This window comes from Oscillatoria nigro-viridis PCC 7112 (assembly GCF_000317475.1).
GTDB lineage: Bacteria > Cyanobacteriota > Cyanobacteriia > Cyanobacteriales > Microcoleaceae > Microcoleus > Microcoleus nigroviridis.
The window spans coordinates 2,244,223-2,301,893 of sequence record NC_019729.1 but is presented as its reverse complement, the minus strand read 5'-3'; the positions used below and the strand labels follow the sequence as shown (position 1 = coordinate 2,301,893).

Sequence of the window (57,671 nt, the reverse complement as noted above, 5' to 3'; positions counted from 1 at the left end):
GGGGCGAGCCGGCATCCAGCCAAAAGTGCCATTTGTGGGCGCGGCGGCTGCTGCGGTACTGGAAGATGTTGGCGAGGGTGACGGCTCTGGCTGCTGGGCCTTCTGGACGCACTGGAAAGGGGTTGGCGGTGACGGTTCCTTGGCGCAACAACTGGATGAACCGGGCGATCGTTTCTGAGTCGCCGCCGTTTGTTGGTTCTACGCGCTGCATTCGCCCGTTGATTTCCCAGTAGTGGGTGGCGGTTTCCATTAACTCGCGCAAGGCTGCTAGCCGATCGTAGGGCAGGTATCTGTCGTTCATGAGAAATTTCTGGATCGCTCGATCGAGCAGGGCAATTGGGCTCGGCAACAGCCGCTCCTGCTGTTGCGACCGCTGTTGTTCGATCCACTCCACAATGTGCTCGTAGGCCCTAGCTGCTCGGTGTCCCACTCTGTCCCACCGGGGAAAAGCTGTAATTGGCAGCAATTTAGGTCGATCGATATCTGGACAAAAACAGTGATCGGCGATTAAACCTGCTCTCACTTGGTCGATCGATTTTTGATTGTGAATTTGAGATTTTAGATTGAACGTCGAGTTGGAATCTTCTGTTTCCAATGAACGGTGTTTTTGGCTGCCCAACACTACCAGCATTTCGGCTGCGCCGTCTCGATCGACTAAACGGCCGAGTCCCGGATAAACTAAGGCTAACAAAGTCAGCAAAGCTCGAATCTCTGGGGTAGTCGATAGGGGACGCTGATCGTTGAGAGATACGGCGGCGATACCATCTCGCGCGAGAATTTCCGTTAAACTGTAACGGGCGATCGCATCCATCCCCGGGGCAATTACGGCGATTTCCTGCGCTTGGGCGGCTTGTGACTTCACCGCATCCACGATGATTTCGGCAGTTTCTCGCAGCAGTTGAGCGCGGGAAGTGGTTTGGAGCGATCGAACCGATCCGGGCAAACTCAAGCCTAAAGGATAAAAACCCTCAGAATTAACTGCTAAACTTACCGCTAAATCTCCAATCTCTGCGGCTAAACCGGCTTGGGCGTCCAAATTTTCCACGCTTTGACAGCGGCCCTCGAGTCGGGCCAGGTATTCCGTGTCAGCCCCCAAGCCCAAACGCACCCCTCCATCCGGATTGTAGGAGAATGCGCCCGCTGCACCGAAGTCGAGCATTCGATCGAACAAATGGCAACTTATCGCCGGATAATCGTCAACATCGTCTGCGATGACAGCTTGGTATCTAGAGGACAAATGCTGCTGGTAAGTGGCATCCGGCAACAAATAGCGCCAGTAGAGTTCGCAAACAATCCCGTAAGTCAGAAACCCCCGCGTCAAGCACCATTCGCGCCACCTTTCCAGCAACTCTCCCGTGCTAGTCCACAGGTTGTTCGAGCCGCCGTCACCAGCAAATCCCTGTTCCAGAATGCTGGGAATCTCTTCTCTGGGCGTACCGCTGACAGCAGCAAGTTGTAATAAGTCTAGTGTTCGACGCACCATTCGGTTTGGACTTACCCCTGTTTGTTGCAAAATGCCTTCGTCTAATTCGCGACGCCAGAGTCTCGCGGCAAGTTCCAGTTCTGTTTCAGGTTGCAGCCGCAGGGGAAATTGAGCCCGTGTTTCCAGCGACTGAACTAGCAGCGGCCAAAATAGCAATACCTCCTGCTCAAAAAAACCGAAGGGCGTTGTGGAGTGAAAGGTATATTTTCCTTCGGTAGCGACGGCGATGCGATCGGCTAATTCCAGCCGGTTGTCTCCGTTAGCTGCTAAGACTAAAATTGCTGGGGCAGTTTGTCCAGCCCGCCGCCGCCCGGAATTCGATCGCCCTGAAACTGTTGTGGGCTGGGGCTTGACAGTTTTGCTCCAAATGCAGAACTGCTCTACTAAACGAGCGGTTTTGCCGCTGCGGGCCGATCCGACAATCCAAATTGAATCCTCCGTGGCAGTTCCCAATTTATGTAAATCTGTTACCATACCATGAATACTTTCATCAATAATGTCTACAGCAAACTAACAAGCTTTAGCTATGAATACTTCTCCGTGGCACAGGATTGTAAAATATCTCTACAGCGCTAACCAATGGTATCGAGAAACGCCTGAGAGAGCGCTAGAACAGGCTTACGATGCTGCGTTAGCAATTAAGGCGATCGAAGACGAGCATTTTGGCGGTCAAGGAATCTCTGAGCGATCGGGAGATTACGGACATAGCACCCTGTCTTACTTTCAATCCGAACTGAAAAAATACCTCAAGGTCATCCAAACCAGAATGGTTGAGTTTAATGCTAGCCGTTCTTTTTTGGAATTGCCGGAGCGCGTGGGGGCAAAACCGAAGGCGGGACAGAGCGCGGATCGTCACCAGCACGGATTAGGTCTTGACAATAAAGATCGAGCATCCCTTGTATTTGAGAAGCTAGAGTTTATTGATGGAGTCATCGACAAGTATATTAATAATAGTAAGTCAACTGCAATTGTCCCGGTTGTCGGTTCAGTAAATCTGGCGTCAAAATCTACAACAAATAGCAGCTCTCCACCTGACCAAAAAAATAAAGGCTCAGCTAATTATGTTCAAATTCACGATGGTGAGGTTGACACTAACTATGAAGAAGTGAATTTATTGCCGCGATCGCTTTTGGGAACTTTGAATCGAATTACTAAAGATTTAGATCCGGGAGCTGAAAAAGAAGTAGTCAAAAACTTTCGCAATTCCAAAGTAAAAACAATTATTTCTCTCAGATTTATTTTGCTTTTGATTTTAGTTCCCCTGTTGACGAATCAAATCTCCAAAAACTTTCTAGTGGGACCGATAGTTGACAATTTTCGAGGGCAAGAAAATGCTCCCGTCTTCATAAATATTGACATGGAAGAAGAAGCCCTGGAACAACTGGATAGATTTGAGCAGCACCTCAAATTTGAAAGGTTAATAGGCACTGCTCCCTCGCTTTCTTTAGAGGAAACGGAAAAGAAGATTGCCGAGAGAGCAGTTGAGCTAGCGGAGGAATACCGCGCTGAAAGTGGTGGAGCCATTAAAAATATTTTTGCCGATTTGATGTCCTGCATAGCCTTTGTCGCGATAATCGTCACTAACAAGAAAGAGATTGAGATTTTAAAGTCTTTCATGGACGATGTGATTTACGGCCTCAGCGACAGTGCGAAAGCTTTCGTAATTATTTTGTTTACGGATGTGTTTGTCGGATTCCACTCGCCTCACGGTTGGGAAATAATTCTAGAAGGTTTATCGAGGCATTTAGGACTGCCAGAAAATAGGCAGTTTATATTTCTGTTCATTGCGACGTTTCCAGTTATCTTGGATACGGTATTTAAGTATTGGATATTTCGTTATTTAAACCGGAGTTCGCCTTCGGCTGTTGCTACGTACAAGAATATGAACGAATAATCAGAGGCGAAGGAAGAAGGAAGAAGGAAGAAGGAAGAAGGAAGAAGGAAGAAGGAAGAAGGAAAAAGGAAGAAGGAAAAAGGAAGAAGGAAAAAGGAAGAAGGAAGAAGGAAGAAGGAAGAAGGAAGAAGGAAGAAGAAAAAAAAAGATGTAATAATAGCAATTGTTTCAGGCATTAAGAACGTCCTCTGTAGGGCGTCCACTGCACACAGAGTGGCTCACCCATAGCGAACAAAAGCATTTATTGTTTGGGTCAGGAGTGGTTTAATTAAGTTGATATACTTAAGCTGTTGGGTCTCTAAATTTTATTTTGGGGCGGGTTCTCGCGCGCACCCCACAATAATTTTATCAAACTTGCCAGTCATCAAGGCTCGGCTCAGGAAGCGTAAAATTTAGATGCGGCAGATCGACAAAAAATGCGATCGCCCGCAGAATTTCTCGAAAGAAATCAAAAGGGCGATCACATTCCCAAAACCCATTACCCATTACCAATTACCTAATTCCAACGCTTCTTGCGCTGTCGCTGGCTTGCCACCGCCTCCACCAGTCCCAGGCCGAGAAAATTACTCAGCAGCGACGCATTCCCGTAACTCAGGAAAGGTAGCGGAATGCCCGTAACCGGCGCCAAGCCAATGTTCATCCCAATATTTACGAACACCTGAAAAATCAACATTGACAGTACGCCGATCGCCAGCAAAGAACCAAAATTATCGTGAGCACTTTGAGCGAGCATCACCAACCGGAAACAAATTAACCAGAACACAAACAGCACGCAAATGCAGCCAATAAACCCCAATTCTTCGCCAATAGCTGAAAAGATAAAGTCCGTATGCTGTTCGGGAATAAAGTTAAGCTGAGTTTGCGTTCCCTGAAACAAACCCCGGCCCTTCAGTTCCCCAGCGCCAATAGCAATCCGAGATTGAATCAAGTGATACCCGCTGCCTAAAGGATCTTTCTCGGGGTTTAAAAACCCTGTCAGGCGCATTTTTTGATAATCCTTGAGCACATTCCAAAAAATATGTCCGACGTGTCCCGAAACAACGTTCACCAGCACAGCACCGAAAGTCCCCAACCAGGGCCAAGGCAGGGTTCGCCAAGCGATAATACCCGCAATAACTACCCAGGCTACCCAAATCGGTATAGACAGGTTATTGAGGAGAACAGAGATGAGAGGAGAGAATAGCAATATTAGCCAGCCGGGATTGACATTACCCCAGTAAAACATCCCCATTGTGATCGCGCCGAACACCAACGAAGTACCTAAATTTGGTTCGGCAAATATCAATCCCCAGGGTACAGCCATAATCGCCAGCATCCTCAACATATCCCGGACAGTGGGGACAGTCTTGTCGTGCAGGAGAGCTGCTAAAGTGACAATCATGCCTACTTTGGCAAATTCTGACGGTTGCAGGTAAAAGCCGCCGATGTTGATCCACCGCTGGGCCCCGAGTCCTGTAGTACCGATAAACCGCACTGCGATCAGCGACAAATTGATTAATATGTAAATCGGCCATTTCCACTCAATCAGTATTTGGTAACGGCAGCGGGAAATGATGATGGCGAGGAACAAACCGACTGCCCCTGTTACCCAGTGCCGCCACCAGTCGATCAGCCCCTGGTTGATTTCGACGCTGCGGATCATGATTCCCCCGAAGATGGTGAGGGCGATGCAAGCGGCGAACAGCCAAGGGTCTGCTTCTTCCCAGGGTTTGAAGATGAATTTCCAGCGGTTTCTGACTTGTATTCTCTGCAACATGAGGATTTTAGATTTTAGATTTTAGATTTTAGATTATCGAGCCGATTTTCGGAAGTTGTGGATATAGTTCGGATTCAGAGTCTGCACCTTACTTGAGAAGCGTCGGTGTGAGTACCTCAAATTATTCGGGGAGTTGTAGGGATGTTCCGGGAACGGAAGAAGGAACGCCTGCGCCGGGTATCTGGCTATTCTATTTTGTTCTGGGCGCTTACTTAATTTAGTTCGCGCACGTGGTCAGAAACCGGGTTTTGTCGAGAAGACACGTTACAACTCGCAGAAACCGCTAAAAACCCGGTTTCTTGGGTTTTGATTGGTAAGCCCTACAATCGTCAGGCCGGTTCGTAAAGATACTCGAAGCCGTTCCCATCTGGATCTCTGCCGTAAAAAGATGCAGTACCGTCGCGGTGTTCGTGAATGCGGGTGACGGAAACACCATCGGCTTTGAGTTGTTGGTAGGCGGATTCCATTTCTGTACGATCGTCAAATACAAACCCAAAATGCGGCCCTGCTTGGTCGTAACTCGGACTCAACAGCGCCAATCCGTCCTCTCCTGCTTTCAAATAAGCCCAGTCTGCATCTTTCCAGACTAACTCCATGCCCAAGTTGCGGTAGAATTCAGCAGACTTCTCTATGTCTTGCACGCAGACGGCTACGTGTCCCAATCGTTTTAGTTTCATATCTACAAAGTTTATGGTTGTTCTTTCGTTTATTGTATCTATTTTCTGATTTGTTGCTCGATTAATTAGGTATTTTTTCTGTTTTTTTTGTGGCTGCTAACTGTACTTTTTCTACTTGTTTGCTAGCGTCCATTTCGCTGAACAGTTGAATGGCGCGGTCAAAATTTTCTTGGGTTTTCTCGATGTTACCGAGTTTTTGTTCTGTTAGTCCTAGTTGATAGCAAGCTTCGGCTCGGTCTAATTTAGCGCTGGCTCGATCGAGTATTTCTATTGCTTCTGCATGGTGCTGCAGGGCTCGATCGAATTCTCCCCGTTCGCGGTACAGTTCGGCGATACCGCTGAGAGCTTTGGCTTTGATGGTGGTGTACTGATTTTGGTCGGCTTGGGCGATCGCTTGGCGGTACAAGCTCAAAGCTTTCTCCGTCTCTCCCAGGTTTTGATAGGTGGCGGCGAGAAAAACTAACTTGTATCCCGTACCCACCAACTGACTGTCTTCCCGATCGGCATAAAGTTTTTCGGCGAGTTTCACCGCCTCTTTTTTGGTTCCGACACAGGAGTTGAGGAAAGCTAACCCGACATGGATCGAATAGCTATTGCTCCCGCTTTCGTCCCGCGAATTTTTCAGCTTGACAAATATCTCCATAGCTGATTCCAATTCCCGCATTTCTATTTGACAAAAACCTATATTAATTGCAGCGTTAACTTTCCAAAATTCCAGATTAGCTTGTTGGCCGTTTTCAGGTTCGCTGCTTTTCGCTATAATTTGCAAAGATTTAGTTGCTTTTATTTCTGACATTTGATGGCATTCTATGGCTTGATTGATTTCGCCTAAGATCCGATAACAAATGCCTAAAAGACTGTATAAACCGCTCAAATAATAATCAGAAGTCACATTGTTGAGGATGCGAGTAGTTGCTGAAATTATTGGCTGCAAGAAACCTAATTTGTAGAGCGCTCTACCGAGCTTGTAATCTTTGGCAAACTGGATATTGATTTTTTTGAGGATGACGCTCGCGGCCTGGTCGAAACAGCTAATTGCCACATAATGATAGTAAGCTTCAAAAGCTTTCAGGGCATCTTCTACAGTCTCAATATTTTCAACACTCTCTGTCCAGAACTCGGCTGCTTTGCGATTTGCAGTTTCCCAGTCTCCGGGCGAGAGCCGATCGACCGCTTCTTCCCGAATTGCTGGATGCAGCCAGTATTCGCCCTTCTGAGACTCGACTAGCGATCGGTGCAACAGCGATTTAATGATTTGTCGGCGTCCGGCTTCGGGCACGTCCCACAGCAAGCACAAAACTCCGTCAGTAGGGACTGTCGGCACGTCTTGATAGCGGTAACAGCCCAAGCGACAGAGGAGTTGATAGGCTTCGGAATCGAGTTCGAGGAGGCGGTTGAATTGACTGGTAACTAAATTTTTTAAGTCAGTTTCAACGAGCGGATGATCGCTGTTTTCCAGCCAGTAAGCCGCCATATCTCCGTCAAAATCTTCTCGGATCGTGCCGCAAATAATACCCATTGCTTTGGCATTGCCGCCGTAAACTTTGTGCATTTCCTTGAGGGCGACATCATCTATATTGATGTTGCGGCAGCTAAAAAACTGCCGCCAAACTTCTACCTCTAATCCCGGAAGCAGGTAGTGTTCGACGGTTACATCTGAATCGCACAGTCGATCGCGACTCGTAATCAGCGTTACCGACTGCACCGCTGCGTCAGCCAAAACTCGCAACAGTTCCACGTAAAGCCGGTGCGGTTCAATAAACTTACCTTGTCCGTCGAGTGCAGCTTCCAAATTGTCAATTAATACGCCGACTTTGTGAGTCTGAAGCTGCCGCTTCAACCGCCCCAAGGTGACGCCAAAGTCTGGCCCTGGTTCTTCCTGAAAGTCTTGCTTCAGCCATTCTTCGATCGCGCTTTCCAAAGCTGTAATGTTCTCTGTCTCTTTTGCCATCAACAGTTCAATGGTTCGATCGAACCCTTGAGATTTGAGATACTCTCTGGCCAAAGTTGTTTTGCCCATACCGCCGGCACTTTGGATGACAATCACTTTTGCACCTTGGGCGACAAGAGTATTGAGATCTTCGATCGCCCCGCACCGGCCCAAAAAATTCGGGTTTTCGATTTCCAACTCCGCATCAAGTCCGAGAGATACTTGGGCTGGAACAGTTTGTCCCGACTGGGGTTCTAGTTTCGAGTAGCTGCGCCAATACCGTTCTACTACCGCTTGAAGGTTGTCTCTTTTGACTTTTTCGCCATCTCCAAACAAAGCTGAAAGCCGCTTCCACAAATTAGAGGCAGCATCCTTAACAGTCCCTACTCCATACCCTTCACTATCTGCAACCTGTTGGTACGTCCTGCCTTGCACCCCGATCCATGCTTCGCGAAAGATAGCGCTGTCAAGGTTGTCGAGAGTTTTCAGGTTTCGAGCCACAAGTAACGAGTTGGTAAAATCCAGTGCGCGATCGGCTTCCATTTAGTCACCAGGTTTAGCGTTACCCATATGACACAACTTTAACAGACTTTTTCCGACTCGCTTACACGCTCAAACAGCGGACTTGTATAGACTTTTACCGACTGACACGGCCGAGGTCGGCCGGCGATACTGTTGAGTGTGGAGGGGAAGTTGACAGGCAAGCTTCTAACTTACCCACCAATTGAGTCGAGTTTATATTCAGGAGAAAGCAGCTATGTCTATTAACGATGTTGAAACAGCGATCGTAGATGAACAAATTCGACCTAATGAGCCCGGCCGCGTTTGTTTTGAAAACAGTTGGTGGCCGGCGAAGTGCGATCGAGACATGACTTTTGAACCCGGTGAGGTGGTTCGCGTTGTGGGGATTGACAATATTACTTTGATCGTTGCAGCCTCGTTTGCGATCGATTCTGAAAGTTAAGCCAAATCTACAATCGGGAGTGAGCAATCATGAATTTTGACAATTCCGAAAAAGCGATCGTGGATGAAGAAATTCGACCTAATGAGTGCGGTCGCGTTCGTTTCCAAAACAGTTGGTGGCCGGCGAAGTGCGATCTAGATCTGACTTTTGAGCCTGGTGACGTGGTTCGCGTTGTGGGAATTGACAATATTACTTTGATAGTTGAAGCATCGTTATAAATCAATGGGTTAGGGAGTCGAGCTATAAGTTTATAGCATTCCAACATTCAGACCAACCTACAATCAGGAGAAAGTAATCATGACTGTCAGCCATTTAGAAAGAGCGATCGTTGAAGAAGAAATTAAACCGAATCAGTCCGGCAGTGTGCGATTTCAAAGCAGTTGGTGGCCTGCCAAGTGCGTGCGAGAAATAACTTTGCAACCCGGTGAAGTGGTTCGCGTCGTGAGACTTGAAAACATTACTCTGATAGTTGAAGCGTAGTTGGGAAACAATCTGGAGGTGGGGAGTTATCGGAGGGTAGAACAAATAAATTTGCGATCGCGTTTCTATTTCGATACATTTCTCTTCAAGCGGGCGATCGTACTTCTCGCCTCTGTTAATTTCCAGATTCTAGAGTTTGACCTAAACCACAACTCGCCGCTGACAGTCGCCAGTCCGCCAGACCGCCAGGGAATGAATTCCCTGTCTCATAGCGCAAGTCCTCGCTATGAGGACTAATGAGTTTTTCAGTCCTCATAGCGAGGACTTTAGCTTTGAGGCAGGGGTTTCAACCCTTGCCGGACTGCGGGTTTAACCTAGTTGTTGACACGAAGAGGGACAAAGGCTTTCGCCGTGTCCCTACTTACGCAAAGCCTATGTGTCATGGTTAGTGAAACGAAGCATCGAGCGAGATGCTTCGCCCAAATGCCTAAGTCCTATTTCTCATACCGGACGAGAAGAGTCCAGAGATAGATATCGGGATCGTCATGCTCGATATCCTCTTTCAGAACGTTAGCTAAAATTTCCGAATCCAAAAAATAAATCTCAAAATTTAGCCGTTTAAAACCCACTTCTTTAAAGATGCGATTCAAGCGCAAGGGCGTATAATTTATCTGTGAATAATGCCAATCCCGCCCGTGAAGCGTGTTGTGCGGTACATTGACTAGCCCTTCTGTTACCCAATAAGCGTGGGGTTTACTTAAATGGGCAATTTCTAAAGGACAAAAGATGGTAGGAAAAAAGCCGTAGAGCTTACCACCTGGTTTGAGAACTTTAGAAAATTCGTGTATCATCTGGCGATTGATTTCATCCTCACTGGAGACAACTGCAGCAACCGCTAGGACATAATCAAATTTTTCTTTCCAATCGGGTCTTTCTTCTATTATTTTGGTAGAATCAACTTTCTCAAAAACTAATTGTTGGCTGTTAAGCCGGGAATCTCCATCTGCTTTTTGCCAATTTTCCCGTGCTTTTTCAATTCCGGTTTGGGAAAAATCTGTGCAGTAAATTTTGCCAATTTGCGGACAAAACTCTAGTAATGCCTTCTGAAGATGAATTTCCGAGCCACAGCTAGGAATCAGAACTTGGATGTCTGGAGAATTGGGAATATCAAAGCAGGAAGATTGATTGTAAGGACGGATCAGGGCTTTGCAAAGGTCAGGGTCTTGTGTCAAGCTGAAAACCTTGCCAGCATAATCTTTGTGGGTTTCATCCCACATCGCTTTCTCTTCTTCAAGAGATTTTGAGGCAAGGCGACTAGAAGAGGGGATGAGCCATTTAGATTCATTTGTGTTAGTCATTATTTTCAACTCCAAGATATTCAGTACAGGTCAAGTTTGTGATTAAGAATGGGCAAGCATTGTCAAGTCGTTATGAGAGTGATGACTCTGTTGCCAAAGTGTGGCATAGAGTCCTTCTTGTTCCAGCAAATCGGTATGGGTACCCGATGCAACAATGCTGCCGTTTTCTAACACAAAAATCTGATTGGCACGCAAGGCATGGGTGATGCGGTGGGTAATCATAATCACAGTACATTTTTTGGCAATGCGATCGATAGTGGCGAGGATACCCGCTTCTGTTACCAAGTCAAGGGCGGATGTGGCTTCATCTAAAATCAAAATAGCGGGATTTCTGACTAAGGCTCTAGCAAGGGCGATTCTTTGTCGTTGTCCCCCCGATAATTGTCCGCCTCTGTCACCGACAGGAGTGTCATAACCTTGGGGCAAAGTAAGAATAAAATCGTGAATTTCAGCGGCTTTGGCGGCAGCTTCTACCTGTGCGTCACTGGCTTCTAAATCCCCCATGCGAATATTTTCCCGCACAGTTGTGTTAAACAGAATTACCTCCTGAGAAACCAGTCCAATTTGAGAACGGAGGGAGCGTACTGTTGCATGACGCAAATCGATTTTATCTAACAAAATGCGTCCTCGATCTGGGTCGTAAAAGCGCGTTAGTAAGTTCACAATCGTACTTTTGCCTGCGCCACTCTGCCCGACAAACATGACATACTCACCCCGGCGAATCTTCAGCGAGAGATTTTTCACCCCCATTCTTTCGGCAGAGTAGTTAAAGCTGACACGATCGAAGCAAATATCTTGGGTAAAATGCGGCAATGCAACCGCATCTAGCCTGTCCCGAACCGCAGGCGTTTCTGACAGAATATCATTGATGCGTTGTAGAGCGGCTACTCCATCAATGACAATTGGAAGCGAACCCGTAAAGCCAATAATATTCAGATTTAAGCCCAACAACAAAACCTGATAGGAAACTAGAGTTCCTACAGAAATGTAATTGCGGTAGGTCATCACTGCACCGATACTCAAAATCACAAGCTGGGTTATGACAAAAAGAATCATGGGGACTTTTTGCACCAAGTAGGACAAAAATGTTGCCCTAACATAAACCCGTTGCAAGTCATTCAAGTCAGCGGCAAAATCCTGGGTAGCTCGGCGTTCCATCCCAAATAGTTTGACAACAGATTGGGAGAGAATATTTTCTTCAACAATGCTGGCAATTTCTCCTTCCTTTTGTAGCACATGATAGCCTTGAGAAGTAGCCATCTGAGCAATGGGGGCAGGGGCAATGATACAGATGGTTAAACCAATGCAAGTTAGAGTAGCTAACTGCCAGTTAAGTGAGAACATGAAAATAGTAGTAAATAGGATGCTGCTAATTTCTAAAACAACGACGGTTAGCCCCATCGTAATTAAACCATTCTCTACTTGCTGTACGTCGGAAATCAGACATTTGACAATATCTCCGGCTGAACGTCGCCCAAAAAACTCCATTGACAGATTTTGGAGATGCTCGAATAGGGAGCGCCGAATATTGTTGATGATGACAATGCCCAAACGCGCTCCTAAAAAGTTGCCCAGTAAACCAATGACAGTGTAGAGAATCGCGCCTACGCCAAACAGGGAGATGATTAAAACTAAAAGTTTATAGTTTTGAGGAATAATTGCTGCATCAACAATAAATTTCAAACTAACTCTTAGGACAGAATCAAAGGCTGCATCGAAAATCAGACAGCCAAACATTAAAATAAATTGCCATCGGTAGGAGCCGAGATATTTACTTATTGTTTTTATAAACCAAATAATTTGCTGCATGGTTGATGGGGGGAATTTTTATATTGTGAATTTGGCAGGTTTCATCTAGATAGCTTCTCAATCTGTAGGGTGGGCAATGCCAGCCCTGTCAAGGTGGTCAAAAAGTCCCTCTCTCCGCTTGAAATCTCGTATTTTGTAGGGTGTGCACTGCGTACCGGTTGAGTTTGTAGCCCACCGCGCCGGCACCGGTTGACCGACGTTTCAGCGTCTTTATCCAACGCGCGCCCAAGCTCCCCCAGGCAATTTTCCTTGCTTGCAGTCTGAAAAATCGGAACGTGAAATAGCGGTTTTCTCCTTTTTCTCCTGCTCAAATTCACCACCTTGACAGGGCTGTCCGTGCTCACCCTACCGCAATTATCAGTCATACTGCATCAGTAATCTGAATAAAATATTACGGATACATTCAATCAATTAGACGAAATTAGAACCAAGGAGCGATGCTCTCTTGACTCCTGAATCAAATCATGGTGAGGAGCGATCGCTAGTTATTTAGGCTCATCAGAGTTAACTCTAATCGATGAAAAATAGTCATTCAACCCTCCTAAGAATATGTCAGAGGGGTATTTTCCATCGCTTGATGGTCCTCCCTTAGAACAGATAGTGACTGAACGTCCTTGAAAAAAAACGTCACTGTAAAGGGTAAATGTGCCACTTTCAACTATGATAGACGACAATTTGTCATTAAAATCAATGGTTGTAAAGTCGGTTATGTCTGAAGTGACATCAACCGTTCGTCCTTGATAATTGATGTCAGTATATAGTTTTGCTTTTGCCATCTCTTTGCTGTCTCTTGGTTCTTGAAGTGTCTACACCCTTAAGACGATTCCAGTAGTCAATTTCTGAATTTTTCGAGTTAGAGGCAGTTTTCCCCTAACTCAATGCACCCTATGAAACCCACCCTCAGCACGAGAACCACCCATCGCACAAAATTTAGTCATTGAGTTGAGGTCAGCAACAAAAGATGTAGGGTAGGCGCTGACGGCAGTGCCTACCCTACATCGATTTTCACTCACATTTTACGATATTAAAAATGTGATTTATTGCTAGAATTTTTCATTCTCCTAGTAAAATCTACGCATCTTAATTATCCTCCTTTTAGTATCTGTCTCTACACCTATAAGACGAATCCAGAGGTCAATTTCTGAATTTTTCGAGTTAGAGGCTGTTTTTTCCTAACTCAATGCACTCTGAGAGGTTCAGATCCCCGACTTCCCGAAGAAGTCAAGGCTCTACGCTTTAGCCCGATCGCCCTTTCGCCTCTTACCTTTCAGCCGTTTCACAGCCTCCTCAACCTCACCGCGAAAAGGGTATAGCAACCGCCGACTCAGCGCACTTCGATAAGCCTCCACTGCCTCCGTCACATCCCCCAACCCCAACAACGCTCTTCCTTGCCAGTAACCAGCCATCGCCGGGTCAAACTCCATCAATTCCCGGAACTGACAAGCCTTTTCCAACCATTTCCGACTCGCCACCTCATCCCCCAACACTCCATAACTCTCCCCCAGCCACACCGCAGCAGACACTGATTGCAGATAACCCCGCTCTTCCGGTAACAACTGCCATCCTTGCGCCAAAGCCTCCACCGCTTCCCGGTGTTTCCCCGCCAGCGCCAACACCCGCCCGTGACCAAGCCAAGCATCCGGTAACTGCGGTTCAAGTTGCGTCCCCCGCACAGAGACATCACACCCCCGCTCAATTTCCTGAAAACTTTCCACCAACACCCGCCCCGCCGTCGTCCAAACACTCCAGCGATCGGGAAAACGATCGAGCATCTCTTCTACTATTGATGCAAGGGTGACTTCACGGTTAGATCCCCCTAAATCCCCCTTAACAAGGGGGACTTCCAGAGGAGTTTCCCCCGTGCAGTGAGAAGGCTTTACCTGCTCTAGCTCCCCCCTTGTTAAGGGGGGCTGGGGGGGATCTAGAGAAGCTGGGGAAGAAGTCATATCCGCAGCAGGTAAAATCTCGCACAACGCCCGATAAATTTCACAATCCTGCGGATACAGACGATAAGCTTTCAGCATCGCCTCAGCCGCTTTCTGATATTCCCCCGTGTGGAACAAGCACCGCCCGTAGGAATACCAACCCCTAGGATGATTCGGGTGTTCCTCAGTAAACCGTTCCAACACCCCAACCCCGTTAGCCGACTCCCCCCGGAATAGGTGATAATATGCCAGCAACTCGCGGGCATCCGCCGCATCAGGAGCCAGTTGCAGCACAGAACTAATTATCTGTTTAGTCTGTTTGCCCTCCTCACCCGATACCAATCTCATCCGGCAACGAGTATCCGCCAGTCGTTTGAGCGATCGGAAATCACCCGGAGCCACCTCTAGCACTTTGCTCAACCGCCGCTGCGCTTGGCGCACATTCCCCACCGCCTGACTCGCGTCGTAGCTGTCAATCAGCGCTACAACATCATCCGGGTTGAGTGACAAAACCCGATCGAACGATCGCAAAGCTGCAACCGCATCCCCTCTCCCCCTTTGCACCTGCCCCAACGCCAGCCAGTGAGCCGCATTATTTGGTTCTAGGGAAGCCGCCGACTCAAAAGCGAGTATCGCTGCCTGAGTGTCATTTCTACAGAGTGCGATCGATCCGCTGATATGCTGTCGAGTCGCCTCATTGCGTGCATGGGCCGAGGCACTTTCATAAACCGCTATTGCCTCAACCTCTCGTCCCATAAGCTGCAAGAGTTTCCCCAACTGCAACCGCACGCCGATCGATGGTGGTTGCTGCCGATCGATCACTTGGCGATATTCCTCAACCGCCTGCTCGATATGACCCATTGCATACAGCAGATTCGCCAATTCCAACCGTTTCTTCCATCCAGAAGGATACTGCTGCACGTACTCACTTAATGTTTTCAGCTTCTGGTCAATTCGGGCTGGCTTTTCGTCGAGAACTAGGTAAGCATTCAACTCCACCCCAGAGGACTGAGTGAGGGATACCACCCGGAGTGTAGTGTTTCTAGACATATTGCTGTTACCTGATAATTTATTGTCTCGCTACTGTTTTGAGGGATGGGGGCGATCGAGTCGGATGCGATCGTTTCATCGAATTGTCGGGGCAATTCCCCCGCGATCGGCCCACCCGCGATCGGCCCTACCGCGATCGCCTCACAATCTTGACGCGGTAGGCACTCGGGCACTACCCCTACAGCAAAATCATCGCTACTCAAGGGAACGTCCCCCTTTTTAGACGACTCGGAGGAATCTAACAAAGCATCATCCAACCCTGACAAATACTTGCTCAAACGCTTTTGCAGAATTTCTCGTGCCTGTTGGATGCGCTTGTAAACGTTATTGAGCGAGAGAGCAAGTTGTTGGGCAATATCTTGATAGGCAATCTGGTGGCAGTAACGCAGGATAAACGGATTGCGTAATCGAGAAGGAAGAGTATCAATAGCGCGGCGAATGTACTGTCCCAACTCATGATGTAGAAGTGCTTCTTCAGGAGAGTTCAAACAAGAAATAACTGCTGAGCTTTCTCTAGCAGCTACTTCTTCAATATCCTCCATCTGCATTGCTTTCCGGCGACGTTCTCGCTGTATATCTATACATAGATTATGGGTTAAGCGGGTGAGCCAAGCTCGGAGGTTGGAGATTTTTTCGGCATAGTCTGGTAATTTATTCCAAGCTTTGAGCATGGCGCGACTGAGCACCTCTTCAGCATCAGTAGCATTCCCTCCCATCCACCTGAGACAGCAACGGTAAAGATAATCTCGATTCTGCTGCCATAGCTGCCAAAATGCTTTCTCTATATCTTCTGGACAATACCGAATGTCTGTTGCAATAACAGATTGAGAATTTGACATGATTTTAAAAGTGGTGAAAGATAAATGTGCAGGAACATTCCTCTGTTCCTTTTTTCGTTGCACCCCAATCCCGCAAACATCTAGCTCAGCGCGATCTGAGTATTTATGCGGATAAATATTGGATTCAGTTGCTCTTTTTTTGAGGCTGCATCCTTTCCATGTCTGTATCCTGGCTCCCCTCCCCCGCCCCTGTCAGTCGGAAAAGTCGGCTCGTAAAGTCGGAAAAGTCGGACGCCCTGGTTGTACTATCTATCTTTAGATAGAGCTGATCGACAGCATGACTGGTACTGTTCTATGTCTTTTGGTAGATGCTATTCAATAGTATGTTTAGTATGCCGGCATAAAACAAGTCGGAAAAGTCGGATCGTAAAGTCGGAAAAGTCGGATCTTTGCCTAATTGGCATATTTTTGAGTGAGGAATACAAGATCACGCGCTAAAAGACATCAGTAATAATACGTAAATTTAAGCGATAGTCGGCGCTAATCGGCGTAGTTTATTATACAAAAAAAATAATTAAGCCTTGTCTTGTGGATAAAGACAAGGCTTGACACAGAGCATATGCCCTGACGGGTGACAAGCAACTTAAAAGCCTTGTGCTGACAAGGGTTTAAGCCGATCGCCCTCACAAAGAATTAGGCGACCGCGATCCCCTTTTTCGGGTTTCGACAAGGTGAAATCACGATCGGGGGCGATCGCCCCGGAGCGTAATAGTCAATAAGTCTGTCATAATAGCTATTAGGAATTTCTCCACCGACTTAGTACATTGTATAACTCAAAGCTAGGGTGCAAAACTGAAAAACCTTACCCGATGAGATTGATTTGTATATGACTTTTGAACAAGCCCTAGAATTTATCGAATCAGCCTTAGAGTCCCAGACCAGTAAAACGTTAAGTTTGCTTGAAAAAGAAATCTTAAAAGCTGCTTGGGAAAACGCAACTTATAGTGTCATTGCTGACAGCTTGTACCTGAGCATAGGACATATCAAAGATTTAGCAGCCATCCTGTGGCAGCGCCTTTCAGAGGTAATGGGGAAAAAAGTTACTAAGAATAACTTTCGCTCTCTGCTAGAGAAGCAAAGCACCAAAACTGCGATCGCCAATGCAAAAGGCGATCGTCGGTTCGCGAACGCTAAGCTAGGAGAAAGTGACCTACAACAATTAGAAACTTGCAAAGGCAACATTTTAATTGTTGATGACCTCCCAGAAAATCTGCGTTTTCTAACCGAAATTCTCACTAAGGAGGGGTATACAGTTCGCTGCGTCACCAATGGTGCGATGGCCTTGAGGACAGTTCGCAATCATCCCCCCGATGTTCTCTTGCTGGATATTAAAATGCCAGACATGGACGGCTATCAAGTCTGCTCAACCCTGAAAGCCGACGAAGAAACATCAGACATTCCCATTATTTTCCTCAGTGCGTTGAACGAAGTTTTTGATAAAGTTAAAGCTTTTAAGGTAGGGGGAGTTGACTACATTTCTAAACCTTTTGAGCCGGAAGAAGTGCTAGTGCGCCTCGAAACTCAGGTAACTATGCAGCACCAAAAACGCCAGCTTAAAGAAGCAATCTCGCGGCACCAGCAAACCGCAGAAATTGCCTACCAATCTCGCGCCATGCTGGCAAATTTGCTAAACTCATCTCTGGATGGAATAGGTGCGGTGGAGGCGGTGAGGGGAGATATTGCTGGAGAAATTGAAGATTTTCGCTGCTTGGTAGTTAACCCTGTCTTTGCCAGACTCTTAGGGAAAAAACGAACAGAACTCGCGGGCGAACCCCTGCTGAGAAAACTGCTCAATCAATTGAGTCCAGGATTGTTTGATTTATTAGTAGAAGTTGTTGAGACTGGAGAATCGCTGGAAGGAGAGGTTCATCTAGAAAGTGATTACCTGGCTAAATGCTATTATTTCACTGCTGTTAAATTGGGAGACGGTTGCTCAATTACCATCCGCGACCTTACAGACTTAAAACAGTCGGCATTAAAGTCAATGAGGGAACTGAATCAACCGCGTGTTAGCATCAAATAGGATAAACGGGGCTTACGCAATCTGACCCGAGAAACCGGGTTTATGAAGTGCTGTAGGGACACGGCACTATGCCCGTTCGTGTCAACTTAACGTACAACCAATAGTCCGGCAGGGAATGAATTCCCTGCCTCAAAGTGAAAGTCCTCTTAAGAGGACTGAGAAGAAAAATTTTAAACTCATTAGTCCTCTTCAGAGGACTTTAGCTATTAGACAGGGAATTCATTCCCTGGCGGACTGGCGGGCCTACTAGCGGGCTTGGCGGACTGACAGCTTAAGTTGTCACCAATGCCCTGGGCCGTTTCCCTACGGGGAGCGCTCCCAGGTGTACTTCATAAACCTGCAATCTGCTGTATCAATATTCACCAACCAATGGTTCAGTTAAATCGAGAATCTTCTCAAACTGAAAATTATTCACCCAACCCCTGAGAGTCTGAAGTTCTATAGCCTGGAATTCAGGAATTTCCTCAATGAGTTGAGACACTAATTCGGAATCCGCTTCAAGAGCTGCTTCATGCAATTTTACTATCCATTCTTTTGACATTGCTGTTAATAAATAACTGAAATTTAACGGTTCTCCAGTCACATTAGAAGGGGGAGACGGTAGCTGTTGTTCCTCATAAATATAACGTACTCCCAAATGTTTAGCCATGATGTCAAAGATGACTTCTTTGTGGAACGGTTTTCGCACAAAATCATCACAACCAGCCGATAAAATAACTGCCTTTTCTTCTTCCCACACGCTAGCTGTCAAAGCAATAACAGCAGTAGCTTGACCTTTGATAGTGGTTTTAATGCGTTTCGTGGCTTCATAACCATCTATAACGGGCATTCGCATATCCATCCAGATGAGATGCGGTGAGTAGGAATCCCAAATTTCAAGCGCTTCAATACCGTTACTCGCTTCTTGCACTTCAAAACCAAGAGGTTTGAGGAGTTTAACTAACAATTGCCGATTGTCATCTTTATCGTCCACTACTAGGATGCGATATAGGGGTTGGTTGGGGGCTAAAGCAACGACGCGACGATTGTAGGGTTGCTTTTCAATTGCGCGATCGGCGAGGCCCACAGAAATGTCAAATTGAAATGTTGTGCCAGATGTCGGTTGAGCTGTTGTATCATCAGATAATTCCCGCAGAGGCATTCCAGGGGTGAAAGCTTTGCCGCCGCTGATAACGGTGATTTCACCTCCCATCAAGCGGACAAATTGACGGCTAATCGTCAGTCCTAATCCGGTTCCTTGCTGCACTTTTTGACCTGATGCCGTTTGCACGAAAGGTTGAAATAGTTTCTCCAGTTCGTCTGGTTTCATGCCAACTCCGGTATCTTTGACTTCAAAGGTAATGGTTGTTGATTGTGGGTTATTTGTTATTTCTATTTCAGCTTGACTTTGGGCATTTTTCTGTGATTTTTTTACTACTAAAGACACGCTCCCGGAAGGGGTGAATTTAATGGCATTGCCGATTAAGTTAATCAGCAATTGTCTCAACTTAACTTCATCAGCGCGGATATATTGGGGAACATCGACAGCACATTCAAATCGTAATTGTAAGCCTTGAGATTTGGCTTTTAATGCAAACATATCCTCGATCTCGCCTAGGAAGTGATGAAGCTCGAAGTTAGTTTCTGATAGCGTCATGCGTCCGGCTTCGACTTTGGAAAGGTCAAGCACTTGATTAATCAGGGTTAACAAATGATCTCCACTGCGATGAATAATGTTGAGGTTTTCTTTTTGTTCGTTTAACAGATTTGTATCCTGATTCATGAGTTGGGAAAAGCCGAGAATGGCGTTGAGGGGAGTTCGCAATTCGTGGCTCATGTTGGCAAGGAAAGTGCTTTTAGCTTTGTTGGCAGCTTCAGCAGCGTCTTTTGCTTGTTCGAGTTCTGCTTCTGTTTTTTTGCGATGGCTAATTTCTTGTTCTAAGCGGACATTTTCGATCAGCGTTTTTTCGGCCTGTTTGCGATCGCTAATATCTTGAAAAGCTGCGATCGCATATTCTACATTACCCGTGTCATCGAATATTGGCGTACTGGTTGATTCTACAGAAACAATCCGCTCGTTTTGATATAGTTCCAAGTCATCTGCCTGAGCTTTTTCACCGCCAAGCGATCGCACTAGGGGTAGCTGTTCGACTGGATACATCTCCCCAGTGCCTGCGCGATAAACGCCATAGGTTTGTGATAATTTCTCGGTTTCGACTTTGGGTAAATCTTGAATATTCAGTAACTGCTGTGCAACTTGATTGGTGTAGATGATTTGTCCTTTGGCGTCGTGAACGGAGATGCCCACGGGAATAGCATTGAGGAATTTATTCAGGCGATTTTGCGTCGATTGTACTTGGGTGTAGAGTCTGGCGTTGGTAAGGGCGATCGCCGCTTGACTTGAAAGCAATTGAATCACTTCCAGGCGATCGGGTGTAAAGACGCCATCTGCTAAATTATTTTCCAAGTAAACAATGCCAATTAATTGCCCTTGATTCAGCAGAGGAGCGCAAAGAATCGACTTTGGCTGCTGTGTTTTGATATAAGCATCTTGGGTAAATCTGCCTTCACGGGCAACATCGCTTTCAATCAATCCTTCCTGAGTCCTTTCAACATAGTTAATAATCGACAAAGGCAGACAGGTTTCTATTGGAGTCGATTGCAACACCATCACCTGACTTGAGTTAGCCTCACCTGACGCTTCTACTCGCAGTTGTCCTTGAGACTCTAAAATTAGATAGCCAATTTGCGCCCCGCAGCTTTCCAGCAGGATTTTCATCAAAGTCGTGAGGAGTTTATCCAGCTCAATTTCACTGGCGATCGCCTGAGATGCTTTCATCAATGCTGCCAAATCAAGGCTTTCACCTGAAGTGCTGCCAGAGGTCTTAGACAGGCTGTTGCGCGAATCTATGGACGTATTGGCTGTCGTAAAACGCTTTAAAAGTTGTGGATACTGTCGTTTCAAATCTGTCATTTTAGCTGTTGCACCCCAACGTAAATAACAGTAGTAAGCATTTGTCATATAGGCTTGGGCAACTTGCTCTTTTCCCCAAGCGATGTAGAATTTGGCCGCCAGTTCATTAGCCAAAGCCTCTTCGTTGATGTAGTCATTTTCGTTGGCTAAAGCAATGGCGCGATCGTAGCAGTCGATCGCCCTAGCATTTTCACCCAAAACTCGATATCGCTCTGCCTCCACTAGATAGAATTTATGGAGGTGAGTCATCGGAGCAAACTCCGCCCATTTCTTGATTTTTTTCTGATTGGCTTTCACCTTCTGGAGGATGAGTTTTTGCTCGGATTTGGGTGCGTCAGAATAGATAGCCAGATAAACTAAAGAATTGTAGAAATGGTAGAGAGGAATAGTACCTACAGCGCTATCGCTATATTTTTCGGCTGATTTCGCATTTTCTATAGCTTGCTGATAGTCTTGAAAAAGATAGCAGAGAAATAGCTTGTAAAAATAGACCGAGCGACAAAGATTTTGAGCGTTCGCCTCTCGATGCAGGGGTAACATTTTTGTTTCGTCATAGTTTTCACCGATTAAAAGGCATTTATCTTCAGCCTGTCCCATCAAGTTCAATAAAACCTGTCGATTGAGTTGGTTATAGTAATATGATGTTTCTTGCTTCAGTTGGCTGAGGGTATTACTGTACATTGCCATCTCTGCCTCTACTTTTGCCAATTCCTTCCCCAATACATAGGAATGATAGCAGTATACACAAACTGAATAAGCTGCATATTCTAAATCTCCAGTCTCTAGGGCGATCGAGTAAGCATTCTGCAAAGGGTTTAAAGTTTCCCTAAGATGCTCTTTCCAATGTTTGACAAAGTAATTAAAAATAAATATGGTTCTGGCTGTGAGTTCTTTAGTATTAAACTTATCGAGTAGCAAGATAGCAAGTTTCCCAAATTGATAACCAGTCTCAATGTCTCCTACGGTTTCCCCAGACAGAATTAGTCCGTAAGTAGCATAGGCACAAGAAGACACAGAAGTATTCCCGTATTTGATTGATAAATTGACCTGTTTAAACGCCATTAGCGGTAGCAATTCAGGTGAAGCAAAATGGGCAGCAGAAACTACACTTGATAGGATACGCATGGCTGCCAGTTTATCAGGATTGGTCATCACGGGTAGGTCGATTAAGTCCTCAACTCGCTTCCCTACTAAACTTAACTTTGTCTTCATCAGTTCAAGTAAAATATTTAATTTGGTTGGCTTTTTTGGAAAACGAATTCCCAACAGCTTTAATACTGAAAGTGCCGTATCTATCGCTTCTAACGGTTTGTTTTGTGCCGTATAGGCTTGAATCTTGACTTCATAGACTTTCACTTGATCCAACAACGAAGTAGCTTGTTGAAGCACAAGGTTAGCCAGTTTTTCCATTTCCTCAACATGACCACTCAAGATAGCAGCTTCTACTGTTTCCACATACAGTGCTAGACTTAGGTCATACTGACGAAGCCAACTATCTGCACTCAGGCAATTTATACCAATGCTTAAGTAATTCCATGCCGGTTTCCAAGCTGCTGATGCCTTCGCTTTTTTGCCAGCAATGAGATTTAATTGAGCAAGTTTATCTTTTTCTAACTGAACGTCAATTGCTTCAATACTGAAGTTGAGCTGATTGACAATATCAAAAATCTTTTGTTGGAGGATCTGTTGCGGTGTATTTTGTAACAACAGTTGCCCGACTTTCCAGTGAACCGCTTGCTTGTCGTCTGGGGGAATTAGGGAATAGGCGGCTTGCTGGATGCGATCGTGAGCAAATTTATAAGTAATTTTTAAGTCATTCGCTTCTCGGTTTGTTTTCAGGAATTTGTAATCATCCCCAACGGGTAATATCAATCCTGCTTGAATAGCATTCCATAATTCATCAGCAGTTTGTTTTTGAGAATTTTCATTAATTATTGAAAGGGTTGGTAAATCAAATTGGTTGCCAATGCAAGCGGCTAATCGTAAAACTTTTTGTGCTGATTCTGATAAGGTTTGAATTTGATCTGCCATCAACTCAACAACGTTATCAGTAATATTCCTACTTATAATTTGCTCTAAATCCCAATGCCAAGCCCCAGCATTCAAATCAAAATTCAGCAAGTGTTCTGTATAAAGTGACTTGAGAAACTCTTTAATAAAAAAGGGATTTCCTTGAGTTTTTTGCCAAACCAACTCGGCTAATCTTTGTGTAGGAACGCACTCTGTTTTCAGCGCATCCGCAATGAATTCATTAACCTGGTTTAAATTTAAGGGTGAAAGGGAGAGATGATTAATTACTACTCCCTGCTTTTTCATCTCAGTTAAAGTCAGTATACTAGGATGAATTTCACTGACTTCGTTATCTCGATAAGCTCCGATTACAAACAGATATTGAGTCGTGAAATCGGTCATTATCAACTGGATAAATTGCAGCGTAGCGCTGTCTGTCCACTGAAGGTCGTCTAGAAATAGGACGAGGGGATGTTCTTTTTGGCAAAAGACCTGAATAAAGTTTTGAAAAGCTAAATTAAACCGATTTCTTGCTTCTGTTGCAGGTAATTCTGGGACTGGAGTCTGTTTGCCAATAATCAGTTCAACTTCGGGAATGACATCAATAATAATTTGTCCGTTGCTTCCTAATGCGCGTCGAATCTTCTCTTGCCACTGTTGTAATTGGGGTTGAGTTTCGGTCAGCAATTGACGCACCAATTCTTGGAAGGCAGCGACTAAAGCTTGATAGGGAATATCTCGTTGCAACTGGTCAAATTTACCTGCTATAAAGTAGCCGCTTTTTTGAGTTATGATTTTATACAATTCCTGAACTAAAGCTGATTTTCCAATACCAGAGTATCCAGAAATTAGCATGAGTTCAGTTTGTCCTTGTACGCAGACATTTTGTGACTTAGTTGTCCTTGGGCTACTCAGGTTATTTGCTAAACCAGCCCCTACTTGTTTCTCTTGTCCCGACGCTACACGATCAAATGCACTCAATAAGGACTCAATTTGTGATTCTCTCCCGTACAGTTTTTGAGGGAGTTGCAATTGAGGATAAATATCTTGGTAGCCCAAGGAAAAAGCTTGAAATTTACCATTTCTAAATTGAGTAAGACAAGTTTTTAAATCTGCCTTGATTCCCCAAGCACTCTGATATCTATCTTCCGCCGTTTTTGCCATTAATTTCATGACAATTTCTGAGAGATTCAAGGGAATTTCTGGATTAATTTCATGAGGTGGAGTGGGTTGTTTGGCAATATGGCAATGGACTAACTCCAGTGCATCAACGGATTCAAAAGGCAACTGGTTGGTTAGCAGTTCATAGAAAGTAACGCCCAGAGAATAAAAGTCGGTGCGGTAGTCTAGTGAGCGATTCATCCTGGCTGTTTGTTCTGGAGATATATAAGCCAATGTCCCTTCTAGAAGATTAGGACTTTTGAGGCTGGGATTCTCTTGGGATAGGGTGGTAGATAAGCCAAAGTCAATAATTTTTAATTGTCCGGTTTGAGAATTAAAGACAATATTAGATGGATTGATATCTTTGTGAATGATATTTTTTTGATGAACTTTGCCTAACGCATCGGTGATTTGAATGGCTAGGTGGAGAAAGTCTGGTAAAGCCAAGGGACGGCCATCCAGCAGGATTTTTAAGGACTCTCCTCCAAAATCCTCCAGCAACATGACTTGTGTGTTCTCGTATTTTCGCAGTTCGTAGGCTTTAATCGTTTCCTCTAGGTTGAGACGGCGAGTGATTTCGTATTCCTGCTGATAGCGGTAGAGTTCTGCTGGTGTGGGGTAATCCTCTTTGAGGAGTTTCAAAATCAAAGGTTGCTGATTTGATTTGAGGATGCCTCGGTATACGAGGGAATTCGCACTTTCGTAGATTTGGTTGACTATTGTAATATCTGGCAGTGAAATCATGTTGGGAATTACTCTTGCTAAAAAAAACTTGAGTATTGTTCTATTAATTTTATTTATAGTTAGCTTTCGTACTTGTGAATTACAGCTTTTTTTGTCGAAAGTCCCAAAGGTCGAATTATGAGTAGATAACCTTGACTGCGTGCGAGTATAACATTTTTATTCAGGAGGATGTCAAGACTAATCTGCCCCCGATCGTGCTATAATCTGACATCAATAGGACTTACGCACGGGTGGTCAGAAACCGTTTTTTTTCTGAGAAGACGCATTAAAGTCCGCATCAACGGCAAAAAACCCGGTTTCTTTGATTTTGTACGTAAGTCCCGAACGATTCACTTTCATTTTAGATCGAGTGCGTGCAGCTATGCGAATCGGTAAAAAATTACAAAAGTTTCTGCTTGTCACAATAGCATTATTTTTTGCAGCATCGCTGCTGATTAAAGTTACTAAATTTCACAATTTTTTTGGTTTCAACCGCGCTGATACCGAAGCGAAAGTTGTTGCCCTCACCTACGATGACGGCCCGTATCCTCCATATACAAATCAGCTTTTAGATATCTTAGACCGCTATCAAGTTAAAGCAACTTTTTTTGAAATCGGCCGCAATATTGAGAAACATCCAGAAATCGTGAAAATGATTGTCGCGAGGGGAGATGAGTTGGCAAACCATTCCTACTCTCACAAAGATATGATGTTTAAACCCCGGGAAGTTTTGCTGTCTGAGATTGAAAAAACGGACAAACTTTTGCAAGAGTTGGGCGTTAAACAAGATAGTATCAGTTTTCGGCCGCCTTGGGGTCGGCGATTTGTAGTTTTGTCTTATTTGGTGTCCCAAATGCACAAAAAACTGATTATGTGGGATGTGGATTCTCAAGATTATGAAAAAACACACACGGTAGAAGATATCGCAAATCGGGTGATTGAAAATGTGCGATCTGGTTCGATTGTGGTGATGCACGACGGTGGGGGCGATCGCTCGAAAACCGTAGCAGCAACTGAGATGATTGTCAAGGCTTTGCAGTCGAAAGGTTACGAGTTTAAAACTGTTTCTGAGTTGTTGAAATAGCAGTCGGGTGCTACGCATCTTGCGTTGTATTTTTGGGCGGGCGGGACACCCCACAATAATTTGCTCGAATCAGCCACAATTATTTTCGCGACTAATCAACAATCTCATACTGACGGGCGGGCGGGACACCCCACAATAATTTGCTCGAATCAGCCACAATTATTTTCGCGACTAATCAACAATCTCATACTGACGCACCAGGAAATAAAGGTGCGTCAGTATTAGACTTTTCGTGGCGCTTGAAAATTTCAAACCTGACGCACCCTAGCACAATCAATAACCAAGATAGTTTGCCGCGTAATTAGCAATTTTTATGCTGCCGCCCGATCGCCCCATTCTCTCTAAACCATTTTGAATGCAACTGGCTAAGTATTTATCATCTTGCAAAGTGCGATCGACTGCCACAGCAGCTTCCTTGATAATATGAGAATTCGCCGGTTGTGTGCCAATAACCTGCACCGAAGCACCTAAAAGCCGATTTTGAGCCTCCGCAAACCGATAGGTAAAGGCAGGGCCGTTTCCCGGTACTGCAATTACAGGTTTTCCCAATCCCACCGCTTGTTCGACAGCAGTTCCAGTCATCCCAATGACTAAACTCGATTGCTGTAAAATATCGGCAAAAGCATCGGCCCAGCACATCACTTCGACTAATTTTTCTTCACAAAAAGACCGTTTGATTGCGGGAAAAATTAACTTGCCCGATCGGTGTTGCCATCCGGATCGCGCTGCAATATCATCTAATTGAGGCATTAAAGCCGGAACTAAAGCTGCCCGAAACTGCACCGGTACAGTAGAGTTACTAGCAATTTCTTTAACCAGTTCCAGGAGCAAAACGAGGTTGTCGGTGGCTTCCCGGAGGCGAGAACCGGGCAGAAGGGCGATCGTCCGAACTCCGGGTATTAACTGCAAATCTTTGCCCGTAGAATTGAGGTTGTCCATGACAGGATTGCCGACAAACTGAGCTTTATTTAAACCCTGTCGGTTTAAGTCAGCAGCAGTCAAAGCATCTCTAGTAAAAACCGCCAGACATTTATCTGAGCAAAGCAAGTGCCACAAGATTAAACCCAAATTGACTCGCCCTTCGTAATAACTAGAATGGGCCGACAAAAAAATTATATAGGGGCGGTTGCTGGCACGGGCGATCGCAGCCGCGACAATATCCCCAGTTGCCACCACCAAATTGCAGTGGCGCGAATGCCTCCAAACAGCCTGCAATTGCTGCCAAGTCAAAGCAATTAGCCCTGCCCCAATATCTTTGAGGAAAAACAGGGGATTCATGTAAAAAACTCCCCCAGACGGCATTTGACTGGTGGGCCCAATAATTGGCACGGCCGATCGGCTGTAAGCAGCCCCGTCACCGACAACCGGCATCGCCGAAACATCAACATTTGCGCCAGATGCTCTCAAAGCTTTGAGAATTTGACAGTTAATCGCATCTTCCCCGTGGCCGTTGCTGAGGAAAAGTATCCCCTTCGATTTCATACAATCAGAATACAATCAGAATCAGTGCCGAGCTTTTTTTAAAGACAGCCGTGCGATAGCTACACTCGGGCCGGCTAACTTTTTGTTAGTCTAATTTAAATACATTGTGGAAGTGAAACAGCGTGAATATTGAAATTGGGCGGGGCAAAAGCGCTCGCCGAGCTTACGGCATAGATGAAATCGCGCTTGTACCCGGACAGCGCACCCTCGATCCGAGTTTGGCAGATACCAAGTGGCAGATTGGCGGAATCGATCGAGAAATCCCGATCGTCGCCAGCGCAATGGACGGAGTAGTCGATGTCCGCATGGCCATTTTGCTGTCGGAATTGGGAGCAATGGGCGTGCTCAACCTAGAAGGAATTCAAACCCGCTATGCCGACCCCCAGCCAATATTAGAGCGCATCGCGAGTGTCGGGAACCACGAATTTGTTTCCCTGATGCAGCAACTCTATGCCGAACCCATCAAGCCAGAATTAATCGACCTGAGAATTAAAGAAATTAAAGCTGGAGGAGGGATTGCCGCCGTCAGCGGCACACCGGCCGCTGCGAGCAAATACGGTCGGGCGGTTGCTGAATCGGGAGCCGATATATTTTTTGTGCAAGCAACAGTAGTCTCGACAGCTTTCCTGTCCCCTGAATCAATCTCATCTTTAGATTTGACACAATTCTGTCAAGAGATGCCGATACCAGTAATTTTGGGTAACTGCGTTACCTATGAAGTCGCCCTGAATTTAATGAAAACTGGCGCTGCGGGCATTCTCGTGGGCATTGGGCCGGGGGCTGCTTGCACGTCTAGGGGCGTATTGGGTGTCGGTGTTCCCCAAGCCACAGCGGTAGCAGACTGCGCCGCCGCGCGGGACGACTACTATCGCGAAACTGGCAAATACGTGTCGGTGATAGCTGACGGCGGTTTAATTACCGGTGGCGATATCTGCAAGTGCATTGCCTGCGGTGCCGATGCAGTGATGATTGGTTCGCCCTTTGCCAGGGCTGCCGAAGCTCCCGGCCGCGGCTTTCACTGGGGGATGGCGACTCCCAGCCCGGTTTTGCCGCGCGGCACTCGCATTCGCGTGGGGACTACGGGTACTGTGGAGCAAATTTTGCGCGGGCCTGCGGTGCTAGATGACGGTACGCACAACCTGCTCGGAGCTCTGAAAACTAGCATGGGTACCTTGGGTGCTAAGGATCTTAAGGAGATGCAGCAAGTGGAAGTGGTAATTGCTCCTTCTCTGCTGACTGAGGGTAAAGTCTATCAAAAAGCTCAGCAGTTGGGCATGGGTAAGTAGATTTACCGATCGAATACCAGCATACCTTGACAAAATTTGTTCAAGAGTCTCGAAATTTACAGAATATTGTGGAATTATCGAGAAGGAGATGTCACAATAGAAGAAGCGGAGACGCATGTTTCCGTTCACTCCTCACACCACACTCCGCCCGGACTACTGTTCGGGCGGTTCCTTTTTTGCCGGACATCGTGGCTCTTGCTTACTAGATACAGAATTGAGGCTTTTAGCTCCGGAGAGGCTCAGAGTGGGAGAGTGGGAGAGTCTGGGAGTGAGAGAATTTTGCTTCTGTATAACTGCATTCTGCCGTCGGAAACATAAGTGCCTTCGGAAACATAAGTGCCTTCGGAAACATAAGTTCCTTGTTCCTTCAGAAACCTTGTGCTTTCTTCCTTCTACCGTCTTCCTTCTTCATTCAGAAGGCTTCTGTTAAAATCATTGACGCAAGTGGTTACACTTTTTGCTAGACTTGTTATCCGAGAAATAGTATTTACAAGGATGGCTAGGGATGTCAGCAGCCGCGCAAGTAACCGACTCTACCTTTAAGCAGGAAGTGCTCGATAGCGAAGTTCCAGTTCTAGTGGATTTTTGGGCTCCCTGGTGCGGGCCCTGTCGGATGGTGGCGCCCGTCGTAGACGAAATTGCCCTGCAATATGAAGGGCAGGTCAAGGTAGTAAAAGTTAATACCGACGAGAATCCTAACGTGGCCAGCCAATACGGTATCCGCAGCATTCCGACGCTGATGATATTTAAGGGCGGTCAACGTGTAGATATGGTGGTTGGGGCAGTTCCTAAAACTACTCTGGCCAACACTCTGGAAAAGTACATTTAACTGAACTGCGATCGGTTTCGCGCCGTTCTTTTTGGGTCGCGAAAGCTAACTCGCTTCAGAACCGGGGCAAAGCTACGGGGAAAGTTATTAGTTGCCAGCAGGGCAATTTGCTGGTGGCTATTGGCTTATAACTTTGGCTTGCCCCTTAATTTTTAGTAGAGACAATTTGTTATCGTTTCGGAAAAATTCATGATTCGTTCTGGGTCTGGTCAAGGTTTTGAGTCCCTCCAAGCTGAAGTGATGGATTTGCTCGATCGCTTGCCAATGTTGAAGCACTCTGAGTGGATCGAACGATCGCTCTCTACTTTAGTGCAAATGGCCGGAGAGGAGCTCGATCGCCTAGACTGGAAGATTATTGCCGCGTCGCTCCGAGATATGGAGAGCGCTTTTGAGCTGTTTTATCCTTACCGCCACGTTCGCAAAATTGTGATTTTTGGTTCGGCAAGGGTGTCAACGCAATCGGCAGAATATTTGATGGCCAGAGACTTTGCGCGCGCGATCGCCCAGCAGGGGTTTATGGTGATTACTGGCGGCGGCGGCGGAATTATGCAGGCGGGGAACGAGGGGGCGACGGCTGAACGTTCTTTTGGGCTGAACATTCAGTTGCCTTTTGAACAGAGTTCTAATCCTTTCATTGCCGGCGATCGCAAATTGCTCAATTTTAAATATTTTTTCACTCGCAAGTTATTTTTTCTCCGGGAGAGCGATGCTTTGGCTCTGTTTCCGGGCGGTTTCGGCACTCTAGACGAGGCTTTTGAGTGTCTGACTTTGACTCAAACTGGCAAGTTCGGGCCGGCTCCTTTGGTGTTGATCGATCGACCGGGAGGAGATTATTGGCTTGATTGGAATTATTTTGTGCAAAAACAATTGCGGGGTCGGGGTTTGATTTCAGTCAACGATCGCAGCCTGTATACGATTACTGACGATGTAAATGTCGCTTGCGAGGCGATCGCAAGTTTTTATCTGGTTTATCACTCCTGCCGCTACGTGCGCGAAAAACTGGTAATTCGCTTAAAAACAGAGCTTTCTGAGGAGAATGTCGATCGGCTAAATACTGATTTTAGCGATATTGTTGTCACCGGAAAAATTGAAAAAAGTCAAGCTTTGCCGCCGGAAATTGGAGATGCAACTTTCGATATGCCGCGCCTAGTTTTGCATTTCAACCAGCGGGATTTGGGCCGGCTTTACCAGCTAATTGCTGCTATTAATCAAATGGGTGCAGCATCACCCGCCGCAGCGCATCCCGAACAAAAATAATTGTTAGTCATTAGTCATTAGTCAACAGTCAACAGTTATTAATCTGTAGGGCCGGGTTTCACGAGAAATATTTGTAACTAACTCAGGGGATAAATAAACCCGCCCCTCTGATTGAGATAAATTTGACCACGAATTTCAAAGGTGGTACAAGCCCCCGCATTTATCCGTGGAATCAATCCCAAATCGAAAATCGAAAATCCTCAAGAAAGAGCATTTATCCGTGGGGTCGCCTCTAAAATCGAAAATCGAAAATCTAAAATCGATTGACCGACTGTCTTTTGACAAAATCGATAGGCTACATTTATGATAGTCAACACTCATCAATAATCAATCAGCAGTAAAAAAACTAATGACTAATGACTGCTAACTACTGACTCAAAATGTTAGACCTGCAGCTAATTGCAATTCTGGGATTTCTCGGCAGTTTCGGTCACTGCGCCGGGATGTGCGGCCCGCTGACAATGGCGTTTTCTCTTTCTAATTCCCGCAACGATAAATTAGCTGCTTTCCGCTTTCATTTGCTGCTGAATTTGGGGAGAATGGCTGCTTACGCTTTGGTTGGTGCTGCAATTGGGGGGCTGGGTTCGGTGTTAATTGCTGGCGGACTTTTGGCCGGTACGGGTAGCGAATTGCGGCGGGCGATCGCACTTCTGACGGGCACGATGCTGATTTGGTTCGGAGTAGGGCAAATTCAACCGAACTTGCTGCCGGGATTGCCCCTGCTGCACCCAATGTCGCACGATCGAGTCGGACAAGCAATGAGCAAGCTTTCGGCGCAAAAAAACTGGTGGGTGCCGGTTGCTTTGGGTTTGCTTTGGGGTTTGATTCCCTGCGGTTTCCTCTACGCGGCGCAGATTAAGGCGGCGGAAACCGGAAACCCGGTTTTGGGTGCGGCGACGATGCTGGCTTTTGGACTCGGCACCTTGCCAACTATGCTGGGATTGAGTTTTTTTGCTGGCAGATTGAGCGCGGACAAGCGCAGTCAACTGTTTCGTGCGGGTGGTTGGGTGACGGTGGCGATCGGAATTCTTACCTTGCTGCGAACCGATGAAATGGTCGATTTTACGGGCCACGCAGCGCTGCTGTGCTTGATGCTAGCACTGTTGGCGCGTCCGGTTAGCAAGTTTTTGCCGCAACTGTTGCGCTATCGCCGCGCCTTGGGTGTGGGCGCGTTTGTCCTAGCAGTCGCCCACACGTTTCATATGCTGGATCATACGCTGCAATGGAATGTTGACGCGCTATCTTTTATGTTGCCGCAGCACCAGTTGGGAATGGCGGCTGGGATGACGGCGCTGCTGTTGATGTTGCCGGCGGCGGTTACAAGTTGCGATCGCATTCAAAATTTTTTAGGCCAACTGTGGCGAATGCTTCACCTGTTAAGCGTTCCAGCTTTCTTGCTGTGCGCTGTACACGCGGCACTCATCGGTTCCCACTATCTCGGCGGCTTTGAATGGAAGTTGCACAATCAACTGCTGACAGCCGTGTTAGCGGTGGTTGTGCTGTTAGTTATGTTTGTGCGATCGCGCTGGTTTTGGTCAATTTTATCACTGGAGAATTTCTATGTTTCACCTGTCAAACAAAAGTAAAATTTTGGGATTGTTAGTTTTTTTGGGATTGCTAGTTGAAGCAGCAATTCCCAGTGCGCCGCAGTTAAACTCGATTTCAGTTTTGGCGCACCAAGTCGAAGTATCGGGAGATGTAGCCGCTACCTTTCACCTCGAACCCAACCACAATCCCCGCGCCGGACAGCCTGCGAAAGTGTGGTTTGCGCTGACTAGCAGGGGCGGTCAAATTATCCCGCTAGAGCAGTGCAATTGCAAATTAGCGGTTTATCCGAAAGAGCGCAAAGAAGGGGATAAGCCGCTGATGCAGACGCCTTTAAAAGCCATATCGGCGGAGAAATATCAAGGAATACCCGGAGCAGATATCGTGTTTCCCAAGGCGGGAATTTACGAACTTGAATTGAGCGGAACAGCCAAAAACAAAGCTAATTTTAAACCCTTTAAACTGACTTATACAGTCACGGTTCGCTAAAAGAATCTTTCTATCACCGAACATAAATCTTGTAGGGGCGGGTTCACCGACAATAAATGCCTAAAACCCACAATCTCATAAACCCGCCCCCACCCAACGGCAAATCATAATCTACCTATTTTAACATACAAGACAATACAACAGAAATCTGTATAAAACCTTAAAAATTGCCAACTCTACAAAATGTCACAAATTTTTACATTACATTATAACCAGTGTCAATTCTGGAACTCGTACAAGCTAACCTCTCTTGAACTGACCAAAGGATATAACGATGGATATCTTATCTAACACCGTGGCGCTATCGCGGATGCAATTTGCGCTAACCGCCATATTTCATATGCTGTGGCCAGTTCTGACAACTGGAATGGGGATTTATCTGGTAATTGTTGAAGGAATGTGGCTGAAAACTCGCAATCCCGACTACTACCATCACGCTCGTTTTTGGTCTAAACTTTACGTCCTTAACTTCGGAATAGGAGTAGCTTCTGGAATTCCGATGGAATTTCAATTCGGCACAAACTGGGCACCATTTTCAGAAGCAGTCGGTGACTTTTTTGGCAGCATTTTGGGATTTGAAGCTTCAATGGCATTTATGCTAGAAGCCGGCTTTTTAGGAATTATGCTGTTTGGTTGGGAGCGCGTTCACCCGATCGTCCATCTTTTCGCTACAATCATGGTAGCCTTCGGCGCTAACCTATCCACAGTCTGGATTTTAGTCGCCAACTCTTGGCTGCAAACTCCTGCAGGCGGAGAAATGGTCAATGGCAAGTTTATTGTCAGCGATTACTTTCAAGCAATTATGAACCCGTTCGCATTAAACAGCATTCTCCATATGTTTTTTGCGACGCTAGAAACTTCGCTGTTTGTCATTGGTGGCATTAGTGCTTGGTACATTCTCAATAAGCGCAACCAAGCCTTTTTTTCCAAGTCTTTAAAAATTGCCATAGCAACAGCCATCGCCGTTGCACCTTTGCAGATATACATCGGACATTTGAGCGCAGAACAAGTTTATCACTATCAACCCACTAAATTAGCAGCAATCGAAGCTAAGTGGGAAACTTCACCAGCGGGAGAGTCAGCCGATTGGACTTTGCTGGCTTTGCCTAATGAAAAAGCCCAAAAAAATGACTGGGAAATTAGCATTCCCAATGGCTTAGGATATGTTCTGGAATTCAAACAAAAACTCTCCGAACCCGTACTCGGATTGAAGGAATGGAAGCCAGAAGATAGACCGCGAATGGTGGGTTTAATCTATTATTGTTTCCGCATCATGTCCGGGATTGGATTCTTCTTTTTAGGACTGATGCTGTTCAGTATAATTCAGTGGCTGCGAGGCAAACTTTCTGCTGAAAATATTAGCAGTCAACCTTGGCTGATGCGCGCTTGGGTATTAGCTGCTCCCCTAGGATATATTGCTGTAGAATCGGGTTGGATTGTCCGGTGTGTCGGCAGGCAACCTTGGGCTTTATACGGGCAAATTCGCACTGCTGACGCGGTGTCAAACATCCCCGCCAGCAATGTTTTAACTTCTCTCAGTTTCTTTGCCGTTGTTTACAGCTTTTTGTTTGTTTGTGCCTTGTATTTTGGCAGCCGAATTATCCGCAAAGGGCCTAATTTAAGTCTGCCTGTGCCAGGTTTAGACAATGAACCTGCAATCGAAAGTCAACCCGCAGAACACATTCCCGATCAACGTCCCGTAGAAGCACAACAATAGGAGATTTTATGCAAGCTTTGGAGCATTTTCTCCCACAAGTTTGGTTTGTAGTTTTGGCTTTGTTTCTCCTGCTATATGTCATGCTAGACGGTTTTGACTTAGGAGTAGGAATCCTGTCTCTGACTGCTTCCAACGAGGAACGCAGGAGCATTTTAATGACAAGTTTGGGCAACGTTTGGGATGCTAACGAAACTTGGCTGGTGTTGATGGGAGGCGCTTTATTTGGCGCATTTCCCCTCGCTTACGGCACGATTTTGACAGCGCTTTACATACCGATTTGCATGATGCTTTTTGGTTTGATATTTCGGGCTGTTGCCTTTGAGTTTCGCGAGCATTCTAATCGCAAATTATTCTGGAATTATGCTTTTGGTGCTGGCAGTTTTTTAGCAGCTTTAGCTCAAGGATTTGCCCTCGGTGCGGTGCTCGAAGGCATTGCGGTTGATGAAGCCGGTCACTTTGTGGGTTCTACTTGGGACTGGTTGGATTGGCGATCGATCTTGGTTGCTTTGACGCTGATTCAAGGCTATGTTTTGATCGGTTCGACCTATCTAATTATGAAAACGGAGGGCGAACTGCAAACAAATCACTATCGCACGGCTAAAATTGCGGCGGTGACAACTTTAATCGGAGCGATTTTAATTACGATCGCCACTCCGATTTTTTACGAAAGTGCTAGAGCCAGGTTGTTCGATAAACCGCTAGTTTATGTCTTTGCTGCGATTCCTTTGTTGGGAGTCCTGTTGGTGGGACTGCTGCTGAAAAGTCTCGCTAGCAAAGAAGAACGCACGCCGTTTATCTGGACTATTCTGATTTTTTTGCTCACTTTCATCGGCTTGGGATTGATTGTTTTCCCCTACATTATTCCCTCACAAATCACGATTTACCAATCCGCTGCTTCGCCCAGCGCCCTGGTATTTATGATTGTGTTCATTGGCTTTCTGATCCCGATTATGATTTTTTACAACATCTACAATTATGTTGTGTTTCGGGGTAAGGTTGTCGGCGGTCACTATGGGGAATAAAGCATAATAAAACCGCAGATGCAGACTAATGTACGCAGATAGTATCAAGTTTATATGCTGGTTTATCTGCGTATATTTGCGGTAAAAAATTACAAATTATTGTCTTATGATACAATCACAACTTACACAACCATACTATACATACCATAGCGCAAATAGTGCAGAGTAGGCAAAAGAACTAATTTAGGATTAGCGATCGCACGTCACGCCACCTGAAATTTGAAATTTGAGATTTGAGAGCGATCGCACGAATGAGTCCGGGGCTTGCGGTCGGGATGGGGAGCTTTTTTCACGGGTACACGGATGAATCCGGATGCTTGTGACCAAATTGCTTGATTGTCAAATAATAGTTGATAAACATTGGGAAAAAATTACAGTTAATTCTGTCCCTAGCGAGGGTGCAGAGTTGGCGATCGCTATCTTTGTCAAATAATAAAATACAATGGAATAGAAGGGTTTAATTTAACTCTTTGATAATAGAGGGTCAACAAGTTATGGATGCGATCGCAAATTTGTCAGGTTATCAGATTACAGAGCAACTTTATGTAGGTACACGTACCCTAGTCTATCGAGGCATCCGTACCCGTGACGAATACCCAGTCGTCATCAAACTGCTGCGAAACGAATACCCCTCCTTCAACGAGCTCGTCCAGTTTCGCAACCAATATACCATGGCCAAAAATCTCGACTTCCCTCACATCGTCAAACCCCTGACGCTGGAAGTATACCAGAATAGCTATGCCCTAGTAATGGAGGACTTCGGCGGAGTCTCCCTATCTACTTATCTAAAAACAGCAAAAAATCACACCCAACCATCTCAAACTTTACCTTTAGCAGAATTTCTCCAACTCGCCATACAACTAACAGACATTATTGACTATCTATACCAAAACCGAGTCATTCACAAAGATATTAAACCAGCTAATATTCTCATTAATCCCGACACCAAACAAATTCAACTAATTGACTTTAGCATCGCCTCCCTCCTACCACGAGAAACCCAAGAAATCCAGAATCCGAATATTTTAGAAGGAACATTAGCTTATGTCTCCCCCGAACAAACAGGACGGATGAATCGAGGCATTGACTATCGTAGTGACTTTTATTCCCTGGGTGTGACCTTTTATGAATTGTTGACAGGCCAGTTGCCATTTATCTCTGATGACCCGATGAAATTGGTGCATTGTCACCTCGCTAAACACTCGATACCGATCCATCAAATAAATCCAGAAGTTCCCCTAATTTTATCGAAAATTGTCAGCAAGCTGATGGCGAAAAATGCCGAACACCGCTATCAAAGTGCATTAGGACTCAAGCACGATTTAGAAAAATGTTTATTTCAGTTACAAAAAACAGCCAATATAGAAGAATTTGAACTCGGAAAGCGAGATATTAGCGATCGCTTTACTATCCCCGAAAAGCTCTACGGTAGAGAAGAAGAAGTCGCTCAACTATTAGCTGCCTTTGAGCGAGTCAGTCTGGGAGCAACAGAAATGATGCTAGTAGCAGGTTTTTCGGGAATTGGGAAAACCGCCGTTGTCAATGAAGTTCATAAACCAATTGTCCGTCAGCGCGGTTATTTTATCAAAGGCAAATACGATCAATTTCAACGCAACATTCCCTTCAGTGCCTTTGTGCAAGCCTTCCGCGACTTAATGGGTCAATTGCTATCAGAATCGGATACCCAACTGCCAACATGGAAAATCAAGATTTTAGCAGCAGTGGGAGACAGCGGACAAGTCTTAATTGACGTGATTCCTGAGTTAGAACGTATAATTGGTGCTCAACTTCCTGCAACAGAATTGTCAGGAAGTGCCGCCCAAAATCGCTTTAATCTGCTCATGCAGAAATTCGTGCAAGTTTTCACGAGCAAAGAACATCCTTTAGTAATGTTTTTGGATGACTTGCAATGGGCGGATTCAGCATCCCTGAATTTGCTACAATTATTGATGATGGAGACAGGATATTTATTAGTATTGGGCGCCTATCGAGATCGTGAAGTTTCACCGGTGCATCCATTGATCTTAACAGTGGATGAGATAGTTAAAACAGGGGCAACAGTGAATACGATTACTTTGCAACCGTTAAGCCAACCAGATATGAATTTGTTGGTGGCGGATACGCTGAATTGCGAATCATCACTTGCCCAACCTTTGACAAAATTAGTCTCTCAAAAAACTCAGGGAAATCCTTTCTTTGCCACTCAGTTTCTCAAGGCATTACATGACGATCGGCTAATTAGCTTTAATTGGAATATTCGGCATTGGCAGTGTGAGATTGCCCAAGTCAACACCTTAGCTATCACTGATGATGTCGTTGAATTCATGGCAGGGCAACTGCAGAAGTTGCCCAGACAAACTCAGGATCATCTCAAATTAGCTGCTTGTATTGGCTCGCAGTTTGATTTGAATACCTTAGTAATTGTCAGTGAGAAATCTGCGGCAATCACGGCTACCGCTTTATGGAAAGCATTGCAGGAAGGTTTGGTTATTCCCACAAGCAAAATCTATAAGTTCTTTACCGAATCAGATAGTGATGAAGTTTTCCAGGCTTCAGCTAATCCAACTTATCGATTTTTACACGATCGCGTCCAGCAAGCTGCCTATTCCCTGATTCCCGACGACCAAAAACAAGCCACTCATCTGAAAATTGGCCAATTACTCCTGCAAAATTCCTCGGAAATCGAGCAAGAGGAAAAACTGTTTGATATTGTCGGTCATTTGAATCTAGGAATTGAGTTAATTACCCAACCGAGCGATCGCGAAACTTTAGCTCAACTGAACTTAAAAGCCGGAAGTAAAGCCAGAAGCTCCACCGCCTACGCTGCCGCAAGAGTCTATGTGCAAACCGGGATTGAGCTACTAACAGCTAACTGCTGGCAAACTCAGTATGAATTGACGCTGAATCTCTATGTTGCTGCTACCGAAGCGGCTTATTTGAATGCTGACTTTGATGGCATGGAACAACTGGCAGAACGGGTGTTGCAAAAAGCTCGGACGATTTTAGACAAAGTTAAAATTTACGAAATTCAAATCGCCGCACTGACAGCCCAGAGCCAGATGTTAGAAGCGATCGCGGTCGCGAGAGATGCACTCTTACAATTGGGGGTTGAACTCCCCACCGAACCTGACGAAACTAAGATTAGCAAAGTTCTACAAAATCTTGCTAACCAACAAAGCGGCAAAAAGATTGAGGAATTGGTTGACCTGCCAGTGATGACCGATGCCAAAACTCAGGCAGCAATCCAACTATTGGGAACCTTATTTCCGCCCGTTTTTCTAGGAATGCCGGGATTGCTACCCATCCTTAGCTCGATGATGGTGAGTTTATCGATCTCCTTTGGAAATGCACCCGCATCGACGGTAGGGTATGCGATTCACGGCATGGTACTATGTGCCTTTTTACAAGAGGTAGAAATGGGCTATGGCTTTGGTAAATTGGCGATGAATTTGCTCGATCGCTTCAATATCCGCGCACTGAAAGCGACAATTCCCGCTTTTTTTGGAAGCTTTATTCAGCATCGCCAAGAAGCGATCGGCGCAACAATACCGACGCTGAAAGGTAGCTATACGGCTGCGATGGAAACCGGGGATTTTCTACAATCTGGCTATAGCATACTCAATTATCTCGAATCCAAATTTTTTGGTGGGGTGGAACTGGACACTTGGGAAACCGAAATAGCCAGTTACAGTGCTGTGATGACACAGGTCAAACAATATTCGGCTCGAGATTATTTGGAGATGATACAGCAGACGGTGAATAACTTGAGGAAAGTCGGTATTCTCTCGGATTGCTTAATCGGTACTGCTTACGATGAAAGGGTGATGCTTCCTAAGCACCATCAGAATAATGAACTCACGGCGATCGCCAAGACTTATGTTTATAAACTGCTGCTTGCCTACTCATCGGGCAACAACACCGCTGCCCTCGACTATATTCTCCAAGCGAAGCCGTATTTGATGGCAATATCGGGATTGATTCAAGTTCCAATTTTTCATTTTTATGCCGCTTTGACGTACTTGGCAATCTTCCCCACAAAGCCAGAGCCAGAGCAATCAGAAATCCTCGCCCTAGCGGAAACTCATCAAACGATTCTGCAACAGTGGGCGAAAAATGCGCCCATGAATCATTTGCATAAATGGTATTTAATTGAAGCCGAAAAATATCGGGTTTTGGGTAATAAAGCCGATGCCATAGACTTGTACGATCGCGCGATCTCCCTCGCTAAAGAAAATCAATTCCTCAACGAAGAAGCCCTCGCCAACGAACTAGCAGCTAAATTCTACTGGGAATGGGGCAAAGAAAAAGTAGCTCAAGCCTACATGATTGAAGCGTATTATTGTTATGCCCGATGGGGAGCTAAAGCCAAAATAGAGGATTTGGAAAAACGTTATCCTCGCCTACTCAGTCTGATCCTTCAGCAAGCTCAATCCTTTACTTCCTTAAAGGAAACGATCGCCCTGGGAACAATTACTTATACTCACTCTTCTAGCAGCAACTCTGATTTTCTAGATTTGCCTACTCTGATCCAAGCCTCTCAAGCCATTTCTGGGGAGATTGAAATAGATAAACTCCTGACTGCTCTCCTAAAAATAGCGCTCGCGAATGCTGGCGCCACTAAGTGTGTCTTATTGCTCAAACAAAAACAGTATTTACAGGTAGCGGCTCTTGTAGAAGAGGGACAAGAACCTGAGCTATTACCATCAATACCTCTAGAATCAAGTCAGGATGTAGCAATTAGTTTGGTCAATACTGTCAAGCGTAGTTTGAAACCTTTGGTAATAGTTGATGCTAGGGTAAGTTCCCAGGTTGCGAGCGATCGCTATATTGAACAGCACCAGCCGATCAGTGTTCTTTGTATTCCAGTTCTCAATCAAGGGCAGTTGATAGGAGTTTTATACCTGGAAAATAACCTGACGGTTGGGGCATTTACGAGCGATCGCATTAAAGTGCTAAATTTGCTGGCTTCTCAAGCTGCTATTTCCTTAGAAAATGCCCGTTTGTATCAAGAATCTCAACAAGCATTTACCGCTCTCAAACAAGCACAAATAAAAATTGTTCAAAGTGAAAAAATGTCAGCTTTGGGAAACTTAGTGGCTGGGGTGGCTCACGAAATTAATAATCCAGTTGGTTTCCTGGTTGGTAATATTCAACCCGCCTTAGATTATATCAAAGATTTGTTTGGATTGCTAGATTTGTATGCACAAAAATATCCCCAACTCGATCCAGAGATTCAAGAGGAAATCGAGAACATCGATCTGGACTACATCCGGGAAGATTTACCGAAATTAGTCAGTTCGATGCGGGAAGGCGTGAAGCGGATTCGAGATATTAGTACCAGTCTACGGACATTCTCCCGTGCCGATACTAACTATCCCGTAGCTTGCAATATCCACGATGGCATCGATAGCACCATTATGATCCTGAAACATCGCCTCAAGGCTAACGAAACTCGTCCAGAAATCAAAGTGATTAGGGAATATGGGAATTTGCCTCCCGTGGAGTGTTATGCCGGACAGTTGAATCAAGTATTTATGAATTTGCTAGGTAATGCGATCGATGCTTTGGAGGAATCAAATCAAGGAAGACATTATACAGAAATCGTTAATGAAATTACCATTAAAACAGACATTTCTGTGGACAATAAACAAGCGATAATTTGCATTAAAGATAACGGCGTGGGCATAAGTGAAGCAGTGCGAGAGAATATTTTTGATGAGTTATTTACCACTAAAGGTGTGGGTAAAGGCACGGGATTGGGTTTGGCGATCGCGCGGCAGATTGTAGTTGAGAAACACGGCGGTACAATCGAGGTAAATTCTGTATTAGGAGAAGGGACAGAGTTTACAATTTTATTGCCGATGAAAGGATAAAACTCTCTTGATAGATCGCCATCTTTCTCTTCTAAAGTGAAACAGAATAAAAGCGGTAGAGTCTGTTGCCTGGGGATTTCGCAGTTCTATTTTCCTCAGACTTGACGAATAAAAGTGTATACTTAGTTACAAGAGTCAATGTCTGAGATGGAGTAATCCAGAGGAGTGCAGCAGTGGATTTGACAAACCGAATTTCTGGATATCATCTGGGTGAGCAATTATACTGCGGTTCGAGAACCCTAGTTTATCGAGCCCTCCGAGAAACAGATCGGCTTCCGGTTGTCATTAAACTATTAAATCGAGACTATCCCACCTTCAGCGAACTGCTGCAATTCCGCAACCAGTACACCATCGCCAAAAACCTACGTCTGCCTGGAGTCGTTGAACCCTACAATTTGGAGTCCTATCGCCACAGCTATGCCCTAGTAATGGAGGATTTTGGCGGCATTTCTCTACGAGACTACGCCCAAGAGGCCTCGCTGACTCTGGCAGAAATCTTGGCGATCGTCATTCAAATAACTGACATCCTTAACGGACTGTACCAAAACCGAGTCATTCACAAAGATATTAAGCCAGCTAACGTCCTCATACATCCCGACACTAAACAAGTTAAACTGATTGACTTTAGCATCGCCTCCCTACTGCCGAGAGAAACTCAAGAAATTCAAAATCCCAACGTTTTAGAAGGAACCCTCGCCTATATTTCTCCCGAACAAACTGGACGAATGAACCGAGGCATCGACTACCGCACCGACTTTTATTCTCTGGGAGCCACTTTTTACGAACTGCTGACAGGAAAACTGCCATTTGAATGTGACGATCCGATGGAGTTGGTTCACTGCCATATTGCCAAACAACCTCCTGCAATAAACAGCCAAGAAATCCCGCAGGTGGTTTCGGATATTGTCATGAAGCTGATGGCAAAGAATGCCGAAAAACGCTATCAAAGTGCCAAGGGATTGAAGCACGACTTAGAAAGGTGTTTGCAGCAGTGCCAAGAAAGTGGAAAAATTGAAACATTTGAGTTAGGAATGCGGGATGTATGCGATCGCTTCCTGATTCCCGAAAAACTCTACGGTCGAGAAACCGAAGTACAAACCCTGTTGAATGCCTTCGATCGCGTGGCAAATGGCACATCAGAATTAATGCTAGTCGCTGGGTTCTCCGGGATTGGAAAAACGGCTGTAGTCAACGAAGTTCATAAACCCATTGTCCGGCAGCGCGGCTATTTCATCAAAGGCAAATTCGACCAGTTCAACCGCAATATTCCCTTCTCGGCATTTGTCCAGGCATTCCGCGATTTTATGGCACAATTGCTGAGTGAAAGTGATGCCAAAATCCAAGAATGGAAAACTAAAATTCTCGAAGCGCTCGGTGACAGCGGACAAGTCATTATTGAAGTCATTCCCGAACTAGAACGGATTATTGGATCGCAACCCCCAACCCCTGAATTATCGGGGATGGCTGCTCAAAATCTCTTTAATTTGCTCTTCCACAAATTCATTGCTGTCTTCACCAAAAAAGAGCATCCGTTAGTGATATTTTTGGATGACTTACAATGGGCGGATTCGGCATCGCTGAAGTTAATGCAGTTACTCGTCAATGAGTCGCAATTGGGTTATCTGTTGCTGCTGGGAGCCTATCGGGATAATGAAGTATCACCAGGTCATCCCCTGATGTTGACCCTAGATGAAGCCAAGAAAGCAGGAACGACACTCAACACTATTACATTAGCACCGCTCGATCAAATCAGTTTGAATCAATTGGTAGCGGATACGCTAGTTTGTTCTCCTAAGTTGGCCGGACCGCTGACTGAATTGGTATATCAAAAAACTCAAGGAAACCCATTTTTTGCGACGCAGTTTCTCAAGGCATTGCATCAGGATGAATTGATTAGTTTTGAGATGCAATCGGGACATTGGCAGTGCGATATTAGCAAAGTGAGAGAGGCAGCGCTCACTGATGATGTGGTGGTATTTATGGCGCAGCAGTTGCAAAAAATGCCAGCAACAACTCAGGAGGTTTTAAAATTAGCAGCTTGTATTGGCAACCAGTTCGATCTGGCAACATTAGCAATTGTTTCAGAGAGTTCGGAGACGGAAACCGCAACCGCATTGTGGAAAGCTTTACAGGAAGAGCTGATTATTCCCCAAAGTGAAGTTTATAAATTTTATGTAGGCGCAGTACAGGCGATTGCTGAAACGACTACTCAAACCGTTGCCTATCGTTTCTTGCACGATCGCGTCCAGCAAGCTGCTTATTCTTTGATTGCCACAGACCAAAAACAGGCAACTCACCTAAAAATCGGGCAACGGCTGCTTGAGAAGACCCCCATTCAAGGACGGGAAGAGCAGATTTTTGCCATTGTCAACCAATTGAATATAGGATTAGAGTTAATTTCTCAACCTGCGGAACTCGAAGAACTAGCGCGGTTGAATTTGATGGCAGGACGGAAAGCAAAAGCATCCACAGCCTACGTGGCAGCAGTGAAATACCTGAGTACGGCGATGGATTTGCTATCAAGCGATCGCTGGCAAACTCAGTACAATTTAACCCTAGAAATCGTTGTGGAAACGGCAGAGGCCCAATATCTCAACACCAATTTCGCTGCCGCAAATACCTTAGTTGAAATGGTGTTGCAGTACGGGAAAACGCTGCTCGATCGCATCCCCGCTTACGATATCAAGATCCAAGTTCACATGGCGCAACACCAAGTGAATGATGCCATTGATACGGGATTGCAGGCATTAGAACTGCTGGGCTACCCCGTTAACCTGAGCGAGCAGGAATTTTTAGTGGAACTGCCCGCTTTAGAATGCCTGGAAGACTACCCCACCATGACTGACCCCGCACAACTAGCAGCCATGCGGATTCTTAAAGTCAGCTTTACTTCTGTTCTAGTAGGCAGACCGCAAATTCTGCTGCCCGTAATCGTCAGACAAGTGAAACTTTGTGTAGAAGGCGGTCACTCTCCTTTGGCATCAGCAACCTATGCTTGGTATGGCACACTTTTATGCGGCCCTTTGGGCAACATTGATATCGGATATCAAGCAGGGCGGCTGGCACTGCAACTGCTCAAACACTTTGAAACCAAGGAACACAAAGTTGTTACCTATAATATGTTTTACACCTTCGTCCACCATTGGAAGGAGCCTTTACGAGAAAGTTTATCTCCTCTTGCCGAGGGGGTACAGATTGGGCTAGAAAGCGGCAATTACGAATATACAGGTTACTGCATCACCAACTATTGTTTCTACATATTCCTGGCAGGAAAAAATCTCGAAACAGTTGAAAGCGAACATAAAAAATACCATGAATTGTTGCTGTATTTGAAATGGGAACACTCGATTTCTATATCCCAAATATGGTATCAATTATTGTTGAATTTGTTGGGAAAAGCAGCCAATCCGCTCCAGTTAACTGGCGAGGGATTTGAGGAATCTACCATGTTGTCGCAACTCCTAGAACAGAACGATCTCATTGCTCTGTTTCATGCCTTTTTAGCAAAGACGATTCTGTTCTATCTGCTCGAAGATTTTGAGCCTGCAGTGGAAAGTGCAGCTAAGGCAGCGAGTTACTCTAGCGTTGGGTCAGAAAATTTCGTCAATTTGCACTTCTACCAATCCCTAGCACTGCTGGCTAACTATTCCAACGTCTGTTCCCAAGAGCGAGCGAATTACCTAAGTCAAGTTGATGCCAATCAGGAAAAAATGCAGCTTTGGATGCAGCACGCTCCGATGAACTACGAGCATAAATACCATCTGGTGGCAGCGGAAAAACATCGCGTTTTCAATCAAAAAATAGAAGCCATAGAATTCTATGACCTGGCGATTAAAGGAGCCAAAGAAAACGAATACCTCCAAGACGAAGCGATCGCCAACGAACTCGCGGCTAAATTCTACTGGGCATGGGGTAAAGAAAAAGTTGCGGCCAGCTATATGCAGGAAGCATATTACTGTTATGCCCGTTGGGGTGCGCTAGCCAAGGTTGAAGACTTAGAAAAACGCTATCCGCAGTTACTTGTGCCTATCTTGAATCAGCCCAAACTTCGCTTTAATCCTCTAGAGACGCTGGCAACAATTAGCCACTCTTCGCAAACTTCCAGTAATAGCAGCACCAGTATTTCCGATGCCCTGGATTTCGCATCAATTGTGCAAGCTGCTCAAGCTTTATCCAGTAAAATTCAGATTGATGAATTGCTCGGCACCCTCAATCAAATTATTTTGAAAACTTCTGGGGCAGAAACTTGTGCTTTGCTACTCCCCCATCAGGATGAATGGCAAATCCGGGCAATAACTCACATCAATCCAGATAACGAGTTACCCACAACCTTACTGCAAACCCAACCTATAGAAGGCTCGGCGGTGATTCCGCTCAAACTGGTTTATTATGTCAAACACACCCTGGAAACTGTGGTTATTGAAGGTGGCAAGACGGATATTCCGGGTTTAATGAATGGCTGTACGCTCGAGTATCAGTCTCAGAGTATGCTATGTACTCCGATTGTCGATCGCGGGAATTTAGTTGCGATACTTTATCTCGAACATAGCTCGACAAAAGGAGTTTTTACTCGCGATCGTCTCCTCGTCCTCAACTTCCTCTGCACTCAGGCTGCCATTTCCCTAGAAAATGCGCGATTGTATCAGCAAGCGCAGGACTACGCCCACCAGGTGGAACAATCTCAACTGCAATTAGTACAGAGCGAAAAAATGTCGGCGTTGGGCAATTTAGTGGCCGGGGTTGCCCATGAAATTAATAATCCAGTCGGATTTATTTCTGGTAATATCCATGAAGCGATCGCCGCCGTAAAAGATCTTACAGAATACTTGCAGCTCTATCAAGAAAAATTTCCCAGTCCTGGCGAGGAGATTGAAGAAAAATCAGAAGAACTTGACATCGAATATCTCTTAGAAGATTTACCCAAAATGTTGAATTCGATGCAAATCGGGTGCGAGCGCATCCAAGGTATCAGCACCAGTCTTCGTACCTTCTCCCGAGCCGACAAAGATTACAAAGTTCCTTTCAATATTCATGACGGAATTAACAGTACGATTTTGATTCTCAAACACAGATTGAAAGCGAACGAACAGCGTCCAGCGATTGAAGTTGTGAAAGAGTACGGGAACTTGCCCTCAGTTGATTGCTTCCCCGGACAATTAAATCAGGTGTTTATGAATATATTAGCCAATGCCATTGATGCACTGGAAGAATCAAATCGGGAACCGAATTTAGAGAAGATTAAAGCCCCAGCCCATTGCATAACGATTCGGACAGAAAGACAGTCTTCTGAGTGGGTGACGATTCGCATTTCTGACAACGGGCCAGGGATATCAGATGAGATAAAAAGTCAGATTTTTGACCACTTATTTACCACTAAAGGTGTGGGTAAAGGCACGGGATTGGGTTTGGCGATCGCGCGGCAGATTGTAGTTGAGAAACACGGCGGTACAATCGAGGTAAATTCTGTATTAGGAGAAGGGACGGAGTTTACGATCTCATTGCCTGCAAACGGATGAAGTTAATTATGCGATCGCCGCCTTTAACCCTTACAAATAGAGGCGCACCTTAATTTTGACAGTCAATATTTGAGATGAGGAGAGCCAAAATGAATGCAGGTATAGATTTAACCAGTCCCATTCCCGGATACCGTCTAATCGAGCAACTGTACAGTGGTTCTAAAACCCTGGTTTATCGAGCGATTCGAGAAATCGATCGGCTTCCAGTTGTCATTAAACTATTAAATAGAGACTATCCCAGTTTCAGTGAACTGCTGCAATTCCGCAACCAGTACACCATCGCCAAAAATCTACGTCTGCCGGGAGTCGTTGAACCTTACAGTCTGGAATCCTACCGCAACAGCTATACCCTAGTGATGGAGGATTTTGGCGGCATTTCTCTACGGCAATACGCCCAAGATCGATGCCGAAGACTGCTGGGTGAAGCACCTACGCGGACTTTAGCAGAAATATTGGCGATCGCCATTCAAATAACTGACATCCTTAACGGACTGTACCAAAACCGAGTCATTCACAAAGATATTAAGCCAGCTAACGTCCTCATACATCCGGAAACTAAACAAGTCAAACTGATTGACTTTAGCATCGCCTCCCTACTGCCGAGAGAAACTCAAGAAATTCAAAATCCCAACGTTTTAGAAGGAACCCTCGCCTATATTTCTCCCGAACAAACTGGACGAATGAACCGAGGCATCGACTACCGCACCGACTTTTATTCTCTGGGAGCCACTTTTTACGAACTGCTGACAGGAAAACTGCCATTTGAATGTGACGATCCGATGGAGTTGATTCACTGCCATATTGCCAAACAACCTCCTGCAATAAACAGTCAAGAAATCCCGCAGGTGGTTTCGGATATTGTCATGAAGCTGATGGCAAAAAATGCCGAAAAACGCTATCAAAGTGCCAAGGGATTGAAGCACGACTTAGAAAGGTGTTTGCAGCAATGCCAAGAAAGTGGAAAAATTGAAACATTTGAGTTAGGAACGCGGGATGTATGCGATCGCTTCCTGATTCCCGACAAACTCTATGGAAGAGAAACCGAAGTAGAAACGCTCATACAAGCCTTTGAAAGAGTCAGCGAAGGTGCAACAGAAATGATGCTAGTTGCGGGTTTTTCAGGAATCGGAAAAACCGCAGTGGTCAACGAAGTTCATAAACCCATAGTGAGGCAAAGGGGTTATTTTATTAAAGGGAAATATGACCAATTTCATCGCAACATTCCCTTCAGCGCCTTTGTACAAGCATTCCGCGATTTAATGGGACAATTGCTATCCGAATCAGATTGGCAATTAGAAACATGGAAAACCCAGATATTAACCGCATTAGGAGACAACGGACAAGTCTTAATTGACGTAATTCCTGAGTTAGAAAATATTATCGGTAAACAGCCAGCCGCCATTGAATTATCAGGAACAGCCGCCCAAAATCGCTTTAATCTCCTGTTTCAAAAATTTGTGCAAGTCTTTACCAGTAAAGAACATCCGTTAGTCATGTTTTTAGATGACTTGCAATGGGCAGATTCCGCATCACTGAACTTGCTGAAATTATTGATGCAAGATGGGGGGTATCTATTAATATTAGGTGCATATCGAGATAATGAAGTCTCCCCCGTACATCCATTCATTTTAACAGTGGAGGAAATTGTCAAAACTGGGGCAACGGTGAATACAATTACTTTGCCACCGTTAAGGGAACCTGATATGAATCAGTTAGTGGCAGATACACTGAATTGTGAATCATTCCTAGCCCAGCCTTTAACAAAATTGGTCTCTCAAAAAACTCAAGGTAATCCTTTTTTTGCGACCCAGTTTCTCAAAGCATTACATGATGACAAGTTAATTAGCTTTGATTGCGAGATTCAATATTGGCAATGCGATATTGCCCAAGTGAAGGCATTAGCAATTACTGATGATGTCGTTGAATTCCTGGCATTGCAATTACAGAAATTGCCCAGAGAAACTCAGGATAGTCTCAAACTAGCGGCTTGTATTGGGGCGCAGTTTGATTTGAATACCTTAGCACTTGTCAGTGAGAAATCACCCGAAAGTAGCGCCACAGCTTTATGGAAAGCCTTGCAAGAAAGTTTGGTAATTCCTAATACGGAAATTTATAAGTTCTATACCCAATCTGATAGTGAAGAAGTTTTCAATGATTCCGCTAATCCGACTTATAGATTTTTACACGATCGCGTCCAACAAGCGGCTTATTCATTGATTCCTGACGAGCAAAAACAGCAGACCCATTACCATATTGGGCAACTACTCCAACAAAACTTATCAGAGATAGAAAAAGAGGAAAAGCTGTTTGATATTGTCGGGCATTTGAATTTCGGAATTGAGTTCATGGCTCAAGCTGAGGAACGGGAAGCCTTAGCCAGATTGAACTTAGCAGCCGGACAGAAAGCCAGAAATTCTACAGCCTATGCAGGCGCCAGAAGTTTTGTGAAAACAGGGCTGGAGTTACTCACAGAAAACTGTTGGCAAACTCAGTATGAATTAACCCTAAATCTGTATGTTGCTGCGGCTGAAACTGCCTACTTAAATGCCGATTTTAATGGCATGGAAGAAATGGCAGCCCAGGTTTTGCGATCGGCAAAAACAATACTAGATAAAATCAAGATATTTGAGATTCAAATCAACGCGCTGACAACTCAGAGTCAGATGTTAGAAGCGATCGCGATCGGCACCAATGCCCTAGCACAATTGGGGATTGAACTACCATGCGAAACTGACGAAGCCTTGACACGCATTGCATTACAAAACCTTGCCAGTCAACTGGAGGGCAAACAGATTGAGGAACTGGTTAACCTTCCCGTGATGAGCGATCCTCGGACAATCGCGGCGATGCAATTGTTAGGCATCTTGTTTCCGGCTATTTTTATGGGAAATCCTGCCTTGCAGCCTCTACTTTGTGCCACAATGGTCAGTCTATCACTTCAATTTGGCAATGCACCAGCATCAACAATCGGGTATGTGGGTTATGGCATTGTGCTGTCTGGTTTTTGCGGAGAAGTAGAAAAAGGTTATCGCTTTGGGCGAGTAGCACTCAGCTTGCTCAATCAGTTGAATTGGCGAGAATTTAAATGTATCACTTTACTTTGGTTTGGCTGTTTTATCCAGCATCGTCAAGAAGCACTGAGGGCAACAATCCCAACGGCGAAACAAGGCTATTTAGTAGGAATGGAAACAGGTGATTTTCTCAATGCTGGCTACTGCGTCAGTAGTTATTTATATAATAATTTTTTTTCTGGAGTAGAGCTTGATGATTGGCACGCAGAAATAGAAAATTACTGTGTTGTCTTAGCGACTGTGAAGCAATATTCTCCTCTGGTTTACCTGAAGATGGCACAACAGACTGTGCATAACTTGAGGGAAATTGTCAATCAACCTGATTTGTTAATCGGTCAGGCTTATGATGAAACCGTGATGTTTCCTCAGCACAATCAGAATAGTGAGCTTACTGCACTTGCTCTTGCCTATAACTACAAACTAATGCTTGCCTATCTCTTTGGCAACTACACCAACGCCCTAGACTACATTGCCCAAGCAAGCCTTTATTTGAAGGTAGCGGCAGCAATGATTCATACTCCGGTTTTCCATTTCTATGCCGGGTTAACCTACTTGGCACTCTGCTCTACACAGTCAGAAATTGAGCAAGCTAACACTCTCGCTTTGGCAGAAACCCATCAAACCACTCTGGCTAAATGGGCACACCAGGCCCCGATGAATCACCAACATAAAGTTGACTTAGTAGAAGCAGAAAAATGCCGGATTTTAGGCAATAATTATGAAGCGGGAGATTGGTACGATCGCGCTATTTCAGAAGCCAAAGACAATGGTTATATCCAAGAAGAAGGTTTAGCCAACGAACTAGCTGCCAAATTCTACTTAGATTGGGGGAAAGAAAAAGTTGCACAATCTTACATGATTGAGGCGTATTACTGTTATTCCCGTTGGGGTGCAAAGGCTAAAGTAGCTTATTTAGAACACCACTATCCACAACTACTGAAAGCTATTCTCCAACCTGCTAACTTTGCCGTCACATCTGGGGCAACCATCAACCCGACCTGGATGAGAAGCTTAAATAGCCTCAGTAGTAACGAGAATTTATGGTTAGATTTTCCAGCAGTAATGATGGCGGCACAAGCCATTTCACAAGAAATTGAATTAGAGAAACTGTTAGCCACTTTGATGCAGATTATGCTTGCGAATGGGGGATCGCAAATCGGTTGTTTAGTGCTTCGCCAAGACCGACAATGGTTAGTCGTCGCTCAAGCCGCACTAAAGCAGACAAAAATATTAGAAATTCCTCTGGAACAATATCAGGAAATTCCTCAGAGTTTGATTTATGCGGTGGCACGAACTCAAGCGACGGCTGTTTTTGACAACTTAAGTACAGCCGACCAATTTGCAGGCGATCGCTATATTATAGCTCATCAACCTAAATCAGTTTTATGTACTCCAATTATTCGGCAAGGAAAACTCGTCGGTATTGTGTACTTAGAAAATAACTTAACAGTGGGAGCATTTACTAATGAGCGAGTAGAAATTCTCCAGATGCTCGCAGCTCAAGCGGCGAGCTCTATTGATAATGCTCGTTTATATAAACAAATAGAGAAATATTCCCAAAGCTTAGAAGCAGAAGTAGCGCAAAAGACGGAAGATTTAAGGCAAAAAGCTTTTGATTTAGAGCAAGCATTTAAAAACTTACAACAAACCCAAGCACAATTAATTCAGAGCGAAAAAATGTCATCTCTCGGTCAACTGGTAGCTGGGATTGCTCACGAAATCAACAATCCAGTAACATTTATTCGCAGTAATGTTTCACATATAGAGGATTATGTCAAAGATTTGCTTATTTTACTTGATATTTATCAACAAGAGTATCCTGAACCCAGTAAAGTAATTCAAGCGAAAATAGAAGAAATGGATTTAGATTTTTTGTGGAAAGATTTAATTAAAATTCTCGAATCTATGAAAGCAGGGAGCGATCGCATTAGCCAGATTATCTTGAGTTTGCGTAACTTTTCCCGCTTAGATGAAGCCGACATGAAAGCAGTAGATTTACATACCGGAATTGAAAGCACTTTGCTAATTTTACAAACTCGCTTAAGACTGAGCGATGGCAAATCAGAAATACAAGTTATTAAAGAGTACGGAAATCTGCCCAAGGTCATTTGTTATGCTAGTGAGATCAATCAAGTATTTCTGAGTATTATCAGTAACGCTATTGATGCTCTTGAATCAATTAATAAAACAGAGAAAAATCCTGTCATCACGATTCATACTGAAGTTATAGAAAAAGACAGGGTGAGAATTAAAATCACTGATAATGGTGCCGGTATCCCGGCGAGTATTCAATCTCGAATATTCGATCCATTTTTTACAACTAAACCAGTGGGTAGCGGTACAGGTTTGGGTTTATCTGTTAGCTATGGTATTGTCAAAAAACATGGCGGTAAATTAACCTGTAATTCTAGAGTCGGAGAGGGTACAGAGTTAGCGATCGAGATTCCTATCAGCTATATTAGAGCCTAAAGAAGCTTCTTACTGCTACGCCCGTTGGGAGGTCAAACAAAAGATATTAGATCGTTTATTGACGAAGAAAGCAGTGGGCAAAGGAACGGGTTTAGGATTGGCGCACGGCAGATTGTAGTTGAGAAACATGGGGGTATGCTAGAAGTAAGCTCAACTTTAGGTCGAGGTACAGAATTTATAATTTCACTGCCATGTTGAGCATTAGCGCGGTGTTTTTATATTCGCGGGGAGGGTATAAGTGGGTGATTGAGTTGCCGATTGGCGAGTTCAAACAAGGGTACATTAGGCTCTGTAACAGCGGGGTTGTCGATCGATTAGACTTCTGTTAAACTTTTCAGGAAATTCAGCCAGTCGCGCTGTTCTTTTACAGTCAACTTAAAGCCGGAAACAAAATTACTTTTGATATTCAATCTGTGAGCATCGGAATTATTCAGATCTCTCTTCTTTTCATCTGCGTGAATGGGCGTCAGTCCCTTGTCCGGGGCGGTTAATACATTCTCTTTTTTTTACCGCAGATGAGGGCAGATGCAACACAGATTAACGCAGATGAATTAGATCGAGTCCGGTTGCACGGTCGGTGATTGTTGACTGTTGGCTGGATTGGAAGCCCGACGATGCTACAGGATTTTATCTGAGCTGGTTTTCACTTCCTACTCCAGCTAAATTTCGTTTTTTGATAGTTCTACCGCCCGATTTAGAGTCAGCGATAACTTGTGCCAAATTCTTGATACTTCGGTCGCACTAATTCATACAGGAATCTCGATCGCAAATTCCGTACCTTCTCCTACGGTGGAACGGCAGCTCAATGCTCCGGCGTGTTTTTCCGCGACAATTCGGTAACTGATGGCTAACCCTAAACCAGTGCCTTTTCCCATCGGTTTTGTAGTGAAAAAGGGGTCAAATAATCGGCTCCGCACGTCTTCTGTCATGCCGATCGCATTATCGGAAATGCGGATGCAAATACTATTTTCGTTCAGGGCTTCTGTGCGAATGCTAATAGTTGGTTCCCAATCGTTGCTGACCGCGGCTCGCCTTTTTTGGTTGCAAGCATCTTCCAAGGCGTCAATACTGTTGCTAAGCAGGTTCATAAATACTTGATTTAGCTGACCTGCATAACATTCAATTAAAGGAATTTTACCGTAATCTTTGATTACTTTAATTTCGGGATAGTCGCCTCTGGCGCGCAGTTTGTTGTGTAAAATTAGGAGCGTATTGTCTATGCCTTCGTGAAGGTTGGTAGGCTTTTTTACCGAGTCGTCTAAACGCGAGAAATTTCGCAAGCTGAGAACTATTTCGCGAATTCGATCTGCTCCCATTTTCATCGAAGATAATATTTTTAGCAAATCTTCTGTCAAAAATTCTAAATCGATGTTATCAATACATTGTTGAATTTCTACCGCTGGCTCAGGATAGTGTTTTTGGTAAAGTTCTACAAGCTGCAACAAGTCTCTGATATATTGGCTGGCATAGGAAATATTGCCGTAGATAAAACTGACAGGGTTATTAATTTCGTGAGCTACTCCAGCTACCATTTGACCGAGACTTGACATTTTTTCGGTATGAATTAGGTGAGCTTGAGTTTCTCGGAGTTCTTTGAGGGCGATTTCTAGCTGCTGGGCTCTGTTGTTGGCGATCGCCTCAGAAAGGCGCAAAGCATCCTCGGCTGCTTTGCGCTCTGTTATGTCAAAAATGGCGCCGTTGAGGGATAAAACTTCACCGTCTGCGTTGAAAAGGGCTTGACCTTTCTCTACAACCCACCGCACATTTCCGTCGCAGTGAATTAGGCGATATTCGATGATGTAAGGTTGTTTTGTTTTAATAGCCCGATCGATAGTTTTATCGATATACTCAGCGTCCTGGGGATGAACTATACTCGGAAAAGCCTGCACCGGTTTTTGCATAAAGTTAGCTGCGGGATAGCCAGAAATAGCTTCGATGCCACTGCTGATAAATGTTAAGCTCGCTCGCCCAGCAGCACTGCACCGGTAAACCGCACCGGGAATGCTAGAAACTAATGACCTAAATTCTTCTTCTCTTTCTCGCAAAGCTGCCTCAATCCGCTTGCGTTCGCTAATGTCGCGAGCAAACGCGCACTGATATTCTTTGCCGTTAAACTCCAAATGATCGATCGTAATTTCTACCGGAAATATTCGACCGTACTTAGTGAGGTGGTGAACTTCAATATTAACCGAACCGCAGCGTTTTAAGACTTTCCAGTGCAAACTCCAAGCAGTTTGGGGAAAATCTGGATTGATGTCGTGCACGGTCATCGAGAGCAATTCAGCGGTTGAATATCCCAAGGAAGAGCAAGCGGCGTCGTTGACGTACAAAAATTTACCGTCGGCCCCGATCCAGAATATCGCATCTGCCGATCGGTCGATCGCAAACTGAGTCAGTTGCAACTTTTCCTCAACCCGCTGGCGATCGGCAATTTCTTTTTCTAACTGTTCGTTAAGCGAATTGAGAGCTAAAGTGCCATCGACAATAGTATCTGAAGGGTAAAGATCGATCGATTGTTTTGCTAATTCTCCTTTCTCTATATAATGTTGGGGCTGATTTTCTTCTACCTGTTTTAACGACTGTTGTTGAAATTTTTCTCTTTGATTGAAACCAGACTCGGCAAGTGCTTTCGGCATGAGGGCGAGGGCGGTTGCGGCTAAAAGCCAAGAAATCAAAGCACTTGCAGCTTTGAGAGTTACCGACAGCCAATATATGGAATGCCAAAGCGTCCAAACTTCCGTCAATTTAGCAGCGCCCCAGGCAAAAAAAACAACGGCAAACAGCCGGAAAATCTTGCGGTGAGAACCTTGGCGGGTAAAATAAACTAAACATAGGGCGATCGAGCAATAAGCCAGTGCCGTCAGCGAGTCAAAAACAGCGTACAGCCGCAACTCCGGCACCACGTTGCAGGCGAGTGTAGAAGATACAGCAAGTGTTGAAAAAAAAATTGTTAATTGTTCTTGCATAAAGTTCAAGAAAAAAATTATCTGTACCAATGCAAATCCGATCAAATCTAATTATTTGATTTCAGCTAGTGAAATGTTTACATAATTATATACTTTTTTCATTTTTTATGAAACAGCTATTTTTTCAGGAAATATCAAAACTGTCGAGGTGGGGCCCTGGGAACGAAGCTTGTCCCAAGTATGAGCAATGGTGAGCCTCACGGCTATCAACGCTTACCTTGCTCCCTGTGACGGAATACATAGGTTCGCCTGCGGATTGCTTCAGAAACATTTAAATTGTTAATGATCGCTATTAAATTTTCTTTTAGATGACTTAAGCTGTGAGCCAGGGGTTTTTAACCCCTGGCTCACAGATGGACTAGCAGACTTTTAAGGCAGAGAAAATCTCAATTTTTCCGCTGGAAATCCACAATTAAGCACCGCCCAGCGCCCAATGCACCAAAGTCCGAACTCCAAAACCGGTAGCCCCAGGGCCGTTGTAGCCATTTTCTTTGTCAGTCCAAACCGGGCCGGCAATATCTAAATGCGCCCATGCAGTATCCTTTACAAACTGCTTCAAAAATAGCGCCGCCGTAATCGAACCGCCGGGACGCGGGCCTGTGTTTTTCATGTCGGCGTGCAATGCTTTCAAGCCCTCAAAATATTTTTCTTCCATCGGCATTCGCCAAAATTTTTCGCCTGCCAATTCTGAGGCGGCGACTATTTCGGCGGCGACGCTATCTTGAGGACTCCACAAACCCGCGATCTCGTCGCCTAAAGCAATTACGCAGGCCCCGGTTAGAGTTGCTAAATCGACAATCGCGTCAACTCCCAATTTATCAGCAAATACCAAAGCATCAGCCAGGGTTAAACGACCTTCAGCGTCGGTATTGTTGACTTCAATTGTTTTGCCGTTGGAAGCTGTAAGGATGTCTCCAGGCCGCAGGGCGCGACCGCTGATCATGTTTTCAGTGACGGCGCTGATAAAGTGAACTTCCACATCGGGTTTGATGTGTCCGATCGCCTTTGCCGCTCCCAAAGTAGCCGCAGCGCCGCCCATATCTATTTTCATCATTTCAATGCCGCTGCCGGCGCCTTTGATGTTCAAACCCCCAGAATCAAAGGTCAATCCTTTGCCCACAATTGCTATTTTGCGGCGCGGTGTGCCTTCTGGTTTGTAAGTCAAATGGATGAATTTTGGTGGTAAATCAGATGCTAGAGCCACGCCGAGAAAGGCTCCCATTCCTAGTTTTTCACAGTCTTCCCGCTCCAATATTTTTAATTCTAAACCGCATTCGGCAGCCAGACTTTGAGCAGTTTCTGCCATGGTAATCGGGGTGACAAAATTTGCCGGCGCTGCGACTAATTCCCGTGCTAAAATGACTCCGGCAGTGATTTGGCGGGCGCGGGCGATCGCACTTTCGGTACCGGCAAAACCGAGCAAATGAATTTGTTCGAGTTGCGGGCTTTTGTCTTCCGGTTCCGATTTGAAACGGTTGTCTTGATTCAGGGAGAGTTCTACACCTTCGGCGATGGCGCTTGCTGTAGAATCCGGCGCGTTTTTCCACACCGGAAAGCTAATTCCGAGGGTTTTGCATTTCTCTTTTTTGGCTAACTTGGCGCAAACGCCCGCAGCTTGCCGCACGGTGTCTAATTTTAAGTCCTCTGTTTTGCCCAAACCGACGATCGCAATTTTGCGAATGGGATTATTGCCGCCGACGCGGGTGATGGCGCTCGTGCCCACTTTGCCCTTAAAATCTACTTCCAGTAGCAGCTCTTTCAAAGTGCCTGCAAGCTTTTCATCTAATTGTGCCAGATCGCCCGTGAGTTCCAGGGCGTCCTCAAATAGACCAATTGCCAGGGCGTCTCCTGTCCAAACAGAGCGGGGCGTATCGGTGACTAGAAATTCCATGTTTTGATTTACACTTTAGATTTTAGATTTTTGATTGTACTTTGCAGTGGGTGGTTTGTGGTTTTTCGTTGGTGCGGGTAAATAGATCGATCGCACAAATTCTCCGCTCCACATCGAAATAAATTCTGCTACTATATCAGCCAAGTCCGCCTGCGATCGGATCTTCCACCAATCTCAATCATCTGTTTGGGGGTCTGCA

At 45.2% G+C, this 57,671-nt stretch carries 32 protein-coding genes and 1 pseudogene (1 of these 33 running past the window's edge); 19 read left to right on the top strand and 14 right to left on the bottom strand.

Going from position 1 to position 57,671, the window contains the following annotated elements; all coding sequences use genetic code 11:
* Positions 1–1,957 carry the 5' portion of a hypothetical protein gene (locus OSC7112_RS09820; protein ID WP_015175759.1) on the bottom strand. Its footprint begins 254 nt before the window's first position, so 1,957 of the gene's 2,211 nt are visible here — the first part of the coding sequence; its start codon is at positions 1,955–1,957; its stop codon lies beyond the left edge, outside the window.
* Between the two features lie 52 nt (positions 1,958–2,009).
* On the opposite strand from OSC7112_RS09820, the gene OSC7112_RS09815 reads away from it, so the two are divergent.
* Together OSC7112_RS09815 and OSC7112_RS35520 are read left to right on the top strand one after the other, a co-directional pair.
* Positions 2,010–3,377, top strand: a complete 1,368-nt coding sequence (locus OSC7112_RS09815) for a proton extrusion protein PcxA (protein ID WP_015175758.1) — start codon at positions 2,010–2,012, stop codon at positions 3,375–3,377.
* Complete coding sequence (locus tag OSC7112_RS35520; protein WP_190274359.1) at positions 3,308–3,556, top strand: hypothetical protein; 249 nt, start codon at positions 3,308–3,310, stop codon at positions 3,554–3,556. The genes OSC7112_RS09815 and OSC7112_RS35520 overlap by 70 nt, the downstream gene beginning before the upstream one ends.
* 169 nt (positions 3,557–3,725) lie before the next feature.
* On the opposite strand, the gene OSC7112_RS39555 is transcribed toward OSC7112_RS35520, so the two are convergent.
* The 4 genes from OSC7112_RS39555 to OSC7112_RS09800 all read right to left on the bottom strand — a co-directional run bounded on the left by OSC7112_RS39555 (position 3,726) and on the right by OSC7112_RS09800 (position 8,283).
* Positions 3,726–3,863, bottom strand: a complete 138-nt coding sequence (locus tag OSC7112_RS39555; RefSeq protein ID WP_190274358.1) for a hypothetical protein — start codon at positions 3,861–3,863, stop codon at positions 3,726–3,728.
* A gap of 10 nt (positions 3,864–3,873) precedes the next feature.
* On the bottom strand, positions 3,874–5,133 hold the full coding sequence (rodA, locus tag OSC7112_RS09810; protein WP_015175757.1) for a rod shape-determining protein RodA: 1,260 nt from the start codon (positions 5,131–5,133) through the stop codon (positions 3,874–3,876).
* Positions 5,134–5,462: 329 nt separating this feature from the next.
* Positions 5,463–5,810, bottom strand: a complete 348-nt coding sequence (locus OSC7112_RS09805) for a VOC family protein (protein WP_015175756.1) — start codon at positions 5,808–5,810, stop codon at positions 5,463–5,465.
* 61 nt (positions 5,811–5,871) lie between these two features.
* Positions 5,872–8,283: a tetratricopeptide repeat protein gene (locus OSC7112_RS09800; protein WP_015175755.1), complete on the bottom strand. Its 2,412-nt coding sequence runs from the start codon at positions 8,281–8,283 to the stop codon at positions 5,872–5,874.
* A 214-nt stretch (positions 8,284–8,497) separates the two neighbouring features.
* Between OSC7112_RS09800 and OSC7112_RS09795 the strand changes: the two genes are divergently transcribed.
* The 4 genes from OSC7112_RS09795 to OSC7112_RS38020 all read left to right on the top strand — a co-directional run bounded on the left by OSC7112_RS09795 (position 8,498) and on the right by OSC7112_RS38020 (position 9,421).
* Complete coding sequence (locus OSC7112_RS09795; protein WP_015175754.1) at positions 8,498–8,704, top strand: NfeD family protein; 207 nt, start codon at positions 8,498–8,500, stop codon at positions 8,702–8,704.
* A 29-nt stretch (positions 8,705–8,733) separates the two neighbouring features.
* Positions 8,734–8,922: an NfeD family protein gene (locus OSC7112_RS09790; protein ID WP_015175753.1), complete on the top strand. Its 189-nt coding sequence runs from the start codon at positions 8,734–8,736 to the stop codon at positions 8,920–8,922.
* 79 nt (positions 8,923–9,001) lie between these two features.
* Positions 9,002–9,184, top strand: a complete 183-nt coding sequence (locus OSC7112_RS09785) for an NfeD family protein (RefSeq protein ID WP_015175752.1) — start codon at positions 9,002–9,004, stop codon at positions 9,182–9,184.
* Positions 9,185–9,421: a hypothetical protein gene (locus tag OSC7112_RS38020; RefSeq protein WP_150111519.1), complete on the top strand. Its 237-nt coding sequence runs from the start codon at positions 9,185–9,187 to the stop codon at positions 9,419–9,421.
* A gap of 197 nt (positions 9,422–9,618) precedes the next feature.
* On the opposite strand, the gene OSC7112_RS09780 is transcribed toward OSC7112_RS38020, so the two are convergent.
* The 5 genes from OSC7112_RS09780 to OSC7112_RS09765 all read right to left on the bottom strand — a co-directional run bounded on the left by OSC7112_RS09780 (position 9,619) and on the right by OSC7112_RS09765 (position 16,105).
* Positions 9,619–10,482: a class I SAM-dependent methyltransferase gene (locus OSC7112_RS09780; protein WP_015175751.1), complete on the bottom strand. Its 864-nt coding sequence runs from the start codon at positions 10,480–10,482 to the stop codon at positions 9,619–9,621.
* Between the two features lie 42 nt (positions 10,483–10,524).
* Positions 10,525–12,291 carry an ABC transporter ATP-binding protein gene (locus OSC7112_RS09775; protein ID WP_015175750.1) on the bottom strand — a complete coding sequence of 589 codons (1,767 nt, stop codon included), beginning with the start codon at positions 12,289–12,291 and terminating at the stop codon, positions 10,525–10,527.
* Between the two features lie 485 nt (positions 12,292–12,776).
* Complete coding sequence (locus OSC7112_RS35515; protein ID WP_015175748.1) at positions 12,777–13,067, bottom strand: beta/gamma crystallin-related protein; 291 nt, start codon at positions 13,065–13,067, stop codon at positions 12,777–12,779.
* A gap of 453 nt (positions 13,068–13,520) precedes the next feature.
* Positions 13,521–15,266, bottom strand: coding sequence for a tetratricopeptide repeat protein (locus OSC7112_RS09770; protein ID WP_083888141.1), 1,746 nt, complete (start codon positions 15,264–15,266; stop codon positions 13,521–13,523).
* Positions 15,206–16,105, bottom strand: a complete 900-nt coding sequence (locus tag OSC7112_RS09765; RefSeq protein ID WP_015175746.1) for an RNA polymerase sigma factor — start codon at positions 16,103–16,105, stop codon at positions 15,206–15,208. Before OSC7112_RS09765 ends, OSC7112_RS09770 begins: the two co-directional genes overlap by 61 nt.
* An 826-nt stretch (positions 16,106–16,931) precedes the next feature.
* Here OSC7112_RS09765 and OSC7112_RS09760 point away from each other — a divergent pair.
* Entirely contained in the window at positions 16,932–18,128 is a 1,197-nt protein-coding gene (locus OSC7112_RS09760) for a response regulator (protein WP_015175745.1), read from the top strand.
* Between the two features lie 352 nt (positions 18,129–18,480).
* On the opposite strand, the gene OSC7112_RS09755 is transcribed toward OSC7112_RS09760, so the two are convergent.
* Complete coding sequence (locus tag OSC7112_RS09755; protein ID WP_015175744.1) at positions 18,481–24,996, bottom strand: AAA family ATPase; 6,516 nt, start codon at positions 24,994–24,996, stop codon at positions 18,481–18,483.
* 361 nt (positions 24,997–25,357) lie between these two features.
* On the opposite strand from OSC7112_RS09755, the gene OSC7112_RS09750 reads away from it, so the two are divergent.
* Positions 25,358–26,059, top strand: coding sequence for a polysaccharide deacetylase family protein (locus tag OSC7112_RS09750; protein WP_015175743.1), 702 nt, complete (start codon positions 25,358–25,360; stop codon positions 26,057–26,059).
* A 273-nt stretch (positions 26,060–26,332) separates the two neighbouring features.
* Here OSC7112_RS09750 and OSC7112_RS09745 read toward each other — a convergent pair whose 3' ends face one another.
* On the bottom strand, positions 26,333–27,541 hold the full coding sequence (locus OSC7112_RS09745) for a lipid-A-disaccharide synthase-related protein (RefSeq protein ID WP_015175742.1): 1,209 nt from the start codon (positions 27,539–27,541) through the stop codon (positions 26,333–26,335).
* A 122-nt stretch (positions 27,542–27,663) separates the two neighbouring features.
* Between OSC7112_RS09745 and OSC7112_RS09740 the strand changes: the two genes are divergently transcribed.
* The 11 genes and pseudogenes from OSC7112_RS09740 to OSC7112_RS42570 form a co-directional block, all read left to right on the top strand.
* Positions 27,664–28,827 (top strand): GuaB3 family IMP dehydrogenase-related protein, encoded by a 1,164-nt coding sequence (locus OSC7112_RS09740; protein WP_015175741.1) that lies wholly within the window; start codon positions 27,664–27,666, stop codon positions 28,825–28,827.
* A 505-nt stretch (positions 28,828–29,332) separates the two neighbouring features.
* Entirely contained in the window at positions 29,333–29,656 is a 324-nt protein-coding gene (trxA, locus tag OSC7112_RS09735) for a thioredoxin (RefSeq protein ID WP_015175740.1), read from the top strand.
* Between the two features lie 189 nt (positions 29,657–29,845).
* The gene (locus OSC7112_RS09730) at positions 29,846–30,913 is read left to right on the top strand and encodes an LOG family protein (protein WP_015175739.1); all 1,068 of its coding nucleotides are present in this window, start codon (positions 29,846–29,848) and stop codon (positions 30,911–30,913) included.
* A 380-nt stretch (positions 30,914–31,293) separates the two neighbouring features.
* Positions 31,294–32,499, top strand: a complete 1,206-nt coding sequence (locus OSC7112_RS09725) for an urease accessory protein UreH domain-containing protein (protein ID WP_015175738.1) — start codon at positions 31,294–31,296, stop codon at positions 32,497–32,499.
* A complete protein-coding gene (locus tag OSC7112_RS09720) occupies positions 32,474–32,947 on the top strand; it encodes a hypothetical protein (protein WP_015175737.1) in 474 nt (157 codons plus the stop codon). Before OSC7112_RS09725 ends, OSC7112_RS09720 begins: the two co-directional genes overlap by 26 nt.
* Before the next feature lie 274 nt (positions 32,948–33,221).
* On the top strand, positions 33,222–34,664 hold the full coding sequence (locus OSC7112_RS09715; protein ID WP_015175736.1) for a cytochrome ubiquinol oxidase subunit I: 1,443 nt from the start codon (positions 33,222–33,224) through the stop codon (positions 34,662–34,664).
* Positions 34,665–34,672: 8 nt separating this feature from the next.
* Positions 34,673–35,686 carry a cytochrome d ubiquinol oxidase subunit II gene (gene cydB / locus OSC7112_RS09710; RefSeq protein ID WP_015175735.1) on the top strand — a complete coding sequence of 338 codons (1,014 nt, stop codon included), beginning with the start codon at positions 34,673–34,675 and terminating at the stop codon, positions 35,684–35,686.
* Between the two features lie 494 nt (positions 35,687–36,180).
* The gene (locus OSC7112_RS09705; RefSeq protein ID WP_015175734.1) at positions 36,181–41,559 is read left to right on the top strand and encodes a trifunctional serine/threonine-protein kinase/ATP-binding protein/sensor histidine kinase; all 5,379 of its coding nucleotides are present in this window, start codon (positions 36,181–36,183) and stop codon (positions 41,557–41,559) included.
* A 173-nt stretch (positions 41,560–41,732) separates the two neighbouring features.
* Positions 41,733–47,075 carry a trifunctional serine/threonine-protein kinase/ATP-binding protein/sensor histidine kinase gene (locus OSC7112_RS09700; RefSeq protein ID WP_015175733.1) on the top strand — a complete coding sequence of 1,781 codons (5,343 nt, stop codon included), beginning with the start codon at positions 41,733–41,735 and terminating at the stop codon, positions 47,073–47,075.
* Positions 47,076–47,164: 89 nt separating this feature from the next.
* On the top strand, positions 47,165–52,615 hold the full coding sequence (locus tag OSC7112_RS09695) for a trifunctional serine/threonine-protein kinase/ATP-binding protein/sensor histidine kinase (RefSeq protein ID WP_015175732.1): 5,451 nt from the start codon (positions 47,165–47,167) through the stop codon (positions 52,613–52,615).
* A 31-nt stretch (positions 52,616–52,646) separates the two neighbouring features.
* A pseudogene (locus tag OSC7112_RS42570) lies at positions 52,647–52,813 on the top strand (ATP-binding protein); the annotation flags it as partial.
* A gap of 548 nt (positions 52,814–53,361) precedes the next feature.
* On the opposite strand, the gene OSC7112_RS09690 reads toward OSC7112_RS42570, so the two are convergent.
* Complete coding sequence (locus tag OSC7112_RS09690; RefSeq protein WP_223300803.1) at positions 53,362–55,581, bottom strand: PAS domain S-box protein; 2,220 nt, start codon at positions 55,579–55,581, stop codon at positions 53,362–53,364.
* 412 nt (positions 55,582–55,993) lie between these two features.
* Positions 55,994–57,472, bottom strand: coding sequence for a leucyl aminopeptidase (locus OSC7112_RS09685; protein ID WP_015175730.1), 1,479 nt, complete (start codon positions 57,470–57,472; stop codon positions 55,994–55,996).
* Between the last annotated feature and the right edge of the window lie 199 nt (positions 57,473–57,671).

Bases quoted from the DNA above. Each gene is read 5' to 3' on its own strand.
- OSC7112_RS09815 (WP_015175758.1), top strand. From the start codon at position 2,010: ATGAATACTTCTCCGTGGCACAGGATTGTAAAATATCTCTACAGCGCT.
- OSC7112_RS39555 (WP_190274358.1), bottom strand. From the start codon at position 3,863: ATGGGTAATGGGTTTTGGGAATGTGATCGCCCTTTTGATTTCTTTCGA.
- rodA (WP_015175757.1), bottom strand. From the start codon at position 5,133: ATGTTGCAGAGAATACAAGTCAGAAACCGCTGGAAATTCATCTTCAAA.
- OSC7112_RS09805 (WP_015175756.1), bottom strand. From the start codon at position 5,810: ATGAAACTAAAACGATTGGGACACGTAGCCGTCTGCGTGCAAGACATA.
- OSC7112_RS09800 (WP_015175755.1), bottom strand. From the start codon at position 8,283: ATGGAAGCCGATCGCGCACTGGATTTTACCAACTCGTTACTTGTGGCT.
- OSC7112_RS09795 (WP_015175754.1), top strand. From the start codon at position 8,498: ATGTCTATTAACGATGTTGAAACAGCGATCGTAGATGAACAAATTCGA.
- OSC7112_RS09790 (WP_015175753.1), top strand. From the start codon at position 8,734: ATGAATTTTGACAATTCCGAAAAAGCGATCGTGGATGAAGAAATTCGA.
- OSC7112_RS09785 (WP_015175752.1), top strand. From the start codon at position 9,002: ATGACTGTCAGCCATTTAGAAAGAGCGATCGTTGAAGAAGAAATTAAA.
- OSC7112_RS09780 (WP_015175751.1), bottom strand. From the start codon at position 10,482: ATGACTAACACAAATGAATCTAAATGGCTCATCCCCTCTTCTAGTCGC.
- OSC7112_RS09775 (WP_015175750.1), bottom strand. From the start codon at position 12,291: ATGCAGCAAATTATTTGGTTTATAAAAACAATAAGTAAATATCTCGGC.
- OSC7112_RS35515 (WP_015175748.1), bottom strand. From the start codon at position 13,067: ATGGCAAAAGCAAAACTATATACTGACATCAATTATCAAGGACGAACG.
- OSC7112_RS09770 (WP_083888141.1), bottom strand. From the start codon at position 15,266: ATGTCTAGAAACACTACACTCCGGGTGGTATCCCTCACTCAGTCCTCT.
- OSC7112_RS09765 (WP_015175746.1), bottom strand. From the start codon at position 16,105: ATGTCAAATTCTCAATCTGTTATTGCAACAGACATTCGGTATTGTCCA.
- OSC7112_RS09760 (WP_015175745.1), top strand. From the start codon at position 16,932: ATGACTTTTGAACAAGCCCTAGAATTTATCGAATCAGCCTTAGAGTCC.
- OSC7112_RS09755 (WP_015175744.1), bottom strand. From the start codon at position 24,996: ATGATTTCACTGCCAGATATTACAATAGTCAACCAAATCTACGAAAGT.
- OSC7112_RS09750 (WP_015175743.1), top strand. From the start codon at position 25,358: ATGCGAATCGGTAAAAAATTACAAAAGTTTCTGCTTGTCACAATAGCA.
- OSC7112_RS09745 (WP_015175742.1), bottom strand. From the start codon at position 27,541: ATGAAATCGAAGGGGATACTTTTCCTCAGCAACGGCCACGGGGAAGAT.
- trxA (WP_015175740.1), top strand. From the start codon at position 29,333: ATGTCAGCAGCCGCGCAAGTAACCGACTCTACCTTTAAGCAGGAAGTG.
- OSC7112_RS09730 (WP_015175739.1), top strand. From the start codon at position 29,846: ATGATTCGTTCTGGGTCTGGTCAAGGTTTTGAGTCCCTCCAAGCTGAA.
- OSC7112_RS09725 (WP_015175738.1), top strand. From the start codon at position 31,294: ATGTTAGACCTGCAGCTAATTGCAATTCTGGGATTTCTCGGCAGTTTC.
- OSC7112_RS09720 (WP_015175737.1), top strand. From the start codon at position 32,474: ATGTTTCACCTGTCAAACAAAAGTAAAATTTTGGGATTGTTAGTTTTT.
- OSC7112_RS09715 (WP_015175736.1), top strand. From the start codon at position 33,222: ATGGATATCTTATCTAACACCGTGGCGCTATCGCGGATGCAATTTGCG.
- cydB (WP_015175735.1), top strand. From the start codon at position 34,673: ATGCAAGCTTTGGAGCATTTTCTCCCACAAGTTTGGTTTGTAGTTTTG.
- OSC7112_RS09705 (WP_015175734.1), top strand. From the start codon at position 36,181: ATGGATGCGATCGCAAATTTGTCAGGTTATCAGATTACAGAGCAACTT.
- OSC7112_RS09695 (WP_015175732.1), top strand. From the start codon at position 47,165: ATGAATGCAGGTATAGATTTAACCAGTCCCATTCCCGGATACCGTCTA.
- OSC7112_RS09690 (WP_223300803.1), bottom strand. From the start codon at position 55,581: ATGCAAGAACAATTAACAATTTTTTTTTCAACACTTGCTGTATCTTCT.
- OSC7112_RS09685 (WP_015175730.1), bottom strand. From the start codon at position 57,472: ATGGAATTTCTAGTCACCGATACGCCCCGCTCTGTTTGGACAGGAGAC.